This is a genomic window from Shewanella sp. 3_MG-2023, from assembly GCF_030548765.1.
Lineage (GTDB): Bacteria > Pseudomonadota > Gammaproteobacteria > Enterobacterales > Shewanellaceae > Shewanella.
Genome location: NZ_JAUOSH010000005.1, coordinates 1 through 57,671, shown reverse-complemented (window position 1 = coordinate 57,671; position 57,671 = coordinate 1). Strand labels below are relative to the sequence as shown.

The following is a 57,671-nucleotide window of genomic DNA, read 5'->3' as shown; positions in this document are numbered from 1 at the left end:
TTATTTATTGCCATTGTAGAGGGCTAGATGGCTAAAGACTGTGATCTTGGTTTAGAACAATATCATCTAAAGGGAATGTATAGTGAATAAGAAAGTTATATGGGTGGTTATTTTTGCTGTCGTGCTCGTTTGGTCGGTGAGTTCACCTAAAGATATGTTTACTTGGTGGTTAGAAGCACTGCCAGCATTAATCGCCTTACCCATCTTATTTTTTACCCGTAATAAATTCCCCCTAACACCCTTAGCTTACTTATTGATTTTGTTACATTGCTGCGTGCTCATGGTCGGAGCTAAATATACCTATGCCGAAGTACCACTGTTTGATTGGTTGGCTGATGTGATGGGTAGCGAACGTAATAATTATGACAAAATCGGCCATCTTGCTCAGGGGTTTATTCCGGTCATACTGGCAAGAGAGGTGATGCTAAGAAATCACGTCTTACAACCGGGCTATTGGTGTCAGTTTCTATCAGTTTGTTTTGTATTGGCATTTTCTGCTTTTTACGAACTTATTGAGTGGTGGGTTGCAGCTGCAACAGGTGAGAATGCGGAGGCGTTTTTAGGCACTCAAGGCTATGTGTGGGATACACAGTCAGATATGTTTATGGCACTTATAGGTGGTATTAGTGCATTAGTCTTGCTCACAAAGGTACATAATAAGCAGTTAGCATCACTTTAATCAGCTACATTTATAGATCTTGTGACTGTTAAGTTTATTTTTACTTGTTTTATTTTTGGTAACGGCTTGGTTTGCGAGCACTTAATCTATTAATGAGTACTTAAGTATTGCAGAAATACTTTATAGACTAGTTAAAATGCCTTATGGGCTAGTTAAAATGTACTATTATTGCATTATGTTGTTATTATGTTATCAATGTTTCAGGAAGAAACTCGTATAGCCGAGAGATACAGAATACTTTTCAGGGAGAAAAGTGATGAATTCGAATATTGATGAATTAGTCTTCTTACACCAGGTTGCAGCGCCTTGCAACTTGGCTATTTTAGCTGAGTCGATAGGGTTAAAAACCAGGGTAGTGAAACACCCTAGTGAACTTGAAGTAGAACATAATACTAATTGTTTCTATTTGATCGCCCAAAAGGGGGCCGCGCTGGATAGCAAAGGCATTCCGCTGTTGGTATCACGGCTAGTTAATCATGTCCCTGTCGCTTTATATCAAGTTGAACGGGGCTCGTTAGATCAGGAGTCTGCACTATTGTTAGGTGTAAGAGGCTTACTTTATGCCGACCAACGTATGGATTTAATGTTGACCGGGTTACGTAAAATGGTAGCTGATGAGCTTTGGTATGATCGACCGCTAATTAGCAAAATTTTCCGCCGACTAGTACAAAAACTTGATGCTAATACAGAAATCCCCCCAGATACTATCGCAATGCTGCAAATGCTCACTAATCGTGAAAGAACCATTATTCAGCTAGTTTCAAGCGGTGCAAGGAATAAAGAAATAGCCCACAGGCTTTGCATTAGTGAGCACACGGTAAAGGCACATATCTCTTCCATCTTTAGGAAAACCCAATCTCGCAATCGGGTCGAGTTACTGCGTTGGGCACAAACTTATCAAGCCCATTTTGAGTTCGCTTAACTTAGGTTATTTACCCGTTTTAAAATAATTTAGAGATGTTATTAAGCCAGTTGCTAGTTGTAACTGGTTTTTTTGTTTGTTTCGGCAATTATTTCATCGTGTAAAATTAATTTATGAGCTTATGTCATAAAATTGCACAGAATTAGCTTAACGTAATGAAAACAATAAGCTTTGCCAGTGGAGGAGATATTAAAGTAAATATATAGGGAGCAATGTGCTCCCTATATTCAGTAAGAAAATTTTCTATAAATTAATTCTGGTAAATTGCTGCAGAATTAAAGTTTCCGGTTTGGACTACAGTGGCAATATCATTAGTGCCAATTTGCATGCCTGTAACCGTATTATCATTACCAATTTGGGTTACATTTAATGTATTCATAGTACCATCAATTGCAAAGTAACCATCATCTCCACCAACCCAGTTACCGTCGCCTAGCTGAGAAACGGTAATTGAGTGGTCATCACCAAAGGCGACTATATCAGTTAAGTTAAAATCACCTTCTTGGCTGATATCAACAGTCTGATTTGAACCGACATTTGAAATAACGGCTTCGTTATCATTGCCTGTTTGGCTCATATCAACTGTATTGTTATCTCCAACGGTTTCTGAATATGCAAAGTTAAGTTCACCTGAGGAAGTGATAGTGACCTCATTATAGAAGCCATCAGCTACAAAAGCAGTGTAGTTATCTGCACCACTTTGATCTACAGATATAACATTCTCATCACCATAAACAATAAACTCAGTTAAATTGGCATCACCAGTTTGTACGACTTCAATATCGTTAAGCGAGCCATTTAAAATAGCAATATTAGCGCCGCCCACTTGGTTACCAAAACCATCTTGACTAATAGTAACGTCATTATCGTCTCCAAAAGAAAACTCTATTGTTGCGCCGTTATTAATGCCAGTTTGGTCGATAGTAATATCATTTAAAGAGCCTGATAAGCTTGCTACTACAGCAGTGTTATCATCGCCTGTTTGGCTAAAATCGAATGTATTATTATCACCAAATACACCTAAAGCAGCACCAAAGTTGTTATCACCAAGTTGGTTTACAAATAGTTCATTACCATCGCCAGCATTTAGGCTGCCTGAGTCGGAAACGATACCTGCTTGGTTATTTACACCATCTTGCATTATGGTTGCACTATTACTATTACCTTCAACAGCGAATACCGCTAAGTTAATCGCACCGTACTGGGTTACTTCTGCAGCGTTTTCATTACCAATAACTTCGATGATACTTTCGTTTTGAGCTCCATCTTGAATAACATCAGCAGTGTTACTATTACCCGTTAGCGATACGTCACTAGTGTTATAAAAGTCAGCCTGCTGAATAGTAACTTGGTTTTGGTCACCTATGATGCCAACGTTTGAAATATGCCAATCATCAACCTGGTTAGTAATGACAGAGTTTCCATTACCTTCAGAGCTAATATAAGATTCTTGCCAGTCCCCTTGCTGGGTTACCTCGGCAAACTGTAAATCACCAATTTGTGTCACGGTTGAAATATGACGCGTGCCAGTTTGGCTTACTGTGGCATCCTGCTCCATGCCCGTTTGAGTTACTGTTGCGTTAGTATTCGAAGCGAATGCCGATTTCTCTGCAGCTGTCACCTCTGGTAATGAAAGCCCTGCTGCTGAAACGGGTAATGCTAAGCTTGCTGCAATAGCAAGTGATACTAACGATAATTTCTTTTGCGATTTCATTCTACGCTCCCTGTTTAAATATAGATTTATCTGATGATTAGAAAATAATCGTTTGATAAAGTATTTCGCTTCCTAGTTAACTCATTGTGTCGCCAAAGTGCATAATTTAGCTTTAGGTAACTGAGTACTAATATGCGATCAAGAAGTAACTTCAGCGTGAACTTTTAAAGATCTAACAGTATTTGAAGCACTATAAACCCTCAATAAACACCAATAACTTAAGAGCAGGGTTTGCTTTTAAGTTTATGATTATTAACCCTAAAACTGTTTGGTTTTAGGTTGGTAGAATTTCAAATGATTCTGCTGATGCAGCGCGTTACAAGATTAACTTACGGTGCCCATTGATTTTTCTCAATCGTATAAAAGGTTAGTTTTTTTAGGGGGTTAAGATTAAACCTTTAGTGCTACAAAGGTTTAAGTTACTGAATATCATGCTTATATTTTGCTGTTTTCGCTTACCACTAATATTGACTAGTCGAATAAGCCTAGTAGTTACTTACTAATTAAAGTTTCAGTCCTTTTATTGTTATACAGCTTGTGGCAACAATTTGATGGCAACAACAAATTCCGGGTTTCACTTCGTGGAAAATCAACTCGCTTTTAAAAATAGCTAATGGAAAAGCTACAGGTGCTGCATTACCGGTTCCGGGAATTATTAATGGAAGATAGGAAGCCACATCATGATTAACAAAATGTCCCCAATTGCATTAGCAGTAACATCTCTATTTGCGTTAAACGCAAGCCCTGTTATTGCTCAAGAAAGTGTAAAGTATAAAAAAGATGAAATTCTCGTTGTTTATAAAGAAAATGTGTCAATCTTTGAACGGTTGTCAGCGCAAAATCTAGTCGCAGGAACAGTCACAGATAAAAATGCTGATGGTATAGATGATAAGTTTAAATACCTATTATCTGGAAGATTGGCTAAGTTATCACTTAAAAGCGGTAGTAATGTTGAAAGTGCAATTAAGTTAATTAGTAAGCATCCAGCAGTAAAATATGCCGAACCTAATTATACTTATACGGCAATTGGTATGCCAGACGATCCAAATTTCGTGGAGTTATGGGGCTTAAATAATACCGGTCAAACTGGTGGTGTTTCTGGTGCTGATATCGATGCCGTTACCGCTTGGGACACTACTACAGGTAGTGAAAATGTGGTTATTGGTGTAATTGATACTGGTGTTGATTATAATCATCCAGATCTAGTTGCAAACCTTTGGGTTAACCCTAATGAAATACCCGGAAATGGCATTGATGATGATAACAATGGTGTCATTGATGATGTTAATGGCTTTAACGCTATTACCGGAACTGGTGATCCAATGGATGGCAATGGTCATGGTACCCATGTCTCAGGAACTATTGGCGCACAAGGTAATGATGGCGTAGGTGTTGTTGGGGTTAACTGGGATGTCACTATCATTGGTTGTAAATTTTTAAGTGATAGTGGAACAGGCTCTACAGAAGCTGCGATAGCTTGTATTGATTATTTCACTAATTTAAAAGTGAACCATGGTGTTGATGTTAAAGCGACCAATAATTCTTGGGGCGGCGGCGGATTTAGCCAAGCATTAAAAGATTCTATTGAATCGGCTGGTGATGAAGGAATTTTATTTGTTGCAGCAGCAGGTAATAGCGCTGTTGATAATGATGCAAATCCACACTATCCATCAAGTTATGACTCTGATGTTGTTTTGTCGATTGCCAGTACCGATCACAATGACGATATGTCTAGTTTTTCTCAATGGGGATTAACAAGTGTCGATATGGGCGCGCCTGGTTCTGCGATTTTATCAACCCTTCCTGGAAATAGTTATGGTACCTATTCAGGTACTTCAATGGCTACACCACATATCACCGGCGCTGCAGCACTTGTGTGGTCAATAGCACCTGATATTGACCCTGTCACTATGAAGCAGTTACTAATGGATTCTGGTGATGCTAATGCAGCATTGACTGGCCTAACAGTGGCTGGAACACGTTTAAATGTCGCAAACGCACTGGCAGATGCAGATCCAGATCCATCATTTGCGTTAAGTGTCACGCCATCTTCACAATCAGTTGAAGCTGGCAGTGCCGTTAGTTATGACTTTAGTCTGGGCAGTATTGCTGGTTGGGATGATCAAGTCGCGCTGTCATTTGATGTATCACCAGCATTAGAAGGCATTAGTCTTTCTGCTAACACTGCAGTAGTCGGTGACAGTTTTACGCTTGATGTTGCGACGCTTGAGTCTGCTATTTGGGGAGATTATGTCATTACCGTTCATGCTGATGACGGCATCACTTCGAAAAGTAAAGCTGTTAGCCTAGAAGTCTATCCTGCGGGATTGAATGATTTTGGTTATAGCAATGATACTCCTGTGGATATTTCGGATAATACTACTATCACCAGCACCATTGAAATCGGGGATGAATTACAAATCTTTGGCCTTGATGTGAATGTTGATATTACCCATACATGGATAGGAGATTTAGTCGTAACACTAACATCACCAAATGGCACAGAAGCTATGTTGCACAATCAAACTGGTGGCAGTGCTGATGATATTGTACAGACATGGGCAACTGAGCAATTCAATGGTGAAATAGCATTGGGTACTTGGACATTAACGGTTAGTGATTTAGCGGGTGGAGATAGTGGCTCATTAAATCATTGGGGCTTACTTTTATCGGCTCTGGGGGATGCGAGTCCTACAGCACCAGTGGCAGGCTTTGAATATGCTATTGATGGCTTAACGGTTGATTTTACCGACTTAAGTTCAGACGTTAATGATGACATTGTTAGCTATGAATGGAGCTTTGGTGACGGTTCTACCTCTTCAGATATGAATCCTACATACGCTTATGCGGCAGGTGGAATTTACTCTGTGACATTGGTGGTAACAGACAGTGAAGGTTTAACTGATACAACTGCTATGGATATCGAAGTATTTGATTACAGCATAGACGCTGCAGTTACACGTACTATGGTTTCACGTCGTGGTAGTGCGGCGGTGGACTTATCATGGAGCGGTGCAAACGGTGAAAGTGTTAATATTTACCGTGATGATGTAATGGTATCAACAACGTCGAATGATGGCCGTTACCGAGATCGTTTCACTAATGCACCAGCAGAGGTGACTTATAAAATCTGTGAAACAGACACAACATTATGTTCAGACCCAATCGTAGCTATTTTTTAGTAGTGTTAACCTAAAAAATTAAAACGAAGTTTAAAAAGGGATGGCAGCTGCCATCCCTTTTTTATGGAAATCCTTTAAAGTTAAATAGCTTGGCAGTAGACTGAATTAATTACGTATTACTGGAAGTTGATAAATGAGTATTTGGTTTAGAGAAGTCACCCTTGAAGATTGCGCTAAAATGGATAGTGGGCTCCATGGGAAGGGCACATTAATGAAAACCCTTGGTATTAAAATCACTGAAATTGGCGCAGATTATATGGTGGCGACTATGCCAGCTAACCCTTCAGTACATAACCCTTTAGGCATAGTTCATGGCGGCGCGAATGTGGCACTGGCCGAAACCGTTGCCAGTTATGCGGCTAACTTTGTGGTCGACTTTAAGCATTTTTATTGTGTTGGCCAAGAAATTAATGCCAATCACTTAAAAGCGTCACGAAATGGTGAGTTAATTGCGACGGCAAGAGCAGTGCATATCGGTAAACGTAGCTCAGTATGGGAAGTGCTAATCAATAATTCTGCAGGTGAGTTATGTTGTATTTCTCGGATGACTGCGGCTGTAGTAGCTAGAAAAGTCAGCGCTTAATAGGCAATTATTAACTACACTGAATAAAGTCAAACCCCTTAAAAGGAATCATAAATGGAAGCTGCAACAGTATGGGAATGGGTGGGTTATTTAGCCTCTGCCGTGGTGGCTATTTCATTGATGATGGCTAATATAAAAAAATTACGCTGGTGGAACCTTATTGGTGCAGCGCTTTTTGTCGCTTATGGTTTGGCGATAGGTGCCATCCCAGTGGCATTAGTGAATTTTTTTATTGTATTGATTGATATTTATTATTTAATAAAACTGTATAAAGAACCTGAAACTAGATCAGAATAAACCCTTTAAGTTTGTCGTTTTATCTACGTATATAGTTGCCTTCTAGTTGCACAGGTAATCAGCTTGTAAACTATTGATGCAATATTTACACTTAATTTGGTGTGAGATCAGTAATGACTCAATTGTATTTAAATATCATTAAATGGTGAGGCGAATGCTTCGCCATTTTTTTTTGCTAGTGAATCGTAAAAATAGATTGTAGCAATTCATCTTAATCGTTTTAACTTTATTTTCGCTGCGGTTATTATGATTTCAATGAAACACAGCCAGGAGCAATATCGTGGCGACAGTATTTGATTTAATTGAGCAGTGGCTAGATGCCGCAAATCAGGAGTAACAAATGGATAATAGCAATTACTTAACTAGCCAAAATGGTGCCCCAATAGCTGACGACCAAAATTCATTATCAGCAGGTGAGCGTGGTCCATTATTATTACAAGATTGGCACTTAATTGAAAAATTAGCCCACTTTAACCGTGAGCGTATTCCTGAGCGAGTCGTACATGCAAAAGGTACCGGTGTTTATGGTACTTTTACCTTAACTAAAGACCTAAGTGATTTCACCTTGGCTGATCACTTTAATGGTGTGGGCAAGCAAACTGAGACCTTTATTCGCTTCTCAACTGTTGGCGGCGAGATGGGTAGCGCCGATGCAGAGCGTGATCCTCGTGGTTTTGGTTTACGTTTTTATACTGCCCGCGGTAATCATGACATTGTGGGGAATAACACCCCGACATTCTTCTTACGTGACGGCATTAAATTCCCTGACTTTATTCATACCCAAAAGCGTAACCCGCAGACTAATTTGAAAGATCCGCAAGCAATGTGGGATTTCTGGTCATTAAACCCAGAAGCCATGCATCAAGTGACTATTTTAATGTCAGATCGCGGTATCCCAGCTAATTACCGTCAAATGCACGGCTATGGTTCACATACTTTCTCATTATGGAATGCCAAAGGTGAGCGTTACTGGGTGAAGTTCCACTTTAAATCACAGCAAGGTGTGGTGAACTTAACCGCAGAGCAAGCTGATATTTTAAAAGGTATTGATCCGGACTCGTCACAACGTGACATGGTGGCGGCTATCGCCGATGGTAATTTCCCTAAGTGGGCTGTAAAAGTGCAGATAATGCCTGAAGCAGACGCCAATGATTATGCAATAAACCCATTCGATTTAACCAAAGTATGGCCACATGCAGATTATCCATTAATTGAAATTGGCGAACTTGAGTTAAATCGTATGCCAGACAACTACTTTGCTGAAGTTGAGCAAGTTGCATTAGCACCAAGTAACTTGGTTCCTGGTGTCGGCGCTTCACCTGATAAAATGTTGCAAGCGCGTTTGTTCTCTTATGCAGATGCTCAGCGTTACCGTATTGGGACTAATTACAACCAATTACCGGTAAATTGTCCTCATGCCGCTAAAGCTAACCATCATCAACGTGCAGGGGCTATGGCAGGGACACAATGCCCATATAACGGCAGTCAAACTGGTGCAGATTCAAGTGCTAATTACGGCCCAGGCACTGCAACGGCAGCACTTCAAGAGCCGTCTCAATTTATTGAGCCGCCACTAAGACTGGATGGCGAGGCAGCAAGATATAGCCGTTATGACCAAGATGACTATACTCAGGCGGGTAATTTGTACCGCATCTTTAGTGAAGAAGAAAAGCAGCGTTTAGTTGAAACCATTGCAGGTACATTGAGCCAAGCAAGTGAAGATGTGCAATTGAGAATGGTTGAGCATTTCTTAAAAGCTGATAGCGATTATGGTCAACGCATCAAAACACTTTTGGAAGCATAATGCTGGTAATTTGATTGTTAAGGTATTAGATAAGTAAATACCTGTTGTTAACTATGTAAAAGGAAGACTTAGGTCTTCCTTTTTTATTTATCTTGTTCTGGTTTACCTGCATAGTCAGTTTACTCATCATTTCATTTGTTGATGGGTAGTTTTATATGTGATTACTCAATTAATATCGCTCTTCAAATTGTTTGCTAGCCTCAAAACCCTCTTGTATGGCTGTAATGCTACACCATTGCAAAATCCTTGCGTTAAAGTAATTATCAATATGTTGCGTAATTGTTTATTAACGCGCGTGTAGGCCTTTAAATGCCTAAGTCTCTTGCTAGTGATAATCTCCTTCTGCTACTGTCGAAATCGACCATATCAATAAGACTTGGTAAAACGACCAATAAATAAAAACCATACGGGACTCATGTTTTGAACTTAAAAATACTTGGCTCAATCGCCATTGTTGCAGGAACTGCTATTGGTGGGGGGATGTTAGCTTTACCACTTGCTACCGCAGCGCTAGGTATTATGCCTGCGATTTTATTGCTGGTAGTTATCTGGGGATTATCAGCTTATACCTCTTTATTAATGTTAGAAATTAACTTACGTACTGGTGTGGGTGATAACGTCCACGCCATTACAGGCAAAACCTTAGGCAAGGTTGGTCAACTTATTCAAGGCGGATCGTTTTTAAGTTTGTTATTTGCCCTGACCATGGTGTATCTAATGGGCGGATCATCGCTACTTGAATCTCGCTTAGAGCCATTATTAGGTGTCGATTTAAATAACCAAGTGTCAGTACTGCTATTTACGTTAGTATTTGGTGGCCTAATTGCCGTTGGCGTGAAGTGGATTGATAAAGTATCTCGGGTGTTATTTACCGCGATGATCGTGTTATTGGTTCTAGTGGTGGCATTTTTGCTACCTGAAGTAAACCTTGTGGCATCATTAAGTAATTTTTCAGCCAATGTCGCCGAAGGCGATAAGCTTGACCATTTATGGTTAGCGGCTATTCCTGTGGTATTTACCTCATTTGGTTTCCATGTGTGTATTGCGACCATTGTTCGTTACTTAGACGGTGATGCCGTTTCGTTAAGAAAAGTGCTATTGATTGGCTCTACTATCCCGCTAGTTTGCTATATCTTATGGATTTTGGTCACTTTAGGTACCTTAGGCGGTGAAACGGTAAATGGTTTTGCAGGGTCATTACCTGCGCTAGTTAATGCATTACAAGCTGTAGCTAACTCAGCGGTTGTCAGTCAGTTTATTGATTTATTTGCCAATCTTGCACTCGTGACTTCTTTCTTAGGCGTTACCATGAGCTTGTTTGACTATGTTGCCGAGTTAACCCGAGCAAAAGATGATAAAGCAGGCCGTGCTAAAACTTGGTTAGTCACTTTCGTGCCGCCACTATTATGTGCTTTATATTACCCTGATGGCTTTTTCCAAGTGCTCGGCTTTGCGGCCATACCGTTAGTGGTTATGATTATCTTCTTGCCGATAGTCATGGCATTAAAACTGCGTAAGCAACAATTAGGTGGCTATGAAGTGTGTGGTGGCAAGCTTGCCTTAGCTATCGCAGGTCTATTAGGTTTGTTGATTGTGGTTGCTCAGTTGATGGTGGCTTTAAGCTAAAAAAGCCAATAAATGAAGCTGTGTTGTCGATAAGCTTTGTAACGGCATTTTTCAAAGACTATTTCTTTGTAGAAACAATATGATAAAGTCAGGCTATCCGCCTGACTTTTTTATGCCTTAAATCTGAACATTGTTGCTTCAATATGACATTGTGACCGCATTAAAATACAGGCAATTTGGGGCTCTTTTATTAAAAATGGAATAATAATGAAAACATGGTTATTAAGCGCTGCAATTTTGGCAACATTTGCCAGCCAAGCAGACGAAGGAATGTGGCAGCCTTATCAGCTACCTGCAATGGCTGATGAGCTTAAAGCAAAAGGATTGGAGATTGATGCCAAATCGATTTCAAAATTAACCGAATTTCCAATGAATGCCGTGATTAGCCTAGGTGGCTGCACAGCATCATTTGTGTCGCCTAAAGGCTTGGTTGTTACTAATCATCATTGTGCTTATGGCGCTATTCAGTACAACTCAACCCCAGAGAACAACCTGTTACAAGATGGTTTTTTAGCTAAAACTTATGCAGAAGAATTACCTGCTACACCGGGTTCACGTATTTATGTTACTGAAGCTGTTACTGATGTCACCGCTAAAATAAAAGACGGTGAAATGAGCAAAACTGGTAATGACTTTTACAAAGGCATTGAGCAAAAAGAGAAATCATTAGTCGCAGAGTGTGAAGCGCAAGATGGTTACCGCTGTAAGGTTTATAGTTTTCATGGTGGTCTTGAGTATTACTTAGTTAAACAGATGGAAATCCGCGATGTTCGCCTAACTTATAATCCTGCAGCCAGTGTGGGTAAATATGGCGGCGATATCGATAACTGGATGTGGCCACGTCACACTGGCGATTTTTCATTCTACCGTGCTTACGTCGGTAAAGATGGTAAGCCTGCCGATTTCAGTAAAGATAATGTCCCATACGAGCCTAAAAGCTTTCTTAAAGTGTCTGCAAAAGGCGTAAGCGAAGGGGACTTTGTTATGGTGGCAGGTTACCCCGGCCGTACTAACCGTTATCGCATCGCGAATGAAGTCGAAAACCAATTTGAGTGGGCTTATCCGCAAGGTAAAGTGTTGCGTGAACGTTTAATTGAAATCATCAAAGACACAGCCCCAGAAGGCAGTGATGAGCGAATTAAATATGAAAGCTCAATTGCAGGATTAGCCAATTACGCTAAAAACTTTACTTCGATGATTGAGTTTTACGGTAAATCTACCATGTTAGATGAGCGTAAAAGTTTAGAGCAAAAATTAGCTAAGTGGATTAGCAAAGATAGCAAGCGTCAGGCGAAATATGGTGAAACATTAGCTCAGTTAGATAAGTTAATTGCCTTAGACCAACAAGGCCAAGAACGTGACTTACTGCTGAGTTACATGGGTTATTCAACCATGAAGAACACCGCTGAGCGCCTATATCGTTTAGCTCATGAAAAAGCGTTACCGGATATGCAGCGTGAGCCTGGCTATCAAGAACGCGACATGACTCAGTTTACCTCAAGTATGGAGCGTATTGACCGTCGTTATGCTGCCAGCGTTGATAAAGCCATGTTAGCAGACTTACTCAAGCGTTATGCCGCTTTGCCAACCTCTGAGCGTTTAGCTGATTTTGATAAGGCTTTCTCGATTGGTAAAAACTTCGATGAAGCCAAGCTAATGAAAACCCTTGATAGCATGTATGCCAATACCACACTGTCAGATAAAGACGTCCGCTTAGCTTGGATGAATAAGTCGGTAGCTGAGTTTAATCAGTCTAAAGATCCGTTTATTCAATATGCGGTGATGACCTTTGATGAAAAAATGCAACGCGAACAAGCGCAAAAACAACTTGCTGGAGACTTAATGAAAGTGCGTCCACAGTATATGGATGCGGTCATTGCCTATAATCGTGAGCTAGGTAAACCGGTTTACGCTGATGCTAACTCAAGCTTACGAGTCACGATTGGTAACGTAAAAGGATACTCGCCCCAAGATGGTTTAGTGGCGGCGCCGTTTACTCGTCTTGAAGGTATTGTTGCGAAAGATACTGGTGCAGCTCCATTTGATGCACCGACTAAGCAACTTGAGCTTATTAAGCAAAAGCAGTACGGCGATTTCTACATGAAATCAATCGATTCTGTACCGGTTAACTTCTTATCGACTTTAGATACCACTGGTGGTAACTCAGGTTCTCCAACTTTGAATGGCCGCGCTGAATTAGTGGGTTTACTGTTTGATGGCGTTTACGAAAGCATCATTGGTGACTGGGGTTATGATCCTCAAACTAACCGCTCAATCCAAGTGGATAGCCGTTACATGCTGTGGGTGATGAAGTATTTAGATAATGCTGACAACTTACTTGAAGAAATGGACATCGTAAAATAATTGATAAGCAGCTACAACTTAAGTAGCTGCTGCAGTGTGACTAATTCTGCGGCCTCTAGGGGCCGCATTTTTGTTTCTGGCAACTGAGCAAGCTGACAATTCATCATGCTCACTCTTAGCAAATCAACAACGTGATAGCCCAGCGCTTGGGACATTCTGCGAATTTGTCGATTAAGCCCTTGGGTTAACGTTATCTCAAATTGGCACTCGCCAATGATAGAGACCTTACAAGGTTTAGTGGTCACATCTCGATAGCAGACTCCTGCACTCATTAGCGTGGCAAAATCATTTTTAAGTGGTTTATTTACCGTGACTTGATAGACTTTTTCATGGCCAAAATCAGGATGCATCAGTCGATGAGTTAGCGCGCCATCATTTGTCAGTAGTAATAATCCGCGCGAGTCCTTATCTAATCTTCCTGCAGGGTACAGCCGGGGTGAAGCGGGTAAGTGATGGATTAAACTGGAGGCTAACTCAGGTAATAAGCGGCAATCAATGCCCACGGGTTTGTGATATAGCCAGTATTGTTTGCTTTCTAGCGGCGCGATAGCTGCACCATCGAGCAAAATATTGGGGTTTACCACATTGGGGCTGACGCGATCTAACGCTGAGGCGATTTGGCCATTAAAGCACACTCTACCTGCGGCAATAAGCCTTTGGGCTTGGCGCCTTGAGCAGACTCCGCAGTGAGCTAAATACTGCTCTAAGCGCATATTATTGGTCAAAATTAGTTTCCTACAAGCGATAAGTTGGCAAGGTGATGTTGCTGCTTAATACGGTTTTTCATATCAATGGCTAACACCATACACCACAAAATATTGGTTTGAGTTAGTACCCACATCACCAAGGACATCCAACAAATGTCACTGGTAGCATGGCTACATGGATCAAAATCTAATGTCGACCAGTTAAGCAAAGACATCAATATTATTGAAAATATTAACCCAATAATATTTAGAGCGAATAATGGACTGGTTAAAGCGCTACGCTTGCGAAAGTATTCCATAAAGCAAAAACAATGCAGCAAAAAGGTGCAAATGAGATAACCGGTTGAAAACAGACGGTGTTGCTCTAAAAAGTTAATTGGAAAGATACCAATGAGTACAATTAATACGCCTAAGGTAGCGCCAGTGACGGTAATACCTCGGCTGTAGCCATCTTCAAAGACAAAGTAGCGCGCTGACATAGCCAGTATTAAACACATTCCAGCAATGACTAATGACATATTGTAAACAATGGCTAACGGTGAACTCATATAGTCACCTAAGGTATCAGCTCTAATGCTCAGTGGGTTAATACCCAAACGAGACACTTCAGCAATTAACGCCGCCCCAATGCCAAGGCCACTAATTACAGCAGTCGCTAAAGACATGAAAATAATCATTAAATATAAATCGTAATGTTTATTAAACTGAATTGATTGGCTCATGGGTTGTTTGATATGCAAATGTTAACTTTAGACTAACACTTTTAAACCGCTCTTTTATATAAAATAAAACCTGAGTTCAACCATCATTAAGTCGGTTGTTCTCAGGTTTTATGTCGTTGGTTTGACAGTGAATTAAGCGCGTTTACGCAATATCACAATTGAAATAGCAACCACAGCTAAAATCATACAATACCAAGCGTGTGAAATAGCAGCTAATGGGCTAATGGCAAAGGTTGATGCTATCAATAGTGCTTGAGCGCCATGGGGAATTAACCCTTGAATGATACAAGCAAAGATATCTAAAACACTCGCCGCGCGCTTAGGTGCAACGCCATGCTTGCTGGCTAAGTCTTTGGCAATGTCACCGACAACCACAATCGATACCGTATTGTTAGCGACACACACATTGGTTGCTGCAACCATACCTGCCATACCTAGTTCAGCAGCGCGGGGTGATGCGTCACCTTTGGCTTTAGAGAAGCGGGCAATCAAAGATTCAATCTTCTGGCTTACAAAGGTTAAACCGCCTTGTTGTGTCATCAGCGCAGCTAAACCGCCAACAAGCATAGATAGAATGAAGATTTCTTGCATGTTGGTGAAACCAGCATAGATATCTTGACCAAATTGGACCGCACTATAATCCATAGTGAACAGGCCTGTAGCGCCAGCTAGCAGTATGCCTACGGTTAGTACCACAAACACATTAACCCCTGATACTGCTAAAAATAATATCGTTAGGTAAGGAATAACGTTAATGAAGTCAATTTCTTGGGCGGCAATGTCAGCTTGTCCCTGACCCGCAATAGCAAATAACACTAAGGCAATTGCTGATGCTGGCAGCGAGAAAATTAAGTTCTCACGGAACTTGTCTTTCATTTCACAGCCCTGAGTACGGGTTGAGGCAATGGTGGTATCAGAAATAATAGATAAGTTATCACCAAATAATGCACCAGATAATACTGCGCCAGCCATTAATGCATAATCAATTTGCGCTTGATCAGCAACGCCTAATGCAATCGGCGCTACCGCTGCAATGGTACCCATTGAGGTGCCCATCGCGGTAGCAATGAAGGCAGCAATAACAAAAAAGCCGGGTAATAATAAGTTCGATGGGATCATTGATAAGCCCAGCGCAACCGTAGCATCAACACCACCAGTCGCTTTAGCGACAGAGGCAAAGGCGCCTGCCAATAGATAAATCAGACACATAGCAATAATATTGCTGTGACCAATACCGGCAATGAAAGTATCAATGGATTGATTTAATTTTTGCTTAGACAGTAATAACGCCAAGATAATCGCCGGTAAAATCGCGATAACACTAGGTAACTGATAAAAAGCAAAGTCTACACCTTGGCTTTGAAAGTAAACCCCAGCGCCAATAAATAAGGCTAAAAAAGCAAATAGTGGCAGTAAAGCAACAAAGGAGGCTGGGCTGGTGGCCGATTTTTGTGTTTGTGTGGTCAAGTGAGTCTCTCTTATTATCTTATTCAATTCATTGATGGTTATTGGTGCTGCACCAATAGGCTGCGAGTTACTTTAGCAATCCATGTTATTTCAGTTTCAATGATGATAGCTTGTGCAATGATAGTCAGCATAGGAGATCTACAAATTAGTGTCAATCTAGACGTCTAGACTTCTTTGCTTCTAGGGTTGGTTTTACTTTAATGGCACATGCTAACTGTATTTTCAGCACAATAAAGTATACATCTCATTAACCTTGAGGCGGTTTGGTGGCTGTATTTTGACCTTTAACAGCCGCTGCAATATTATCGGCGTTCATTGATGCAAGAGCCCCTTGATGATGAAACCAGATAGAATGACTGCAATGCAGCAACTTATAAACCAAGTTAAAGATACCTTTCCCTTAGATGATCCTGCTTTAGCCGTATGTGGTTTTAATAGTAGCTGTATTGGCTGTCCCAAAAAACTGCTTGAAATTGTTGATAGTGAAGTGAGTTATTGGCAATCATCGCTGGACAATAATGCCACCCCGAGCTTTGGCGATTTAGAAAAATTTGCCAAGTTATGTAAAAACGTTCATCGAGGTTTAAAGCGCAACGGTTTGTTTGATAGTCAATAGTGCGAATATTGCCTGTGAGGGCTTGATGGTTATTAGGATTGTTATCAAGCTGCCTTTTACTACCTCACTTTCCTGCCTCAAACTCCCATATCCGCTGTAATTTTAGATTTCATTTTTTCCCTTAAGATGGTTAGCATTGCCTAAGCTATGTTGATAACCGATAACTGACTAGCGAAATTGATAAAGCGTACTGTTGTGGCACAAAGCAATAGGCTATCTTAGCGAGGTAGCCTCACTATAGGAATAATAATGGCACTGACACTTTCGCAAATTGAAGCTTTTTGTTTGGTCGCAGAGCTGGGCTCTGTGTCAGAAGCGGCGAGACAAACAGAACAGAATCGCACCAAAATGACCATGGCGATTAAAGCGATGGAAAAAGATCTCGATACCGCATTATTTGATCGCACCGGTAACCAAGTCACATTGTCCGAAGCAGGTAAGGCTATTTATAAAGATTGCCAAAGTATGCTGACAGCGGCGCAGCGGATCCGCCAAACCTGTCGTCAAGTTAAAGGTGAGTTTGCTGCAGAAGTATGGATTGCCCGTGACGACTCTTTACCTGACGATATTTGGTTAGAGTTGACTCATCAGCTTAATAATCACTTTCCAGCAACCTCATTTAATATTGTGCTGGCCTCCACCGGCGATCTGGCCAATTTAGTTGAAACTGAGCAAGTTAATTTTGCTTTTGGAATTGACTATGAAAGCACTGATAGTGCCATGGTGACATCACATCCTTTAGGTAAAATTCGCATGATGTCAGTGTGCCGTCATGACCACCCCTTGGCAGCAAAACGCCGAGTGTCAGATGAAGACTTGCGCAGCGCCATGCAAGCATCAATGGTATATTTAAATGAAAAGTCCAATCCTGAATTACAGCCTTTTTCCCGTAACTATATTGGTTTTTCAAGTTTTGATTACATTCTTAGCTCCATTCAAACTGAAGATGCTTGGGGTGTAATGCCTGAGCCCTTGATTAAACATTTATTGAGGCAGCAATCCATTGCGGTGATTAAGCATACTTACGGTTTATTGCAGGAAGACTATTGCATGTTTGCAGCAAGTGGCCTTAATGAGCATCCCGCGACAAACTGGTTAGCCGATCAGTTAAATGACTATCTATTTGCTTTTTAATCTTGTGTTCATGATAAGCCCATCCTCGATGGGTCATTAAATCAAACTGTTCAACTGGTCCATTTCAATAACCAGCTATCACCTTTGTATTAGCTTATTCGTGTTATTTCGGATTCATGCCAAGCACTCACTGTCAATATAATTGACAGATGGTTGCTAAACTAAGTCATTGAATAGCCTTGCTATAATAATATTACTATCAAAATAACCTCACAGACGTTGAGTTTGTCATTGCTGATTTAATACAGAATGCCAAACTGTACTCAATTACCTATACGGGTAAATGATTAATTTTATGAGGAATTCATATGTGTGTGCCATCTCAAGCAATAGAGCAAAAAGTGTTGATACTGTCTTCAGTATTTGCGCTGATGTTTGCTGTAGGCGGCTTGGCGGTTGGGCTGATATTGGGTTCCTTAGTCATAGCCTTTGATGGTTTGTACTCGTTAATTAGTTTGCTGTTAACTATTTTGTCACTGCTCGCTGCTAAGCTTATCCATTCCCCGAAAGATAAGCGTTTTCCCAATGGTAAGGCGATGTTTGAACCTATTGTTATTGCGATCAAAGGTTTAGTGATTATGAGTCTAGTGATTTATTCACTGTTTGGGGCAATCGATAGTTTAATACAAGGTGTCAAGCCGTTAGACATTGGTGTCGCGAGTGTTTTCGGGCTGGTAAATACCCTTGGTTGTGGTTTTGCTTGGTGGAAAATAACCCAAATGAGCCGCGAGTCGCACTCAGGGTTAATTGAAGCAGAAACTAAGCAGTGGCAGATGGATACTTTGCTCAGCATGGCTATTACGCTGGGGTTTGTTATCGCATGGGGCTTAACGCAAACTTCGCTGGCTCAATATGCAGGTTATGCCGATCCACTCATGATGATATTAATTTCAGCTTACTTTTTGAAAGTTCCTTTTTCTATGGTGAGTCAAGCGGTCAAAGAGTTATTGCAAATGGCACCACAACAAGAACTGATTGCAGAAGTATCCAAAGGCATGAAAGAAGTTGATAGCCAAGAAACCCTGCATTTAGGCAGTGTCGTCAAAGTGGGAAATGAGCTTAGAATTGATATCAATGTCGTACCTAGTGAAGAGTCAATTATAAAGACCGGTGATATCAAAGTATTTCAGCAAAATCTCAAGCAAAAGTTATCAGCGCTGCCATACAAGTTAGAGCTTAAAATGAATATTGCCATTTAACCATTTAGCCATCAAGCTATTGCTAGTCACTACAATAACCATATTCGATTATTGGTACCATTTGAGTCTTAACGAAGACTCACTTATCCGCCGCAACAACCACTAACTTGCTCATTACGCTTCATTTAGCGAGACAAACTTGATGCTAAATACGGCCTTTCAATAATGGCTTTTTTGCGCTATCTAGGTGCAGCTTGCACTACTTACAACCATTTTCAAAAAATCTAATTAGATTAGGGTGTTGATTTATAAGTATTTATCAACCTTGGTATGAAGTTGGCTTATTAGCAGTCAACTACATAACTATAGGGAATGCACTATGTCATATATCGAGCCAAAGGAGTTTGCTACCAAGATGGTAGATGCTGGGGAGCAAAAAATCTTCATGTCGACACGAGATACATTAGTTAGGGCATTTATGGCTGGCGCGATACTGGGACTTGCCGCTTTTTTTGCCATTACCGTTATCGTGAAAACAGGTAGCTTGTTAGTCGGATCATTATTATTCCCGGTTGGGTTTATTATGTTGTATCTGATGAAGTTTGATTTGCTGACAGGTGTATTTACCTTAGTGCCTTTAGCTGTCCTTAACAAGCGACCGGGATGTACCTGGGAGCAACTTTTTAGGAATTGGGGGTTAGTGTTTGTGGGGAATTTTGCCGGCGCGTTAACCGTGGCATTTTTTGCATCCTATATCCTGACTTATGGTTACAACACTGACGGTGGAGTATTAGCGGCTAAAGTGAGCTCAATTGGTGAGTCACGTACGTTAGGGTATCAAGAGCATGGCGTGGCAGGCTGGTTTACTATTTTTATTCGCGGCATGTTGTGTAACTGGATGGTGTCTATGGGAGTGGTAGGCGCTATGATCTCAACCTCAGTGAGCGGCAAAATGGCTGCAATGTGGATGCCTGTGATGCTGTTCTTCTTTATGGGTTTTGAGCATTCAATCGTTAATATGTTCCTATTTCCATTTTCAATGATCATGGGCGGTGACTTTACTGTTAGCGACTACCTATTGTGGAATGAAATCCCAACGGCATTAGGTAATTTAGTCGGCGGCTTTTTACTCGTGGGCTTACCTTTGTACTTAACCCATGTTAAGACAAGCCCTGAGCGTAAAACTGCTGCTGAAAAAGAAAGCTTAGCTTTATAAGCAGTGCTAAGGCCTATCCTTGTCTCGATTGGGCTTTGTTATGGCGATTCAAGTGATACCTGCTTACTTAATGGTAAGCCGTTGATGGTTTTATCGGTAAATACTATTAGCTTGAACACTATTAACCTAAATAAAATAGCTTGAACAAAAAATGCCCGCAGCTGCGGGCATTTTTATGGTTTCAAACCTGCTAATTATTAGTCTTCAGCATCACCAAGGGACAATAACGTCGCGTTACCGCCAATGGCAGTAATATTGTTGGTGCGGGTTTTTTCAGTAATAAAACGAGTAAGGTAGTGTGGTCCGCCTGCTTTGGGGCCAGTACCTGATAAACCTTGACCGCCAAAAGGCTGTACACCCACTACTGCGCCAATTTGGTTACGATTAATATAGACGTTACCCACATCAACCTTGTCTGCAAGATTTAACGCATGGCCTTCATTGCGGCTATGAATTCCTAAAGTAAGACCAAAGCCGGTGCTGTTTATCTCGTCAATAACCGCGGCTAAATTAGCGGCTTTATAACGAATAACGTGCAAAATTGGCCCGAAATGTTCTTTCTCAAGCACTTTAATTGAATCAATTTCTACCGCTGTTGGCGACACAAAGTGGCCATTATCAGTGCCTGCGGGTAAGTCGATTTTCTTAATTAACTTACCAACTTGCGAGATATGATCAATATGGGCATTTAGGTTCGCTTTTGCAGTGGCATCAATCACAGGGCCAACGTCAGTTTGAACAAAGCTTGGGTTACCAATACTGAGTTCTTCCATTGCGCCTTGCATTACATCTAACACGCGATCGGCAATATCTTCTTGTAAGAACAGCACTCGCAATGCCGAGCAGCGCTGGCCTGCACTGGTAAACGACGATGAAACCACATCTGCAACCACTTGTTCTGCTTGTGAGGTCGAGTCAACTATCATCGCATTTTGACCGCCAGTTTCAGCGATGAGCGGAATGATAGCACCTTCACGATTAGCTAATGTGCGGTTAATCAATTTAGCAGTGCCGGTTGAACCAGTAAAGCACACACCGCCAATACGTTCATCAGCGGTGATCGCTGCGCCAACAGTAGCGCCAGTGCCTGGTAAGAACTGCAGTACATCGACAGGAATGCCTGCTTCATGAGCTAATTGCACTGCGCGGTAACCTACTAATGAAGTTTGCTCAGCGGGTTTGGCAATCACGGTATTACCAGCAGCTAGCGCCGCAGTAACTTGGCCCAAGAAAATCGCTAATGGGAAGTTCCAAGGGCTAATACAAACAAAGATGCCGCGGCCTTGAATGAATAGTTCATTTAATTCACCCGTCGGCCCAGGAAGCAAAGTTGGCGCCGCCATCATTTTCTTGGCTTGAATAGCATAGTAGCGACAAAAATCTACTGCTTCACGGACTTCATCAATGCCATCTTGTAAGCTTTTACCTGCTTCACGAGTACAAAGGGCAATCAGCTCTTCGCGGTTCTCTTCAAGTAAGTCAGCCAGTTTTTGCAGTGCAGATGCACGCTGCTCAACGGGGGTATGACTCCAACGATGAAAAGCGCCATGGGCAGAACTTAATGCAGCTTCAATTGCCTGATTATTGGCAAAAGCTACTTGTCCCACCGTTTTAGTGGTGTCAAATGGGCTGAGTACATTTTTGGTTTCGCCGCTTAAGGTCTCGCCATTGACTAATGGCCCAGCAGTCCATTGGGTATCGTTAAATTGGTCAACGCCGGCAAAAAATGGCGCAGACTCAGAAATGATGTTCATGTTTAATCCTTTAGAGTTTTTACGTTCTATACCAAAAATATCTTCCGGCAGAACAATTTTATTATTAGCTAAAGTTTTATAAGCTTTTAAAGTGGTTAATGGATGCACCACTAAGCTTTCGATAGGGGTTTTCGGGTCCACTAATTTGTGAACAAACGAGGTGTTAGCGCCGTTTTCTAATAGGCGCCTTACCAGATAAGGCAGTAGATCTTTATGGGCACCAATAGGCGCGTAGATACGCACGGATTTTGCGCCACTTTCAGCCAGCATAGTGTCGTAGAGCTCTTCACCCATGCCATGTAGGCGCTGGAACTCATAGTGACGATTCGCGCCCATCGCACTGATACTGGCAACTGTTTGGGCATTATGGGTGGCAAATTGCGGGTATATGGCGCCTGTAGTGGCGTCAGAGAGTAAATAACGAGCACAGGCTAAATATGATACGTCCGTGCCGGCTTTGCGAGTGTAAAGTGGGTAGCCACCGTCGCCAGCTTGCTGAGCCCATTTTAACTCACTGTCCCAATAAGCGCCTTTTACTAGTCTCACTGGAATTTCATCGCCTTGCTCGCGGGATAACTTAGTTAACCAACATAATACCGGCAGGGCACGTTTTGAGTAGGCTTGAACCACAATCCCCAGTAAGCCCCAACCTTGAGTTTCGTTGGCGTTATATAGCTTCTGGAATAACTTGAGTGATAATTCAAGGCGATCCATTTCTTCGGCATCGATTGAAATACCGATGTTGAGCTCGCGCGCTTGCACGATGAGTTTAATGACAGTGTCATATAATTCACTGAGTACACGTGATTCATTGGCGACTTCATAGCGTGGATGCAGCGCCGATAATTTGATTGAGATTGTGGGGCGAGGAGCGCTTGATAGATCGTATTCTTGTGCGCCTAATTCAGCAATCGCATGGCTATATTCAGTGTAATACTTATGTGCATCTTTAGCGGTTAACGCGGCTTCACCGAGCATATCATAGCTGTGGGTGTAACCTTGCTGGCGCTTAGCAACACTGTTTTTAAGGGCCTCTTTAACCGTTTGTCCCAACACAAACTGTTTACCCATAATCTTCATCGCGGCATTCATTGCTTGACGAATAACAGGCTCACCAACACGATTAACTAAACGGTTTAGCAAGTTACTAGGTTTGCCGTCGATGTTTTTATCTAACTTAACGATTTTACCTGTGAGCATTAAGCCCCAAGTGGATGCGTTAACTAACACTGAATCACTTTTACTTAAGTGCGCATCCCACTTAGCGCCAGAGAGCTTATCTTCGATTAAGGCATCTGCAGTAGCGGCATCAGGGATACGCAATAATGCTTCAGCAAGACACATCAAGATAATGCCTTCTTGAGTTTCTAAGCTGTATTGCTGCAAGAAAGCATCAATGCCAATCATTAGGCCTTTCTTTTCAAATTGGCGCACTTTCAAGACCAGTTGATGGGCTTTATCAGTGATTTGCTTAATTTCAGTATCAGACGATGGCACTAATTTAATAAGCTCAGATAAATACAGTTCTTCATCAACGATGTAATTATTAGTTATGGCTGAGAATAGCTCATCTAAGCTAGCATTATTGTAATGACCGTTTAGGACTTCACTGGCATTGAACATAATTTTCATTCCGTCTTGAGCTGTTTACTAACTTTGTAAACAAGATGTTTATTATGATGTTTTTTATTTTGTATACAATGTACGAAATCGAGGCGAGTATACGATTAAAATGTGATGTTGAGCAAGATTTAGTGTCAGTTGTGATGATGAAATATAGCCTAGGTGTTTTTTATACCTCTTGCAGGCAAAATAACGACTTTTTTGAGGGGGTAAATGTTGTGCTTTTGTTGCCAGCGTAAGCTCAAAAAGCAGAAACAAAAAAGCCAATGCAATGGCATTGGCTTTTCAGGTAAGATAAGTCGCGTAATTGAGCTAGGACTACATCCAGCGGCTGTTCTTCTTACGTTGTGGTCTTGGTAGATAGACTAGGAAAATACCGATTAAGGCGCCTAATCCAGCAATTAATGCGCCTTGTTGCCACATTCTTGATTGAGCATTATCTTGAATCGCATTCAATTCTTTAATCGCATGGTCGCGCTGTTGAGATGCGCTAGCAAGCTCTGATTCTAGAGATAAAATCTGTTGGTTAGCTGCTGTTAGCTGTTGGGTTACAGACTCAGAGCTTTGATCTAGCTGCGCTAAAGTTTGCTTGGCTTTAGCGAGTTCTGCTTCAACAATTGGCAAACGGTTTCTAAGGCCGGTGCCTTTTTTAACTAACTCAGAAATCACCCAACCTTCACGGTTTTTATGATCACGAATTTTACTGTAATCGTTTTGGCTTTCGTTTAATAAGGTAACTGATTGGCCTGCTTCGATGGTGCCTAAAATACGGTATTGAGTCCCTGGACCACTATGCATGTAAATATCGACATCATCGGTAATGAAATGCGTCGCTTGTTGCGCCATTAAGCCATTTGAGAGCAGTAGTAATACTACCATTGTGAACATTCTTAACACGTTATTTTTCCATACCATTAGAACTACCCGTCATGCTATTTATTTAGCGACTTGATTGCAAGGAAGAACGCAAAAGTCTTATTCAAATAAGCGATATTACTGATTAATCTAATGGGATTATGCGTAAAACGTTATGCTTTGGCTAAATGAAGCGAATAATTAGCCCGCTGATTAACGAAAGTTTGCTATTTGAAACAAAAAAGCCGGACATTAATATGACCGGCTTTTGCGTGGTTAGCTTAATAACTGACGAGTTATTAGCTAAATATCCCTTTGATGGTGAAGAAGAACAGGATAGATAATGCCGCACCCGCAGGTAAGGTAACAACCCAAGAAACAACGATGTTACGTACTACACCGATATTAATTGCGGCAATACCACGAGCCATACCCACACCTAATACCGCACCAACTAGTGTTTGAGTTGTCGAGATAGGTAAACCGGTACCTGATGCAATAACAACTGTTGATGCTGCAGCAAGTTCAGCAGCAAAACCACGGCTTGGGGTTAAGTGAGTGATGTTTTTACCAATGGTTTGCATTACACGCTTACCAAAGATAGCTAGACCCATCACAATACCAACCGCACCTAATGGTAAAATCCACCAAGCTAAAGCCGCTTTAGAGCCAATTTCACCGCCGCTGTTAACAACTGAAACTACAGCTGCTAATGGGCCAATGGCGTTAGCAACGTCATTTGAACCGTGAGCAAATGCCATACAACAAGCGGTAACTACCATTAAGATAGCAAATACTTTTTCTACATTTGCATATTCAGTTTGGCGATTAACGTCGGTGCTCATGTTTAAGCGGCCGATCATAATCTTACCAAAGATACCAATAACAACGGCAACAATAGCGGCTAAGCCATAGGCTTCAGCAGTTGAGAAGTGCAATCCAACATGCTTCAAACCTTTAGTAATAGTCACAAGTGACATCACAAAGCCTGCAAAAGCCATGTAGAAAGGTACATAACGCTTAGCGTTGGCTAACGGATCATCAGTGTTAAAAATGAGTTTTTGAACACTTTGGAAGATCATAAAGGCGATGAAACCGGATATCGCAGGAGTCACAACCCAAGAGCCGACAATGCCAACAACCTTGCCCCATTCAACAGAATCTACGCTAACACCTACTGCAGCAAAGCCAACAATAGCGCCAATAATAGAGTGAGTCGTAGATACAGGCCAACCTAGCGCTGAGGCTAGGATCAGCCAAATACCTGCAGCAAGTAGAGAACCTATCATGCCGTAAACCAGTAATTCAGGTGAATCGACGAAATAACTCGCGTCAATAATCCCTTTACGAATTGTGCTGGTCACTTCGCCACCCGCAAGGTATGCACCTGCGAATTCGAAGATCATTGCAATGATAATAGCTTGTTTAATAGTGATAGCATTAGAACCCACAGAGGTTCCCATAGCATTAGCGACATCGTTTGCGCCAATACCCCATGCCATCAAAAATCCAAATACAGCCGCAATACCAATAAGCATTGGGCCATTGGTGACTAATACATCAACCATGTTGTTTCCTTGATAACCTTTTTAGTTATGAACTGCGAGCTAACATTAGCTCTAGGCGAGAGCCTACACGCTCGGCTAAATCTGCCAAGCCTCCAACCCATTCGATAATCTTGTACATAAACATGACATCGATAGGATTCAAATCTGCTTCCAAGCTTAGTAGTAAGCGACGTACTTGGATTTGCAAATCATCTGAATCAGCTTCAATACGATCTAATTCATTGATCATTTTGGCGACTAATTCGACTTCACGTCCTCTAAAACCTGTTTCGAGAAGGTCATCGAGTTCGTTAATTGCTTGCTTAGCAAGAGAGACAGCATCTAAACAACGTTTGAGGTAAGCTTTAAACGGTGCTTGCACTTGTTGAGGGAAAACTAATTGGCGACCAATAATACGGCCGGAGATGTCTTTTGCCTTGTTAGCGATTTTGTCTTGTTGAGTTAATAACTCAAGCAAGTCAGTACGCTCTACTGGCATAAACAACCCACTAGGAAGGGTAAGGCGGATCTCACGCTTTAGCGTATCTGCCTCATTTTCAAGTAAGCTTATTTGCTTACGGACTTTGACCGCTTCATCCCAGTCACCTGAGGTCGTTGCGTCAAAGAATGGTACAAGTAGTACTGCACATTCATGAACTTTGTCGATATGCTGTTCTAAGGGCTTAAGGGGTGATTTTGCAAACACTCCTAAAATAGAGTTTACTGGCATTGCGGTTAACCTATTTAATGATTCCAATTTTGGAAAAGCGGGCGCATGTTACCTTAAGCGTCCACATAATGAAACTGTGTTTTTAATTTAATCTACAGTTGATATTAGTCAGTATATAGAACTGAGTAACGCTATCCTAAGGGATTTTTATTACACTAATGTGACATTATGAACTAATTATGACGCATTAATGAAGATTTAATGACAAGGTGAAAAAGAAGTCAATGGACTCTGAGATAGAACTTAAGCTGTTTATACAGCCACAATACCATGATTTATTGGTAAAATTACTGAATGAATTGGACGGCGCTACCCCTCAAGAAACTTGTCAGTTATCAAACAAATACTTTGATACACCTCAATTACAATTAAGACAACATTTGATGGGGCTTAGGGTACGCCAAACTGAAAAGTATACCGAGCAAACCATTAAAACTGCGGGCAAAGTTATTGGCGGTATTCACTCTCGGCCCGAATATAATGTGGCTATTGAGCAAGATTTCCCCGAACTGGCATTATTTCCTGACACCATTTGGCCGCAAGAAATGCTGGTTAGTGAGCTGCAAGCTGAAATCAGCTGTATTTTTGAAACTAATTTTTGCCGTCAATCATGGCATGTTTATATTGGCGATAGTTTAGTTGAGATTGCATTTGATACCGGTAATGTCCTGGCTAACGGCAAAGCCGATCCCATTTGTGAAGTGGAGTTTGAACTGTTAGCTGGTGACACGTCAGCGCTATTGCAGTTGGCTATTGACGTTGCTCGTCATGTTCCGGTGAGATTAGGTAAAGCGAGTAAAGCCCAGCGCGGCTATTTACTTTCAGGTCACTCACAAGCGCAATCATTAAAGAGCATCGATTATATTCGCTTACCCAGCGATAAAAGTTTATCAAAAACCTTGGAAGTATTATTAGAGTCGGGCATCGAACGCTGGCAGATCATTGAATCAATCTTGCTTGATAGTGATGAAATTTCTCAGCAAGCACAATTATGGATGCAACTGCGGGCTTGTATTCGATTGTTGCGACTGACTCTAAGCCAATTTGGATTATTGAATTCACAAGTGCTCAGTTACTTCGACACGTTAGAGCAACAACTACAATTTATTGAGCCGCTGCAAAGCCTCAGTTTAATTATTGATGAGCGTCAAAACTTATTCGGTAAATCCATTAATAAAGCGCCGCTAAAGGCATTAGCTAAAGCCAGTGCGGCTAAGCTTGTTGCTGATAATAATCTCGAGGCTTTTTGGCTTAAACCTGAATACGGTCAATTACAGCTTGAATTAGTGGATTTATTATTAAAAACTGCCAATGGTTCCCACCGCTTAGTGGATTATCCTGAATTGGGTGTGTTTGCTAATCGTTTACAACAAGATTCATGGCAGCGGATTGTAGATGTAATGCCAATGAGCGCGGCAATGGATAGCCTTGATTATCAAAAAGTGGCCCATTGCTTAGATGAAAGTATCTTGGTGGGGTTTGCTTATGGTGAATTGTATCAAGCAGAAGACCGCGAAGCATTCAGAGCGCCTTGGCAAGATTTAGCCTTAGGTATTCAAACCTTAGGTTGTTATCAATTGTTGGCTAAACTGACTGCAGAGACCGACGTGGATATTGGCCGTTGGCTTGAAGATAAAGAGGCTAGTTTGCTGTTTGCCATGGAGCATTCTCGTAAAAGTGCCTTAAAAAACCAGCCATACTGGTAAGCTAAACATTTAAACATAAGGCCTATCAGTTGATAGGCCTTATTTTTTTATAGATGAAATACTCCGAATGTGGTGAGTGCTGGTTAATTCTTGTCTATAAGCTGCTGTTTTAAAATGGCTATTTCATCAAGCATTTGACGCTGGTTTTTTTCCATTTGTTGCTGGTTTTGCTCCATACGCTCCAATGCTTGCTCTAATGCAGATTTGATATCCTGTTTATTAGTTTCTTCACGCTCTTCACGTTCATTGCTGTCTGGCGCGACAAAAACCGATGCCATGTAACCAGAAATCACCCCAAAAAAACTCACGCCACTAATAATTACAATCGCGCCAATGATATGGCCAATTGTGCTAACTGGATAAAAATCACCATAACCCACGGTTGATATGGTCACTAATGCCCACCAAATGGCTTGCTCGGCAGTTTGAATGTTGGCGCCTTCAACCCCAGTTTCAACTAATAAAATTAGCACGGAAGCTGCACCCAAAATAAACACCATTGCCACTAATAACCCGGCTAAGGTGGTTTGTTTGCTTTGTCTTAATAGCGGAATGATTAGTGTGCGTGTGGCACGAATTAATCTGATCACCCGTAATATTTGGAAAACACGGGCGATACGCAGTGCTTCAATTGCAGGGATGCTGGCAACAAAATCAATCCAGTGATGTTTTAAATAAAACTTCTTACTTGGGGCTTTAAAAAGTTCATAAAAAAAGCGCGACATAAACAAGAGGCAGATACTGGTATCAATAAACAATAATACCCGTCTGGTTTCAGGATCTATTTTGCTGAAAGTCAGCATAATCACAATAAAGACTGAAAAAAGCGATAACACCATCATCGCCAGTTCGAAAGGGCTGGGACCATTTAAGGTTTTTAATGACCAGCGTTTTTTATCTATCATCGATACAAATCCGTTTTGCAAAAGCAGTGCAGTGATGCTACCAATCATGGGGTATGGCGTAAACCTTAATTGCAGCCAAAAAAAACACGCCTTAAACAAGGCGTGTTTTTTAAAATCCAAACATCAGCTATTCGTCTACAAATTGCACTAAATCATCTAAAACGCGCTTTTTAATTTCAAGTTGTGCATCTGAATTTAACCCGTATCGCTGGGCTAGTAAGACGTAATCATCTTGGCTTAACGATACGGTTAATCTGGGCCTTTTTGGGCGCTTAGTGACGCTTAAACCAAGTATTGAGCGAATTTGATCTGAAGGGCTGACCCCTGCATCAAGGGCGGCTTTTCGGATCTGGTACTGAAACTTTTCATCTAAATCAAACGCGACTTGGGTTGCCTTGGCCGCTTGCTGATTTTTTATCCAGGTTTCTGGTAACGATTTACCTTTACTCATGGTTGGTTTAACTCCCTAAAACCGCTTTAACTTAGCTTGCCGGCCAAAACTCGCGAATATCCGTTAATGGACGATATAGCGTCAACATGACTTCAGTATCACCACCTTCATAAACTTCGATATCCACAGCGTGGCTTTCATCACTATCAACTAATGAGTAGCTTTCAAAGCCATCACCTCGTTGTTGGTTATTCTCATCTTGTGGTGGCTTTTGGCCACGGTAATCTTGACGATGGAAATAACCAAAAGTGGCAAATTCAACTTGATGATAAGCATCACTTAACCAGCGTGCGTATTCACTGTCTAATTCATTTGAAAGCGGTAGTGTTTTGAGCTCAGCATTACCGGGCTCTTCAAATAACTGTGAGAATTCATCGAGATCAAAAATTTGCTCAACGATAGAGCGATTTACTTTGACAGAGAAACTTAAGTAAGCTTCATCTTCTTCAATGTAAGACATGAAAATAGCGGTGCCACTGTGACCGCGAAGTAACCACTCACATTGTTGTGAACGTTCATATTCATAAGTATGAATCGCTTCAACTTTAAGTTGCTGCCCACGTAGTTGCTCAGGTAAGGCAAAACTATCATCAAGGGAGATCATATCTCCCTTGAGTAGCTTGTTCACATGGTCAAGCTGACGTTTAGGGGCTTCTTTCTTGCCAAATAGGCCACGCAGAAATCCCATAGTCAATTAACCTTTTTTCGCTTTAAGACGCTCTAAAACAGCATTAGCACTAGACTTTTGCTCACCAATTCCTGCTTCTGCTAGCTTAGCGTGTAAAGACTTGTCGCTATTCTCTTCAGCTAAGGTTTCTGATGCTTGTAGGCGATCATCAAACTGTTGCTGGCGAGCTTTAATACGCTCTAGTGAATCTTTTGCATTCATTAACTTTGAGTTACTTGATGCAAATGAATCAGTAATAGTCGCGGTGGCTTTTTGTACGCTTTCAGTGGTTTTAACCATGCTTAGCTGACGTTGATAATCAGTTAATTGACGCTCGGTTTTCTTCACTAATTCTTTTAAGCGTAAAGCATGTGCAGAATAGCTGCTGTTCGCTGTTTCGTGTTCTGCTAGCTCTTGATCTAACTGAGCGATTTTTTCAGCAACTTCAATTGCTAACGCTTCGTTATCTTTTTCAAGTGCTTGAGTTGCATAACCTTCGTGCTCAGTGATGCTGCGTTTCAGGCGATCGATTTCACGGCTTGCTTGCATTTCTTTCGCCATAACGTCAGTTAACTCACGTTTTGCTTTAGTTAAATGCTTTTCTGCGTCACGAATTTCTTGTTCAAAAATACGAGTAGAGTTTGCATCAACAATAGTTTGGCCGACTTCATTTGCGCCGCCACGAAATGCCGTTAAAATTTTATTTAAAATGCCCATGATATGGCTCCTTACTTCAAAAATTCGACAAGTTCGTCGATGACTTCTAAACAGTTATCAGACAATACTGATAATTCCTGCTCGATCTCTTCCATGCTTGAGGTGACTGATAACGCCCCGTAAACCACATATTTATCATCAATTTTTGCAAAAGATGACAAAGGCATTGGAATGTTTAGTTCAAGCATAGTTTCAAACATTTGGGTACGAGTTTCAGTTTTTACTTCGCTCTCATCCCATAAATAACTGATACATAAGATTTGATTGTCAGTTACCGATACAAATACCGGTAATTCTTCACGGCCAGCAACGTTGACTTGTAATACTTCAACATCACCATCAATTGGAAAACAATCAAACTTCAAACCGGTATGGCTAAGGTCGCCAAGTTCTGTCAAATGGTTAGCAATCTTATGGATATTCATATTCGTCCTTATTGACATATTATGTCTTAGGTTTCAAAGATAGCACTTAGACATATTATGTCAAGACTATTTTTGAGTTGGTTAAAAAAGATTCATCCCTTGGTTGTCAGACCAAGATGCTAAGTGGTAATGGTATAGCTGTAATGAGCCAATTCTATTCACTTTGATAGTGTCAGCATCATTATAAAATGTGCCAGGAAACTCAAATGCGCCATGTATAAGCCCAGGAGTCAGCCATTGCTCATTAATGGGCAACGTCTCGTTATGGGCTAGACGTTGCTTGGCATTTTGTCCTGATAAGGTGGCGATAGACCAGCCCCATTCACCAAAGCTTGGCACGTTATGATGGTATTGCTCGACCGAAAACCCTGCCGATTCAATGGTTTTCCCTACAGAAATAAAGGCATTTTGGGCATGATAAGGCGAAGTCGATTGTACCGTCATTGCCCCATCAGCGCTCAATAGCTCGACCAGTTTTCGATAAAATAAATCAGAATAAAGCTTATTTAAATCAGGGTGACTCGGATCTGGCAAATCCACAATAATGGCATCAAATTTTTGATTGTCAGCAATCAGTTTATCAATGCCATTAAAGGCGTCATCATAAATAAGCTTAACGCGAGGATCATTTAGTGCATCGCCATTAAGGGCTAACATGGCATTGCTAACACGCTCTGGCATGTTCTCATGGGGCTCTCTAAACAAGTCGACGAGCTGTTCATCTAAATCCATTAAGGTGACCGATTTTGGATCCCATTTGAAAACTTGCTTAAGCCCTAAGCCATCTCCGCCGCCAATAATTAGCACATTATCCTGCCTTGCACTGGCTGCAAGTGTCGGGTGAACTAAAAAGCTGTGGTAGATGTGTTCATCAATACTGGAGAACTGTAATCGACCATTAATGTATAACGAATACACTGGCACTTGACCTTTGCCCCGCAGCCGCTCAGTAAAGGTTAACTGTTGAAAACGGGTGGCTTCTGAATACACCACTTTGTCTTTATACAGTAGATTATTGAAGTTTTGCTCCCAACTGGGGCCGTGCAGTGCCAGTAGCACTAATACTCCTGTGGCGATAAAATGTCCTGCGAGGATCAGTTTAGCCCAGCGGATTTGCTGCCAAAAGCGCCAAATAAACACAAAGCCTGCTAACAAGTTAACACTGGCGGTGAGCGCTGCTGCGAGCTGAATATCTAACGACAGCATGAACAGTACCCAAATAGCCGCGCCAGCACCCGCACCGACATAATCAGCGCCATAAATGGTGCCGGCATTGTGCAGCAAGTGCTCTTCAGATAAGGATTGACGTACGCGGGCAATCAGCGGGATCTCCATGCCGATCATCAAACCTAGAATAACCCCCCAGATATAGGGTAAATATTCACTAAGATTTTGTAATACGCCAATAAAACCGCCGTCAGGTAAATGATCTGGTGGCAGGCCTAAGGTGTTGGCAATAATTAACGGTAATTGCTGGCCAAATCCAATCACGGCGGCGGTAATTAAAATCGCTAATGATCCACAAAATGCCACAATAAGTTCAAGCATCGCAAAGCCGGTGAAGGCACAGCGAATTTTACGAGCGGCAAAGGCGCCAATGCCCATAGACACAATCATAATGCCTATCATGGTGTAAATAGCAGCTTCTAAGGCGCCGAGAATGCGGCCTGCATAGTGGGAAAGTAGGTATTCGTAAATAAGACCACAGCCTGCCAGTAAGGCCATAATGCCCAACAATAGGGCATCATCAAACCAAGCAAGGCTGCGTTTATTCGCTGGAGGCAAGGTGCCTGTTTGAGAAGGGCTATTTTGCTTGTCGCAGCCCTCCTGGCTCTGTTCAAGCAAAGTATTATTCATCTATTTATGCCATTAACGCCGCTAAAATGAGTGCAACAGCAACACTAATTGCTAGTTCAACTGCAGCCACACCGACGTTGTGTTGTTTCTCAACTTCGTCAGTTAGGTTGATTTGAGCTAAAACTAGCTTTTTAACCACAGCAAGTAATAGCGACAACACTACCAGCATGATTATCGAGAAGGTTAACCAGCCGACGATATTCATTAAGTAAGCAGTTGGATCATAGATAATAAAGTGACTGGCCGCTTTAAAGGTAAATGCCATGGCAATCATGTAACCACTGTGACGAATCGCAACGGCTATTTGGCCTTGCTCTAGTGCTTTTTGCATCGAGGCATCTTGATTACGTTTAGCGTATTGGTGCTCACGAAAGCGAGTTAATAACACTAACATTAATTGCGAGATTAAGAAGGCGGTAAAGATAGCAATGAAAGTATCTAAGGTAATATCTTCTGCCCACATTAATACCGATCGAATGATAATTGCTGTGGCAACAGCAGCGGCGGCATCAACGATGGCAACCGACATATTACCATTGATAATTTGTTTGTTTTTGTCGATCTCATTTAAGGCAATTTTGTCGTGTAGTACTCGACCAAACTTGATTAAAAGTAAGCCAAATAAGCCGTAAGCTGTCATGCCAATGGCTTCAACAATATACGAATCAGCAGCTTCACCTGTAATCGCCCCTGAAAGTACAATCCCTAATGCCAGAACGGCACCCGCAGTACTAACCCCAAAAGCAAAGTTATCACGCTCTGCGAGTTCAGCGCGGCTGTTTACTCTCACGCTCCAGCCTTGTAAGTAGCGCATTAGCGCCAGTAAGATCACCGCGATGGTCAGATCAATCGCTAAAATTATCGCTAAATCTAGGGTGAGTCCGAAGTCATTTAAAAATGTCATGGTTAGTCCTTATTTGCCTCGGCGTACACCGCGTGTGGTGCGGCTAGTTGAATTACGGAAACTGCTGTCTTTGGAATAATTTGAACGGAACTTACTTGTGCTACGTGCTGTTTTGGTTCCGGCAGTACTGGCTTTAGGTGTTGCAGTACTTTGTCTTGATAAGCTGGTTGAGCCTGTACGTGATTTCGCATACGGGCTATTAAATTGCTTACCTTGAGAATTAAAGGTTTTCTTGGTGTTCTCAAATGTACGATTTTGCGCGCTCGCCTGTTTAGGAGACGTATAACGGTAGCGACCGACATCATTGTAGTAGCTGTAACCACGATTGTTTGACCAGCGGTCATAGCGTACAGGATTCATGATGTTAGAGAACATCGAATACATGCCATACCAGGCCCAAAATGACATACCGCTTGAGTTAGTTTGCCAGCCACCATAAGCGGGGTTACCCACTAGCTGGCTTCCTGCGCCAAAATCTTCGCTACCGTTGGCCATTGCTGCGGCTTCACGGCTGATGGCGTTAACCCTTGCCAGTTGTCCACCTGATAAATCAGCCACCACATTAACGGGATCGGAAAGCATGTCATTAAACAAACTTGAATCAGCTGCTTGATAAATATTTTGCGCTTCTTCGAGCTGCTGATCTAAATCAACGAAGTTGGCAGAATCGGCCAGTTCACTGGCTCTGCGTTTTAGTGATTGGTACATAGGGCCACTTGAGGTCGCATCACGCGCCAGTTCATCAAGTAGCGGCACCAGATCAGGCTTACTGTTTTTAAGTAAGCTGGTATATTGTGTCAGTAAGGTGGCATTACGAAGCTCACCTGCGTTTAGCATTGAATCGAGTTGAGTCAATCGCTGCTGTGACAGCTGCTGATATTGCGTAATTTTTTCAGGTCTGTCATCACCACAACCTGATAATGTTATGCACAAGATCAGCGCTGAAAATACTGCAAGGACACGAGGAAGCATGCCAGCCATGTGTTCTCCAAATAGTATAAAATACATATATAAATATAGTATCAAGTCGCATAATTATATGCTTAAAACTGACTAAATATTTACATGGTTCGGTATTACTGTTGTAAAGGATATAGTAGTCTTAATCGAAGGTACAATATCGACTAGCTATTTATGCGATCGTTGATTTTATTGTATAACACACCTTGACATAATATGTCGAATTGAAATGTGTAAGTCTTAGTAATTTGCCAAAGGGATCGGATAAACATGCACAACCAAAGTAACAACGTCTTGTCTGCAGAGCTTAATGAAATTGCAGCACGTTACTGGTTAAGGCTTTGTGAAACATGGCCTGAAATCACTGAAAAACTAACCCAGTCACAACAAGCTGAATTAAAGTTAGTGTTAGGTTTGAGTGATTATATTGCCGAGCAATTGTGCCGTAATCCCCAGTGGATTGAATTGCTATTCGATGGTCAGTTAACTCAGCTCGATAGACAGTCTTTTACTGGTGAATTACACACTAATTTAGCCTCATCAAGCTCAGAAGAGCAGGTTAAAAAACAGCTACGTCAATTTCGAAACTTCCAAATGGTACGTATCGCTTGGCGAGACTTTTTAAATTATTGCGATGTTGAAGAATCACTACTGGATTTATCTAGCTTAGCCGAAGTGCTGGTAATTGGTGCTCGCGATTGGCTCTACACCGATATGTGTCAGCAAATCGGCACCCCAACAGATGAAGAGGGCAATCCACAGCCGTTACTTATTCTCGGTATGGGTAAGCTTGGTGGTCGAGAACTGAACTTTTCCTCTGATATCGATTTGATTTTTACCTTTCCTGAACATGGTGAAACCATCGGTGGTCGCCGCGCTCAAGCTAACCAGCAATTTTTTATCAAAATGGGTCAACGACTGATCAGTCTATTAGATCAAATTACTGTTGATGGCTTTGTGTTTCGGGTCGACATGCGCCTGCGCCCATACGGTGAAAGTGGCCCGTTAGTGGTCAGTTTCAGTGGTCTTGAAGATTACTATCAAGAGCAAGGTCGTGATTGGGAACGTTACGCCATGGTTAAGGCGCGAGTACTCGGGCCTTGGACGCAATATAGTGATGACTTACATGACTTATTAAGGCCTTTTATTTATCGTCGCTATATCGATTTTTCAGCCATTGATTCGCTACGAAAAATGAAACGACTTATTGCACAAGAAGTTAGACGCAGACAGCTCACAGGCAATATAAAACTGGGAGCCGGCGGGATCCGCGAAGTTGAATTCGTGGTGCAAAGTTTTCAGCTCATACGTGGCGGACGAGAACCTGCACTGCGACAACAAAGTTTGTTTGGCGCAATTGATACCTTATATAAGCTAGGTCAGTTAGAGTACTTGGCCGTTGATGAGCTAAAACACAGCTACATTTTACTGCGCCGAGTTGAAAACCTACTTCAAGCTCTTGATGATAAGCAAACCCAAACATTGCCCGATAATGCCACTGATTGGCAGCGACTATGCTATGCCATGGGCGAGAGCGATGAGCACAGCTTGCGGGAAAAAATTGCCAATGCCATGGGCAACATTCATCGCCACTTTAAAGATACTGTCGGTGGCGAAGATGAACAGGACTCAAGCGAGCATTGGACTTGCCAGTTATGGCAAATTCATGATCAGGAAAATGCCTTAGCGTTACTTGAAGAGCATGATGTTGAAGATGATAGTTTATGGCCAAGCTTAGATGACTGGCGCAGCAATGTATTAAAACGCTCAATAGGCCCCAGGGGACGTGAAACTCTTGAAAAATTAATGCCTAAATTGTTGGATGAATTATTAGAGCAACCAGTCCCGAGCGTGGCATTAAAAGCGGTATCAGGGGTGTTAGATAAAATTTTAACCCGTACCACTTATCTTGAATTATTGTGTGAGAACCCCGGCGCCCGTCAGCAGCTCATTAGCCTTTGTTGTGCTAGCCCCTGGATTGCCGAAGAGTTAGCGAATTTTCCGATGTTACTGGATGAACTCATCGATCCGTCTCAGCTTTACGATACCACCCCGCTGGATGACTACCCAAGTGAGTTAAGGCAGTACCTATTGCGCGTTCCAGAAGATGACATGGAACAACAGATGGAAGCGTTGCGCCAGTTTAAGCTGTCACAACAGTTAAAAATTGCCGCCGCTGATATTACTGGCGTGCTACCTGTGATGGAGGTGAGCGATCACTTAAGCTACCTTGCAGAAGCCATCATTGAGCAAGTGGTATTACAAGCCTGGCATCAAATTTCCTCAAGGCACGGCATACCTGCAGGTACAAGCTCTGAGAAAATGGGCTTTGCTATTATTGGTTATGGAAAATTAGGTGGCATTGAGCTGGGATATGGCTCTGACTTAGATCTGGTTTTTTTACATAACCATCAAGGCGCAGGCGCTACAGATGGTAAAAGACCGATTGATAATGGCCATTTTTATTTAAAACTTGCGCAGCGCATTGTGCATTTATTTGCTACCCGAACCACTTCTGGAGAGCTCTATGAAGTGGATATGCGCTTAAGACCTTCTGGCGCTTCAGGCTTATTGGTTAGCGAGATTGAACAGTATCGCGAATACCAGCGAGATGAGGCCTGGACATGGGAGCATCAAGCTTTGGTGCGCTCACGTTTTGTTTATGGCGATCATCGCTTAGCGGCACGTTTTAGTGAAATTCGCACAGAGGTGCTATCGCATCAGCGCCAGCTTCCTGAACTTGCGAAACAAGTTCGCGATATGCGCATTAAAATGCGCCAGCATTTATTGAAAGCATCAAACGGTAAGTTCGATTTAAAACAGAGTGCGGGTGGCATTGCCGATATTGAGTTTATGGCCCAGTATTTAGTGTTAGCCTACGCTAACAAAAATAAAGAGTTGTCCATATGGTCTGATAATGTGCGCATTTTTCAGCTATTAGCCGAGCTTGAGATTTTACCTGTGATGACTGCTCAATACCTGACTCAAACCTACTGTTGGCTACGGGATGAAAGTCATCGCCTGACTCTTCAGCGCGCTAAAGGCGAAATCGATGCAGATAAAGCCAATAACAAGGTCAGCGAAATTATTAATATTTATCAGCACATTTTAGGTGAAGAGCTATAACGTCTTGTCTAAAACCGTAGATTTTTGGTTTTGTTAGGATAACGGTGCGGGAAAATAGTGACCTGCACCGTTTTATATAAATTAAAAGCGGTGCAGCACGGCATTCACACACTGATTCAATTTGATACACCATCTTCATATAAAATTTGTCTTTCTCAGGACTAACTCACAGTCTTGTTACTGCATTATTTTACACTGATTGTTTTGAGCCACCTTAAGCGCGCATTCGTATTGATTGCTTTGTCTATTAGGTGTTTAGTGAACAGGTTTTCTTTGTAAGGATGTAGTGATGAAAAATGCCATTGATATATATGAAGCGCTAAAAGTATTTAATAAGATAACCGACATGGGGCAAAAGCTGGCCGCTGCAGATGGCGACAACTCTAGCTATGAACTATGTGGCTTAAATGCGCAAACAGGCTTTGATGGCTACACAATTATTCTTAGTGACGGCCGAACCTCTTTAACGATTTATTTCCATAATAAATATCAATTTGATTACCCAGATAATGCTGCGTTTGATAATTTTATGACGCGTTTTGCTGAGGTGATGAAGTACTCAGTATAAACAGCACTATGTCATCAAAAAAATTTTGCGCTTTAGTTGCGCTTTGCTGCACGCTAAAGCTTACCTAAGTGCAATTAATGTTATTTTCTGTAGTTAATTCTCAAAGCTGTTAACTCGCACCATTTAACAGCTAGCGTTACAAATTAGCAGTGAGCTAATTATATACATTTAAATTTTTAAGCTTGTGCAAAGGCGTAAGAGAGTTGACCTCGGCTCGATATCTTGGTTTTTTTGAAAATATTCTGGATATGCATTTTCACTGTGTTAACAGAGATCTCTAAATTAGCTGCTATTTCATCATTAGTTAACCCTTGGCAAACTAAGGTTAACACTCGCTGTTCTTTTTTGGTGGTTAACGACAGTAACTCTATCTGACGTTGGGTATTAGGTTGGCGTTTCTTAGATTGGATATAACGTGACATGGCATCATTACTGAAATAAAGCTTATTATTATTGACACTTTTAAGGGCTTCAATAATTTCGACTTCAGAAGCATTCAATGTGAGTGCGCCATGAAAGCCGTTGGATATCAATAAGGTTTCGCATTCTATATTAAGATTAGGACAAAAAACTAAATGCTTACCTGTAGTAAGAATATCAGCTGAAATTAAATAAGCTTGTTGATGAGGGTCTTCTAAATAGTGAATAAGAAATTTTGGCCTTTTATCGGCAGCTTTACAGGCAAAGTTTAGTGAGTCATAGAAGGCGGTTTCAATATTGAGTAATCCTGAGATTTTAGATACTTGCAGGGCCTGTGGTTCTGGAAGTTGTTTAAAAATCACATCTGAAAAAATCATTTCGGCTACATCCCTGTTATTTGGGCTACTATTGAAAATCCGTTCAATAGCAAATTTATATATTAAAGACAGGCTCTTTTACTAATAGCCGATACATTAAACTATTAAGTTTTACTTTTAAAGCGAAAAGCTCGGAATTGACCTGCAACTTGTGTAAAAGAAATGTTATTTGTTGTTTTAATAAAGTTGGTTTAGTATATGTCAAAATTAATAATAAAGGAAACTGATTGGTATGAATAACAAAGGAAATGGGGTTACTTTTATTGGCCCTGATACTTCATTGGATGGAGATATGACTGTACAGGGACCTGCTTTGGTTGCCGGTAAAGTTAAAGGTGTTATTCGTTCAACAGACCAAGTTAAAATTGAAGTTGGTGGCGAAATTGACGGTGAGCTTTTTTGTCAAGAATTAAGAGTTTGTGGTGAATTTAAAGGTAAATTACATTGCAACAGTTTAGTGATTGTAAGCTCTGGTGTAGTTGAAGGTGATGTATCTAGCCATAAAATGGAAATTTATGATGGTGGTCAATTTTTAGGTGCCAGAACCAAGGGCCCTGAAGAAGGCGTATTACCCCAAGCAACTGTTGAAGATAAGCCAGAAGCACAAGTCACAGAAGCCTATGCTTTCCCAAAGACTGAAGCGCCTGTTGCAGAGGCGCCGATAGCTCAAGCTGCAAATAAGGGACATTTTAACAATCTTAAGCCAGAGCCTGTAGTAAAAACTACCGTAGCGGTTCAGGTGAAAACAGATGTTAATAAAGCCGAACCTAAGAAAGTCGATGTTAAGGCTGAACCTGCACCTGCCACAACTCAGATTAAACCACAGACTCTTGCAGAAATTAATTCACAGACCAGTGGTAGTAGCGCTGCAACTGCAAATTCTCGAGTAGAGCCTCAAGTAAATACAGATGCTCATAATAACCCGAAGCCAGTTGCAGAACCTAAGCCTAAGTCAAAACTTGAGATTAAGCCGCAACCGAATCCTCAAGCTCAACTTGCTGCAGCAGAAGCGGCGAGAAAGGCTCAAGAGAAATCATCAGGTTCAGGTGCTAAGCTATTTGTCGCGGCTATCGCTGTTGCTGCAATTGCTGGCGCGGTTTATAAAAAAGATGAATTGACTCAATTGATTGAATCAAAGTCTGTTACAGCTTCAGTGGTGAAACCGGCAACGACGGTTATTGATATTGAACCACAGCAAATACAGCCAGCAGAAAACCAAATTGAACTTGCTAAGGCAGATGAAGTACTTGAGCCTTCAGTTAGTGTTGCGCTTACCACTGATATTGACGAGTCTGAAATTGTGACTACTGCAAATGATGCGCCTGACTCGGCAATTGAAATGCAAGCAACAGCATCAGCTGAAACAGAAGCAGAACTTGAAGTGACAGAAACTGCTTTAGCTGATGAAACTGAAGACTTGCTTGCCAGTGTGAATGAGGCTGTTGTAGCAGTTGAAGATGAAGTGGTCAGTCAGCCTCAAGTTGATAGCTTAATGGCAGATCTACTCGCTGAAGAGACGACTGATGAGGTTGCAAGTTCAGCAGAAGCAACTGACACGGTTGGCAGCTTATAAATTTTTAAAAGCTAATCTGCAAATAAAAAGGCCTTCATTAGAAGGTCTTTTTATTTATGCTTTCTTTAATGTGTTTATTTTTATATCAGTAACATCCCCCCCCCTTCCGCACAGCTTTTCTTTGTTCATTTTGACACTTTTTTAACTGCGTAATTCTTATTATCAAGTATTCAAATAGTTATAAACGCTTCGCTCTAATGTTGTGCGCGCCAAATTAAAGTTGCACCTTATTAGTGCATGAAAAGACTTTTTTATTTAACTTATATTTTAAAATGCTATACGAATCATGGTTTTACATGATTGGCCTGATGATTGAATTGTATTTGCAAACAAATTTATAACAATCACACTTTTGGAGGTCGAGATGAAACTCGTCAGCGCTATCATCAAGCCATTTAAATTGGATGATGTCCGTGAAGCTATTGCAAGCATGGGCATTGAAGGAATGACTGTTACCGAAGTAAAAGGTTTCGGTCGTCAAAAAGGTCACACTGAGCTATATCGTGGCGCAGAATACCAAGTCGACTTTCTTCCTAAAGTGAAGTTGGAAATTGCTACTAAAGCAGAAAACTTAGATATGTTAATTGAAGCCATTACGACAGCGGCTCATACCGGCAAGATTGGCGATGGCAAAATTTTTGTTACTGATCTTGAGCAAGCTATCCGTATCCGTACGGGTGAGCTAGATAACGAAGCACTATAAGGGGAATGTAATGGAAGAGTTAGCAACGTTAGGCACAACCGTCACCGAATTACGTTTCGCATTAGATACGTTTTATTTTCTAATATCAGGTGCGTTTGTCATGTGGATGGCAGCAGGTTTTGCAATGCTTGAGGCGGGCTTAGTTCGTTCAAAAAATACCACAGAAATTTTAACTAAAAATGTATGTTTATATTCAATCGCCTGTGTGATGTTCCTGTTAGTGGGTTACAACATCATGTATGTCGATAACACTGAAGGTGGCTGGTTACCATCATTTGGTTCATTAATTGGCTCACAAGCCGCTGATGCAGATCATGCGCTGGAGTCTGACTTCTTCTTCCAAGTTGTATTTGTTGCAACGGCAATGTCAATTGTGTCTGGTGCAGTTGCAGAGCGAATGAAGCTTTGGTCTTTCTTAATCTTTGCAGTGGTATTAACCGCGGTTATCTACCCAATTGAAGGTTACTGGACTTGGGGCGGTGGCTTCCTTTCTGCTGCTGGTTTCGTTGACTTCGCTGGTAGTGGTATTGTACATATGGCCGGTGCAGCAGCAGCTATCTCAGGAGTACTATTACTGGGTGCTCGTAAAGGTAAGTATGGCCCAAATGGTGAAGTTCATCCTATCCCAGGTTCAAACTTACCAATGGCGACATTAGGTATGTTTATCTTATGGATGGGTTGGTTTGGCTTTAACGGTGGTTCACAATTATTAGTCTCAGACGCAGAAAATGCTTCAGCAGTGGCTAAGATTTTTGTAAACACTAACTCAGCAGCCGCTTTCGGTGCAGTTTCAGCATTATTAGTTTGTAAAGTTGTCTGGGGTAAGGCTGACCTAACCATGATTTTAAATGGTGCATTAGCGGGCTTAGTGGCTATTACAGCAGACCCATTATCACCTTCACTATTAATGTCAGGTGTCATTGGTATCGTCGCTGGTGGTGTGGTTATCTTCTCAATTGTTGCCTTTGACCGCATTAAAATTGATGACCCAGTAGGTGCAATCTCTGTACATGGTGTTGCCGGTTTCCTAGGTCTAATGCTAGTACCATTATCAAATGCTGATGCAAACTTTGGTGCTCAGTTATATGGCGCAGCAGTTATCTTTGCTTGGGTATTCTCAGCTTCATTCGTAGTATGGTTTATCCTTAAAGCGACAGTGGGTATCCGTGTTACTGAAGAAGAAGAGTACAACGGTATGGATGCATCTGACTGTGGTGTTGATGCTTACCCAGAGTTTGTTTCAATCAAATCAGCTGGATAATAGATTGCTTTAAACACTGAGCATGTTAAAACTAAAAGCAGAACCTTAGGGTTCTGCTTTTTTGTGACTCTTAAAAAGTGAACAAGTGTGACGAGTGAATAAGTGCAATGAGGTTTAACATGGTTAATTACTTTCAAGTATTGATGATTGCTTTACTTATCAGTATCAGCTTTTTCGCCACTGCGGGAAAAGTGGTTGTGAGAAAGACATCTGAACCATTTGACGCTTTTGCAATACGAAATCAAGTTCAGCAGGACTATCAATGGCAGCAAATGCTCAAAATGCAGCAGCAAATTAATATTTTACAAGCTCTGCCGAATGGCTGTTTGGTATTCGCTGCGCCATACCGTTATTTTAATTGCGCCGGTAATTCCTACCGACCATACACCTATCAAAACCAAGAGGTGTTTATTCAAATTGACCCGCCAGTTGCCAAGTAATAATGAAATTCAAATATTCGCCACTGGCTTAAGCTTTTTACATTCATCTTTTGTAACTTTTTAAAAATCGCAATTCTGCCACTAACTTCTATGCTTAATGATAGGCTTTTATGTGGGGTAGAATTATGTTGCATCATGATGACGTTTCTTCGAAAAATTCATTAATAATTCAATCTTTTGGTTTTTCACGCCTTAATCTCTGTTTTTATTTACTAATATTGATTTTTATTTCAGGCTGCTCTAGCACGTCGAGTATCAATAAAACCAAGGTTAATGTCAGTGGCTTATTTAACGATAGTTATTTTAATGAGGTAGATATTCCCGCTACAGCAGAGATTTACAATTTACCTGATGAGATAGTTACTGAAATACAGCGTGATTTTGCTCGCTCAGGTGGCGTTAACGGCCTTAAAATACCGGTAAACCTTTGGCTTGCTGAATACATCAATGCTCAAGAGGGGGGCTTTGAATATCGAGATCACTACACCCGAATGGCCAGCGTGACAGCCCTTGAGCGGGCGGGTAACTGCATGTCGCTGGTGGTACTGACAACTGCTATCGCACAGGTACTTGATGTCCCTGTAAAGTTTCAAGATATTGATGTAGAACCCATATGGGATAGAAGGGGAGGTTTTTACCTCGTAAATGGTCACGTAAATATGAAACTACTGCACCGTGACGCTCCCAATAGTATTAGTCTTCACGGTTCGGACATATTAGTGGATTTTTTGCCTGAGCGCTCAATACGCTCATACCGTGTTAAGCAAATTAATAAACAAACCTTATCTGGAATGTACTTTAATAATGTTGCAGCAGAAGCATTAGTACGCGGTGACTACGACTTAGCGTATGCATTGGTAAAACGGGCTATTGAGTTAGACCCGTATCACGTCAATAGTATTAACACTCTGGCGGTGATTTATCGTCATAAAGGATTAGATGAACGGGCAGAAAAAGCCTATCGCTATGTGCTTCAGTTAGAACCTAAAAATATCACTACCCTGTATAATCTTGCATTAATATTAGGTGAGCAAGAGCGACTAGAAGAGTGGAAACAGGTTCATAAAATTCTTGAATTAGCCCGCATTAATAACCCATTCTATTACTTTGATATGGCCCAAGAGGCGTATTTTGAAAAGCAATATCAAGAAGCCTTAGTGTGGTACAAACGTGCGGTTGAACGGGCGGATTACCGCCATGAGTTTTATTTTGGTTTGTCCCGTGCCTACTGGGCAACAGGTGATCAAAGACGTGCCAAGAAAACCATGCAAAAGGCGCTAGATCTTAGCCATGATGAGACCAATCAAGATCGTTATAAAGGTAAGCTGCAAGCTATGATGCGCCATTAATATAATAAGGCCTAGTTACTTTAGCCACTTACAGCGTGTTAGCTGCAAGTGGTTTTTTATTGCTTGATATATTTTGATAGCAATAATCGAAGGAACAGACTCAAGATTAAAGCGAATTGAATTGAAGATAATTTTAGAAATGAATGAATTTATTAGATATTTTATATTTTGAATATGAAAGCTATTTAATAACAGTAATTTAAATTGAATAATTTGATAAAACCGTAGATTGGATGTTTTATTGTATGCTAGTGTTTGAAATATAAAGCTGTCCGTAATGCTTTACTGCTCAACGTTTAACGTTGGCATAAATAACTGTTTGCTGGAGTTGTATAAACTATGTATTACAAAAATGATGACGTTAGAATTGATGAGATAAAAGAATTATTGCCCCCAATTGCTATTTTAGAGCGATTTCCGGCGTCAGAAGCAGCATCAGCAACAGTGTTTAATGCACGAGATAGCATTCATAGAATTTTAAACAAACAAGATGATCGCTTACTTGTTGTTATTGGCCCTTGTTCAATACATGATCCCGTCGCAGCTTTAGATTATGGCAAGCGTTTAATTGCTCTACGTGAGCAATTTAAAGATCAACTAGAAATTGTAATGCGTGTTTACTTCGAAAAGCCTCGTACTACGGTAGGTTGGAAAGGGCTGATCAATGATCCTTACATGGACAATAGCTTTAAGCTTAATGACGGCCTACGAACAGCGCGTAAATTATTGGTCGATTTGAATGAATCTGGCATACCAGCCGCCGGTGAGTTTCTTGATATGATCACGCCGCAATATGTGGCAGATATGATGTGTTGGGGAGCCATCGGTGCCCGTACTACAGAGTCACAAGTGCACCGTGAGCTTGCTTCAGGTTTATCGAGCCCTGTAGGCTTTAAAAATGGTACTGATGGCACCATTAAAGTGGCGATTGACGCGATTGGTGCAGCAAGTGCTCCGCACCACTTTTTGTCAGTCACCAAGTTTGGTCACTCAGCTATTGTATCCACGAAAGGTAATCCAGATTGCCATATTATTCTGCGCGGCGGTAAAGAGCCTAATTATAGCCAACCTCATGTTAGTGCTATTGAAACTCAATTAGAGAACGCCAAATTGCCTGCTAACATTATGATTGATTTTAGCCACGCTAACAGCAGTAAAGACTTTAATAAACAGATGCTAGTGGCTGAAGATGTTGCTGGGCAAATTAGCCAAGGCAATCACAATATTTTTGGGGTGATGGTTGAAAGCAACATTGAAGAAGGCCGCCAAGATCTCGTGGTCGGCAAGGAGTTGTGTTACGGCCAAAGCATAACTGATGCATGTATTGGCTGGAGTGATACTGAAAAGCTATTAGCCACGTTAAATCAAAGCGTATTAAATCGCCGCGGCTAACAGTGCTGCTTGTCTCCAATAATTAAGGCGCTTTTTAGCGCCTTAATTATTGCTATTAGCTAAATATTCATTGGCTTTTGCAAGGCTACCAAAAGCAGAAATAAGATTATTTCTTCCCTTATCCTGAAGCTCAGGGTTACCAGACTCAATCATCATCCACACCCAAGTTTGAATTAATTGCATTGGTGGAGCCTGCGTTTTTGCTGCGTCTAACATATTGCGTCCTTTGAACTGGGAATAAAGGTGAATGATTAATGGAAATCGCTAACAAGTAACGAGTAAAGAGTAGCAAATTCTTTTTCGTTGCAGAACTGTAAACCAAGCTGATTTTGCAATATTTTGTGTTTTTTTGCTAAAAAATAACCTTTGATACTAGCAAATGATAATATCTGTAAGTCTAAAGTGCTATTAGCGTCGATATTAAACGCTATGATGATTTAATTTTGGCTGCTTAAAACAAATTCTTTAGTCTTGCTCAAATCAAGTCACACTAAATTGGCGACTAAGTGTTAACTTAGTGTGGTGGCAAAAGTAAAAGCTAGTTTCGAAATAAACATTCTTAAATTTAATCATTGGTGGTAATGAATGAGACCGTCGGCGTATTTTGATGGACCAGTAGGCAAGCTTAATTGGAAAGTTGTTGGGTTATTAGTGCCCTACTTATTTGAGTTTAAAGGTCGCATCTTTTTGGCTATGTTGTGTTTGGTCATTGCCAAACTTGCTAGTGTTGGTTTGCCATTTATTTTAAAAGACTTAGTCGACAGTTTAGATGGCCAACGCACCGCAGCTATTGTTGCTGTGCCTATTGCATTAGTGCTTGCATATGGCGGGGTGCGCTTTTTAAATGTAGTCATTGGCGAAATTCGTGACACCTTGTTTGGTCGGGTGACTGAAAGAGCCATTCGCCGTTTAGGCTTGAGCGTATTTGAGCATTTGCACCGCCTAGATCTTGATTTTCATTTAGACAGACGAACCGGCGGGTTATCAAGAGATATTGAGCGCGGCACCAGTGGTGTGAGTTTTCTGATGCGCTTTATGGTGTTCAATATTGTGCCGACATTATTAGAAATTGCTTTAGTGGTTGGCATTTTCCTTTATAACTACGGTGTTGGCTTTGCGCTTATTACCTTGGTTGCCGTGGTTGCTTATATTGGTTATTCAATTGTGGCCACTGAGTGGCGCACCGGCTATGTTAGGGATGCTGCAAGGGCTGACTCTTTATCGAATACTCGCGCCATCGACAGCTTATTAAATTATGAAACAGTTAAATACTTTAATAATGAGCAATATGAGTCAAATCGCTATGATTCTGCACTAGAGCAGTGGGAGGTCGCAAAACGTAAAAACCGTCTATCATTATTTGCTTTAAATGCGGGCCAAGCGTTAATCATCGCTGTGGCGATGACGGCGATGATGTGGCTAGCCGCTTCAGAAGTTACCGCAGGTAATATGAGCTTAGGTGATTTTGTATTAATTAATGCTTTTATGATGCAGCTGTTTATCCCGTTAAATTTCTTGGGTTTTGTGTATCGTGAAATACGCGGGGCACTGGCTAATATTGAGCGGATGTTTGATTTATTGGATAAAGTGCCCAGCATTAATGATAAAGCGAATGCCACAGATATCTCGCCAACGATTGGCGCGTTGTCATTTCATGATGTGAACTTTAATTACGATAACAGACCCATTCTTAAAGGGGTGAGCTTCACTGTACCAGCGGGACAAAAAGTCGCAGTGGTGGGTGAAAGCGGCGCCGGAAAATCCACTTTAATAAAACTGTTGTTTCGCTTTTATGATGTAAACTCTGGCGCTATTAGTATCGATGGCACAGATGTTAGAGGCCTATCGCAACAAGCGCTGCGGCAATCTATTGCAATCGTCCCTCAAGATACTGTTTTGTTTAACGATAGCATTTTTCAAAATATCCAATATGGTCGCCCTGATGCGACTGAAGCTGAAGTTAAAAGTGCAGTAGCGCTGGCGAATTTAACTGATTTTATTGAGTCATTACCACAGCGCTGGGATACTAAAGTCGGCGAGCGCGGTCTTAAACTTTCTGGCGGAGAAAAGCAGCGCGTTTCCATTGCCAGAGCAATATTAAAAGCTGCGCCGATACTAGTCTTTGATGAAGCGACATCATCTTTGGACAGTAAATCAGAGCAAGCAATATTAACGGCGATAAAAGATGCTGCTAAAGGTCATACGAGTTTGGTGGTGGCACATCGATTATCCACCATTATTGATGCCGATAAAATTGTGGTACTTAAAGATGGAATGGTGGCTGAACAAGGGACCCATAACACCTTGTTAGCGCTTAATGGGGTCTATGCCAAACTATGGAAAATTCAAAATGAGCAGGCGCTCTCCCTCTGATAAGTGGCTGTTAGCAGTTTTATCTCTTTGATAGTGGCGTTTTTGTGTATAATTAGTATTAATTGCCTTGAAAGGATTGAGTTCGTATAGGTAAGTAGGAAGTTAGTTGGTAATTAAATCTAGGTATGGAGGTCGTGGGTGCAAAACATTTCTTTAATAGCAGCCTTAGAAGGTACACAACATAAAGTGACTACTGATTGGTTTGCAATTATGGCAACGCTTGAAAATCGAGAAATGAATCAAGATGAACTACAAACTGTTTATGATGAGTTGTGCGCAGGATTGATTGTTACCACTCGCGGTTTAACCTTGGCTAAAATCAATGACAATAACAGTGAAGATAGTTTACTAAAAGCCGATGATAGTGCCGAAGATGTTTTTATTTAAATCACCGACTAGTCATGTTTAGCTGCGAATATAGTAGCTAAATAGCCATCAAGCTTAAATTACCACAAGTTTCCAAGCCAGAAAAAGCAATCTAATTGCTTTTTCTGCTAACTATAATCTGTTATTGACCTTTGGTGGATTTAGCCTATTAAGGGAATGCTTTTAGCGCTCACCACTGTTATAGCAAAGACTTAAATAGTGCGATTTATTAACGGCTTATTAAGCGTTTTTAGACCAACTATTACAAACCATTTTAATGATTGACTCTGCGTTAGCATCAAGGGTTAATCGTCTGATTTCGCCTTGGTTAAAACAGATTTTCTCACCTTCAATTTCTGACATCCTTTCGCAGTTATTACAGGTTAATGATATTGTCTTTGCAGACATCATTGGCGTCATTAATGAATGTGATACTTTCAAATGTAAACCCTTTGATAAAAGCTTGCTCTAAGTCACGATTTTACACCTAAATGAGGCTTAGTTCAAAATTAGATCTGGCCAATTAAGTAGCGATAAGTCTAATAGCTATAATACGGCTACTGGTATAAGTGCTGCGGATCATGTGCGTCCAAATCAGTATTGCCGATAAAACTTATCTAATGAAATAGATACGCCACTGTCAGTGACTATTCTCGCATGATGGCGGGTTAATTGTCTTGGCTCACTCACCCCACAAGAATGAGCAATAACCTTTAAATCATAATGCAGTGAGCGATTGTAGCTTGCCACTCTTGCCGACTTATTGCGCGGATCTAAGCCTTGCTGTAATTTTTTGTTATGGGTCGAGATACCCGTTGGGCAGGTGTCTTTGTTGCATTGCAATGCTTGAATGCAGCCTAAAGCAAACATATTACCTCTCGCTGAGGCAATAAAGTCTGCCCCCGTTGCCAGTGCCCACGCCACTTGCGAGGGCAGCACCATTTTACCGCTGGCAATAATTTTTATGCGTTGTTTGAGGCCTTTGTGTTTTAACAGGTTAACTAAAATTGGCAGGCTTTCTTTAAGCGGTAAACCCACATGGTCCATTAATGCCTGCGGCGCAGCGCCAGTACCGCCTTCTGAGCTGTCTAAAGTAAAAAAATCCGGCGCGTGTTCAATGCCTCGTAGCAGTATTTCTTCACATAAATTAATGAGCCATTGCTCGTCTCCAACGACGGCTTTGATACCTGTGGGTTTACCGGTGATATTACGGATATGCGCGACCATATCCAGAATATCGCCGACCTGATTAAATTCAGGATGGCCATTGGGGCTTATTGAGTCTTCCCCAACAGGAATGCCTCTAATGGCGGCGATCTCACTGGTGACCTTAAGGCCAGGTAGGATCCCGCCTTTACCGGGTTTTGCGCCTTGGCTTAACTTAATCTCAAACATTTTTACCTGATCATGGGCTGCGATTTGCTCAAGTTTTTGATCATCCAATAACCCTTGCTCATTACGTACACCATATTTGGCGGTACCAATTTGAAATACTAAGTCACAGTTACCTTTAAGGTGATGTTCACTTAATCCGCCTTCGCCAGTATTTAACCAGCAACCCGCTTGGGCCGCGCCATGGGATAGCGCAGTAATCGCTGGGCGCGAGAGCGCACCAAAACTCATCGCAGATATATGGCATACTTTCGCTGTCGCATAGGGATGAGTACAGTTTGTACCAATGGTGATGACAGCGTCATTATGTTCATCAGAATCGTATTTAGGAAAGGCCGCATTTAAAAACATAATGCTGCCAGTTTTATCGTGGCTTTGGGTTGAGCCAAAGGCAATGGTGCGGTTTATGCCTTTGGCAGCGCGATAAACCCAACTGCGTTCGGCGCGATTAAAGGGCAATTCTTCTCGATCTTGGGCAAAAAAATACTGCCTGAAAAATTCACCCTGTTTTTCAAATAAGTATCTAAATCTGCCAATAACTGGATAGTTATGCCTAATCGCTTGCTTGGTTTGTAATTTATCTGCGAGATACATATAAATTATCGCGATAAAGAACAGTGCGATAAACGCAAGAAATAATCCCGTAAAAACTTCTAATCCCCAAATAAACCAATTCTTCTGCATTTTTGTTCCTTAAAAATGATCTGTTTGATGCAAATTTGACGCTAGCCTGTGATTATCTGCGTTTATTTTAACCAGATATGCAGATTTATGACTATCCTCAGTATGGCTGATGGGGGATATTTATGACAAAAAATTTGACCTTGTTCTAGCTAAGTATAAGTAAGCGATAGAGTTTGATTGCTATTAAAACAGTTTTACCCAGCTATTGCCGAAGGCGTTGATCAAACCTATAGTTTAATACAGTAAGGTCTAGCCAAATGTTGTTTAAAGACCCTGCCAGTAGATAAATAGCAGATCTAAAATCAAGGAATTACCCTATGTGGACAACTGGTACTGTAATTGAACGTATAGATTGGAATGACAAGTTGTTTTCGCTGCGTATTCGCGCCGATGTTGAGCCATTTATTGCCGGTCAGTTTATTAAACTGAGTCAGATGCGTGACGATAAGCGCATTGCTAGAGCCTACTCTATCGTTAACCCACCCGGTAAAGATTATGTCGAAGTGCTGGCCGTCGCTGTTGAAGATGGTCAGTTATCTCCAGATTTACAGGCACTTAAAATTGGCGATAACATCGAAGTAACCACCAAGGCATCAGGCTTTATGACTTTAGATGAAATCCCCTCAGGGGCACTTCAAGGCCCTGATTTGTGGTTTTTGGCAACTGGCACTGCCGTGGGGCCTTTTATATCGATTATGGAAACAGCAGAGCCGTGGCAACGGTTTGAAAAAGTGGTGCTGGTGTACGGTGTGCGGATGATTGCAGACTTGGCTTATTTACCCCAATTACAAGCGCTGCAGCAACAATATCCCGAAAAATTTGAACTGATACCTATTGTCACTCGTGAAGAATATAAAGACGGCTTATCTTGTCGTATCCCTGATGGGTTAAGTAGCGGTCTCATTGAACAAGCGGCTGGAGTTACCTTGTCGCAAGATAACTCACAAGTACTTATTTGTGGTAATCCAGGAATGATTTCTGATGCGCAAACGGTACTAATAGAAAAGGGGTTAGTGAAGAATCTACGTCGAGCACCAGGGCAAATTACCGTCGAAAAATATTGGTAGCCTGCTTTTAAATAGACTTTCGTTAGCGAGTAACTAGCGAGCTGTAGCTTGTTAGTATTTCGGCAGTAACATTGCTGTAACTCGCATTATCAATGGCTAAACTGTTTATTCGCTTGCTGCGAAAAGCGCAGAAGCTGTAATTAATGCAGTACATTTAAAAAATATATTTTAATCTTAGTTAGCTTATATCCTTAAACAATACTTGCTCCTTAGATAGTGATCTATTACTCTTATCGCAATTGATAACTGTTATCATTTCTATAAGCAGTTACTCGTTAGTATTATGAAAGTCCCCCTGTACGGGGCCATTATGCTGATAAAAAGTAACGCAACGCCAAGGAGAATTTGGAATGAAGTCGTTTAAGCGTCTGGCACTGTTAGGATTAGCAGCAGTATCGTCACTAAGTTCAATTTCAGCAACCGCTGCTGAAGATCTTACTATCTATTCTTATCGTCAAGCTTTTCTAGTAGAACCCATTTTAGCGCAATTTACCGAACAGACTGGCATCAAGGTGAATGTGGTTTTTGCCAAAGATGGCATCGCTGAGCGTATTGCTCGTGAAGGGCGCTTATCTCCTGCAGATCTAGTGTTAACCTCTGACTTTTCTCGTTTAATGGAACTCGTTGATAAAAAATTAGTTGTTGATGTGAATAGCGAGACTTTAAATCACAATATCCCGGCCCAATACCGCTCACCGAGTAACGATTGGTACGCATTAACCATGCGGGTACGTAATGTTTATTCTTCAAAAGAGCGTTTAGGTAAGCTAGATATTAATTATGAAGATTTAGCCTCTGAGCAATATAAAGGCAAAATCTGTACTCGTAGTTTCAAGCACCCTTATAACATTGCCCTGGTTGCTTCAATGATTGCCCATCACGGTGAAGCTGAAACCAAAACGTGGTTAGAAGGGCTTAAAGCCAATTTAGCTCGTAAACCACAAGGCAATGATCGCGCGCAAGTTAAAGCGGTAAACGAAGGTTTATGTGATATCGCCTTAGGTAACAGTTATTACTTTGGTAAGATGATTAAGGACCCTAAGCAAAAAAGCTGGGCTGAATCAGTGGAAATCAACTTTCCTAACCAAGATAACCGCGGTGCCCATATAAATGTTTCAGGTATGGCACTAGCTAAGTTTGCCCCAAACAAAGATAATGCTATAAAATTGATGGAATTTTTATCATCTAATGTAGCTCAAAGTCTTTACGCAGAAGTCAACATGGAATATCCGGTAAAAGCCGATGTTGCCCCTTCTGACATGGTAGCCTCTTGGGGGGACTTCAATGCAGATAGTCTTCCAATCTTTAAGCTAGCAGAAAACCATCAAGCGGCAGTGAAGCTAATTGATGAAGTAAAATTTGATCTGTAAGGATGCTTTATTTCGCCGCGTTAACCGATAACGCGGCATAGACTGGAAAGTATTTATGATCTTAGGCTTAACCAGAGGCTGGTCGTTCGCTGGTTATGCAATTGCGGTAATATTAATTTTGCCGCTTTTTGCACTTTTAGTACAAGCTACACTCCCTGACGAAGCTGTTTTTAGTCACTTAATTGACACCGTTTTACCGACCTATATTAGTAACAGCCTATTGCTGATGCTGAAGGTCTGTGTCGGTTCCTTAGTGATTGCAGTGCCAGCCGCTTGGTTGGTAGCTCGTTGTCATTTCCCTGCTAGACGTTACTTTCAATGGGCGCTGCTATTGCCACTGGCAATGCCTGCTTATATTGTCGCGTATGTGTATACCGACATGCTTGATTACGCCGGTCCTGTACAAAAGTTGCTAAGGCAAGTGTTTGGCTGGACGTCCCCGCAAGATTATTATTTCCCTGATATTCGCAGCCTAACCGGCGCAGCAATTATGCTGTCATTGGTGTTATTTCCTTATATCTATTTATTAGCCAGAACGGCTTTTATGGAGCAATCTTCCAGCCTATTGCACGCCTCTAGAATTATGGGCTGTAGCCCGTGGAAAAGCTTTTGGCGTTTAGGCCTGCCAATGGCAAGGCCGGCACTTGCAGTAGGGATGGCATTAGTTGCCATGGAAACCGCTGCCGATTTTGCTACAGTGAGTTACTTTGCGGTGCCAACCTTAACCACTGCGGTATACGACACTTGGCTGGGTTATGGCAGCTTATCGGCAGCAGCAAAATTATCAGCCATTATGTTGCTGGTGATTTTTGCCATGGTGGGTTTTGAGCGATTTGCCAGACGCAAACAAGAGTTATATCAAAAGCAGTCTAGGTTAACTGAATCAGACAGATACCAGCTAAAAGGTGTTAAAGCTTGGCTCGCCTTTGGCTATTGTAGCCTGCTGATTGGTCTCGCGTTTTTATTACCTTTTATTGTATTAAGCGGCTACGCCATCGACTACTTTGACCAGAGCTGGAACAGCCAGTTTTGGCAATACAGTTTCAACAGTTTGTATATTGCCCTCGTCGTGAGTTTTATATGTGTGCTACTGGCATTAGTGTTGATGTTTGTTAGGCGCGTAAGCCCCCGTCGGGCAGACCTATTACCTTCACGATTAAGTAGCACAGGCTATGCCATACCAGGCACAGTGCTGGCTATTGGCGTGTTGGTGCCATTAACGTATTTAGATTTTGCTATAAATGATGTCTATGACTATTTTGGTGCGCGCGGCCCAGGATTGTTATTTACCGGTAGCGTTATCGCGCTAATTTTTGCTTTTTGCGTTCGCTTTGTGGCGATATCTATTGGCAGCATTGAAAACAGCTATAAACGTATTTCGCCTTCCTTGGATATGGCCAGTATTACCATGGGGCAAAAGCCGACTAAGTTATTATGGCGAGTGCATTTACCGCTGCTACGCAAAGGCATTTTTGCAGGGGCATTATTAGTGTTTATTGAAAGCATGAAAGAGCTACCCGCAGCGCTATTGTTAAGACCCATTGGTTTTGAAAACCTCGCCACCTATGTATTCCAGTTTGTCTCCGATGAACAACTCGAACATGGCGCTTTGGCTGCTATCGTGATTGTGTTAGTTGGGTTAGTGCCATTGATTTATCTAAACCGTTCATTGGAGCAAGAGAGCTAATATGTCCACATTGACCATTCAAAATGTAAAAAGTGACTACCAAGGACAGGTGATTCTTAAAGGGCTCGATCTCACTTTAGAACAAGGTGAAATCGTTGCACTGCTTGGCCCAAGTGGTTGCGGAAAAACCACCTTATTACGTGCTATTGCAGGTTTACAGGCCATCAGCCAGGGCAGTATTTCAATTAATGGTGAGTGTTTAAGTGGTGACAACACGTTTGTTGCCAGTGAACATCGTGGCATTGGAATGATTTTCCAAGACTATGCCTTATTCCCGCACTTAACTGTCAGTGAGAATGTGTTATTTGGGGTCAATGGGCTGGATAATAGTCAACGTAAAGCCCGGCTTGAAGAGATGCTACAACTGGTCAAGCTTGAAGGGCTAGAGTCGCGTTACCCCCATGAGTTATCAGGTGGACAACAGCAACGGGTATCTATTGCTCGTGCATTAGCCTATGAGCCTGAATTATTATTACTTGATGAACCGTTTTCTAACATTGATGCCCAAGTACGAAATGAAATGATGTTAGAGATCAGGCAAATATTAAAACAGCGTAATGTCAGTGCGGTGTTTGTGACCCACAGTAAAGATGAGGCCTTTGTGTTTGCTGATAAGCTGGCATTGTTTAAAGATGGCGCCATTGTACAACACGGTTTAGCTGAAACCCTCTATGCTCACCCTAAAGAGCGTTATGTGGCTGATTTTCTTGGTGCGGGTAATTATTTATCTGTGATGGTGAAAAATCAGCAGCAAGTGTCATCTATTCTTGGATTAATTGAAAGTACCTCTGAGTTATCTCAAGCTGCTAACTATCAAGGCCAGTTGCTACTTAGACCGCAACAGATTGATCTACAACCTGCTTCTCAAGGCCATGGTGAAATTATTGAGCGTCGTTTTCTAGGTACAATTTGTCATTATTGGGTTAAGGTAGGACAACAAACGCTCGAAGTTAGAAGCCAATTAACTGAACTGACCTTAGGTCTGAAAGTCAATTTATCAATCTCGCCACATTCACTGGTTATTTTTTAGTGATGCGTATCAAAGTTGTTAAAAAATTGAGCTTGAGCACAAGGAATTAATTGCTCAATTACCTTACAATTATGCTCTCTTATATTTGATAAAGGTGATTGATTCCAACATGGAAAATCAGAATATGCCTCGCGAACAGTTAGGGGTTTGTGCCGAAGGTAATTTGCATAGCGTCTATTTGATGTTTAATGCAAATGACGCTGTTGAAGCTCAATTACGCCCTTGTTTAGCCAATGTTGCTCAATACATCTATGAGCTCACAGATCAATATGCAGATAGTGCCTTTAATGGCTTTGTAGCTATTGGCGCTAACTATTGGGATTCACTTTATAGTGAACAACGTCCTAAACATTTGCGTCCATTCCCAGCGATGCAAGCTGAAAATCGTGATGCGCCTGCCATTGAATATGATTTATTTGTGCATATTCGTTGCGATCGTTACGACATCCTTCATCTAGTGGCCAATGAAATCAACCAAATGTTTGAAGGCTTGGTTGAGCTGATTGAAGAAGAGCGTGGCTTCCGCTTTATGGATAGCCGTGACTTAACTGGTTTTGTTGATGGCACCGAAAACCCGAAAGGCCGTAATCGTCAGCAAGTGGCTTTAGTTGATGATGAGGATGCCAGCTTTAAAGGTGGCAGTTATATTCATGTGCAAAAGTATGCCCACAACTTAAGTAAATGGAATCGTTTACCGAATAAAAAACAAGAAGATATCATTGGTCGTACCAAGCAAGATGATATTGAATACGCCTCTGAAGATAAGCCGTTAACCAGCCATATTAAGCGAGTTAATTTAAAAGATGCCCAAGGTAACTCAATGGAGATATTGCGTCAGAGCATGCCATTTGGGTCGCTTAAAGAACAAGGGTTAATGTTTATTTCAACCTGTCGCACGCCGACCAACTTTGAAGAAATGCTTCGCAGTATGGTGCATGGTGACGGCCATGGTAATCATGATCATTTGATGCAGTTTACCAAGGCATTAACCGGCTCATCATTCTTCGCGCCTTCGCTAGATTTTTTAGCCCGTTTTGCCAATGATTAAACGCAAATAACAAATTAGCCGACTGTAGCAGGTTAATTATCGATAAAAAAAGCAATGCCTCAGCATTGCTTTTTTTGGTCTGTTATCTGTTAGAGCGCGGTGCGTTTGTAACGGCGATATTCAGGTTCCCAGAAATTACTTTCAATTTGTTGTTGCAGTAATTCATCTGGAC

At 41.5% G+C, this 57,671-nt stretch carries 48 protein-coding genes; 28 read left to right on the top strand and 20 right to left on the bottom strand.

Annotated elements, in window-relative coordinates; translation table 11 throughout:
• Positions 1-82 precede the first annotated feature (82 nt).
• Complete coding sequence (locus Q4591_RS04220; RefSeq protein WP_102436755.1) at positions 83-679, top strand: DUF2238 domain-containing protein; 597 nt, start codon at positions 83-85, stop codon at positions 677-679.
• 256 nt (positions 680-935) lie between these two features.
• The gene (locus Q4591_RS04215; RefSeq protein WP_102436757.1) at positions 936-1,601 is read left to right on the top strand and encodes a response regulator transcription factor; all 666 of its coding nucleotides are present in this window, start codon (positions 936-938) and stop codon (positions 1,599-1,601) included.
• 250 nt (positions 1,602-1,851) lie between these two features.
• Here Q4591_RS04215 and Q4591_RS04210 read toward each other — a convergent pair whose 3' ends face one another.
• Positions 1,852-3,315: a curlin gene (locus tag Q4591_RS04210; RefSeq protein ID WP_102519417.1), complete on the bottom strand. Its 1,464-nt coding sequence runs from the start codon at positions 3,313-3,315 to the stop codon at positions 1,852-1,854.
• 680 nt (positions 3,316-3,995) lie between these two features.
• Between Q4591_RS04210 and Q4591_RS04205 the strand changes: the two genes are divergently transcribed.
• The 6 genes from Q4591_RS04205 (at position 3,996) to Q4591_RS04180 (ending at position 13,171) form a co-directional block, all read left to right on the top strand.
• Positions 3,996-6,497, top strand: coding sequence for a S8 family serine peptidase (locus Q4591_RS04205; protein WP_102519416.1), 2,502 nt, complete (start codon positions 3,996-3,998; stop codon positions 6,495-6,497).
• 133 nt (positions 6,498-6,630) lie between these two features.
• Positions 6,631-7,080, top strand: a complete 450-nt coding sequence (locus Q4591_RS04200; RefSeq protein ID WP_102436759.1) for a PaaI family thioesterase — start codon at positions 6,631-6,633, stop codon at positions 7,078-7,080.
• 54 nt (positions 7,081-7,134) lie between these two features.
• Positions 7,135-7,377: a YgjV family protein gene (locus Q4591_RS04195; RefSeq protein WP_102436761.1), complete on the top strand. Its 243-nt coding sequence runs from the start codon at positions 7,135-7,137 to the stop codon at positions 7,375-7,377.
• Positions 7,378-7,717: 340 nt separating this feature from the next.
• Positions 7,718-9,181 (top strand): catalase KatB, encoded by a 1,464-nt coding sequence (katB, locus tag Q4591_RS04190; protein WP_303459552.1) that lies wholly within the window; start codon positions 7,718-7,720, stop codon positions 9,179-9,181.
• Between the two features lie 420 nt (positions 9,182-9,601).
• Positions 9,602-10,807, top strand: coding sequence for an amino acid permease (locus tag Q4591_RS04185; protein ID WP_102475330.1), 1,206 nt, complete (start codon positions 9,602-9,604; stop codon positions 10,805-10,807).
• 207 nt (positions 10,808-11,014) lie between these two features.
• Positions 11,015-13,171, top strand: coding sequence for a S46 family peptidase (locus Q4591_RS04180; protein WP_102438577.1), 2,157 nt, complete (start codon positions 11,015-11,017; stop codon positions 13,169-13,171).
• Between the two features lie 11 nt (positions 13,172-13,182).
• Here the strand turns inward: Q4591_RS04180 and Q4591_RS04175 are convergent, their stop codons facing one another.
• The 3 genes from Q4591_RS04175 to Q4591_RS04165 form a co-directional block, all read right to left on the bottom strand.
• Complete coding sequence (locus Q4591_RS04175; RefSeq protein ID WP_368501202.1) at positions 13,183-13,896, bottom strand: pseudouridine synthase; 714 nt, start codon at positions 13,894-13,896, stop codon at positions 13,183-13,185.
• Between the two features lie 2 nt (positions 13,897-13,898).
• Positions 13,899-14,543 carry a hypothetical protein gene (locus Q4591_RS04170; protein ID WP_133149374.1) on the bottom strand — a complete coding sequence of 215 codons (645 nt, stop codon included), beginning with the start codon at positions 14,541-14,543 and terminating at the stop codon, positions 13,899-13,901.
• 189 nt (positions 14,544-14,732) lie between these two features.
• The gene (locus Q4591_RS04165; protein WP_102438594.1) at positions 14,733-16,082 is read right to left on the bottom strand and encodes a Na+/H+ antiporter NhaC family protein; all 1,350 of its coding nucleotides are present in this window, start codon (positions 16,080-16,082) and stop codon (positions 14,733-14,735) included.
• 319 nt (positions 16,083-16,401) lie between these two features.
• Between Q4591_RS04165 and Q4591_RS04160 the strand changes: the two genes are divergently transcribed.
• The 4 genes from Q4591_RS04160 (at position 16,402) to Q4591_RS04145 (ending at position 20,172) form a co-directional block, all read left to right on the top strand.
• The gene (locus Q4591_RS04160) at positions 16,402-16,683 is read left to right on the top strand and encodes a hypothetical protein (RefSeq protein WP_347230778.1); all 282 of its coding nucleotides are present in this window, start codon (positions 16,402-16,404) and stop codon (positions 16,681-16,683) included.
• A 249-nt stretch (positions 16,684-16,932) separates the two neighbouring features.
• Complete coding sequence (locus tag Q4591_RS04155) at positions 16,933-17,817, top strand: LysR family transcriptional regulator (RefSeq protein WP_198589270.1); 885 nt, start codon at positions 16,933-16,935, stop codon at positions 17,815-17,817.
• Positions 17,818-18,125: 308 nt separating this feature from the next.
• Positions 18,126-19,016 carry a cation diffusion facilitator family transporter gene (locus Q4591_RS04150; protein ID WP_303459548.1) on the top strand — a complete coding sequence of 297 codons (891 nt, stop codon included), beginning with the start codon at positions 18,126-18,128 and terminating at the stop codon, positions 19,014-19,016.
• Positions 19,017-19,335: 319 nt separating this feature from the next.
• On the top strand, positions 19,336-20,172 hold the full coding sequence (locus tag Q4591_RS04145; protein WP_076540465.1) for a formate/nitrite transporter family protein: 837 nt from the start codon (positions 19,336-19,338) through the stop codon (positions 20,170-20,172).
• A 197-nt stretch (positions 20,173-20,369) separates the two neighbouring features.
• Here Q4591_RS04145 and putA read toward each other — a convergent pair whose 3' ends face one another.
• The 4 genes from putA to Q4591_RS04125 form a co-directional block, all read right to left on the bottom strand.
• Positions 20,370-23,558, bottom strand: coding sequence for a bifunctional proline dehydrogenase/L-glutamate gamma-semialdehyde dehydrogenase PutA (gene putA / locus Q4591_RS04140; RefSeq protein WP_303459544.1), 3,189 nt, complete (start codon positions 23,556-23,558; stop codon positions 20,370-20,372).
• 309 nt (positions 23,559-23,867) lie between these two features.
• A complete protein-coding gene (locus Q4591_RS04135) occupies positions 23,868-24,437 on the bottom strand; it encodes a TIGR04211 family SH3 domain-containing protein (RefSeq protein WP_241903522.1) in 570 nt (189 codons plus the stop codon).
• A gap of 266 nt (positions 24,438-24,703) precedes the next feature.
• A complete protein-coding gene (locus Q4591_RS04130) occupies positions 24,704-25,972 on the bottom strand; it encodes an inorganic phosphate transporter (RefSeq protein WP_102438565.1) in 1,269 nt (422 codons plus the stop codon).
• A 25-nt stretch (positions 25,973-25,997) separates the two neighbouring features.
• Positions 25,998-26,681: a TIGR00153 family protein gene (locus Q4591_RS04125; RefSeq protein ID WP_102438563.1), complete on the bottom strand. Its 684-nt coding sequence runs from the start codon at positions 26,679-26,681 to the stop codon at positions 25,998-26,000.
• A gap of 224 nt (positions 26,682-26,905) precedes the next feature.
• Here Q4591_RS04125 and Q4591_RS04120 point away from each other — a divergent pair, with 224 nt between their 5' ends.
• Complete coding sequence (locus tag Q4591_RS04120) at positions 26,906-28,387, top strand: inorganic triphosphatase (protein ID WP_102438561.1); 1,482 nt, start codon at positions 26,906-26,908, stop codon at positions 28,385-28,387.
• An 83-nt stretch (positions 28,388-28,470) separates the two neighbouring features.
• Here the strand turns inward: Q4591_RS04120 and Q4591_RS04115 are convergent, their stop codons facing one another.
• From Q4591_RS04115 to Q4591_RS04080, 8 genes are all read right to left on the bottom strand, one after another.
• Positions 28,471-29,292, bottom strand: a complete 822-nt coding sequence (locus Q4591_RS04115) for an ion transporter (RefSeq protein ID WP_102438590.1) — start codon at positions 29,290-29,292, stop codon at positions 28,471-28,473.
• A gap of 127 nt (positions 29,293-29,419) precedes the next feature.
• Positions 29,420-29,743 (bottom strand): hypothetical protein, encoded by a 324-nt coding sequence (locus Q4591_RS04110; RefSeq protein ID WP_102438559.1) that lies wholly within the window; start codon positions 29,741-29,743, stop codon positions 29,420-29,422.
• Between the two features lie 31 nt (positions 29,744-29,774).
• Positions 29,775-30,431 (bottom strand): hypothetical protein, encoded by a 657-nt coding sequence (locus tag Q4591_RS04105; RefSeq protein ID WP_303459541.1) that lies wholly within the window; start codon positions 30,429-30,431, stop codon positions 29,775-29,777.
• Positions 30,432-30,437: 6 nt separating this feature from the next.
• Complete coding sequence (locus tag Q4591_RS04100) at positions 30,438-31,127, bottom strand: PspA/IM30 family protein (RefSeq protein ID WP_076539734.1); 690 nt, start codon at positions 31,125-31,127, stop codon at positions 30,438-30,440.
• A gap of 11 nt (positions 31,128-31,138) precedes the next feature.
• Positions 31,139-31,552 (bottom strand): YjfI family protein, encoded by a 414-nt coding sequence (locus Q4591_RS04095; protein ID WP_076539733.1) that lies wholly within the window; start codon positions 31,550-31,552, stop codon positions 31,139-31,141.
• 81 nt (positions 31,553-31,633) lie between these two features.
• Positions 31,634-33,409 (bottom strand): polyamine aminopropyltransferase, encoded by a 1,776-nt coding sequence (locus Q4591_RS04090; RefSeq protein WP_303459538.1) that lies wholly within the window; start codon positions 33,407-33,409, stop codon positions 31,634-31,636.
• Positions 33,410-33,413: 4 nt separating this feature from the next.
• Positions 33,414-34,313, bottom strand: a complete 900-nt coding sequence (locus Q4591_RS04085; protein ID WP_303459535.1) for a DUF350 domain-containing protein — start codon at positions 34,311-34,313, stop codon at positions 33,414-33,416.
• Positions 34,314-34,322: 9 nt separating this feature from the next.
• Positions 34,323-35,294: a hypothetical protein gene (locus Q4591_RS04080; RefSeq protein ID WP_303459533.1), complete on the bottom strand. Its 972-nt coding sequence runs from the start codon at positions 35,292-35,294 to the stop codon at positions 34,323-34,325.
• A gap of 249 nt (positions 35,295-35,543) precedes the next feature.
• On the opposite strand from Q4591_RS04080, the gene glnE reads away from it, so the two are divergent.
• Together glnE and Q4591_RS04070 are read left to right on the top strand one after the other, a co-directional pair.
• Positions 35,544-38,399: a bifunctional [glutamate--ammonia ligase]-adenylyl-L-tyrosine phosphorylase/[glutamate--ammonia-ligase] adenylyltransferase gene (gene glnE / locus Q4591_RS04075; protein WP_303459528.1), complete on the top strand. Its 2,856-nt coding sequence runs from the start codon at positions 35,544-35,546 to the stop codon at positions 38,397-38,399.
• 289 nt (positions 38,400-38,688) lie between these two features.
• A complete protein-coding gene (locus Q4591_RS04070; protein ID WP_102475324.1) occupies positions 38,689-38,967 on the top strand; it encodes a DUF3081 family protein in 279 nt (92 codons plus the stop codon).
• A 176-nt stretch (positions 38,968-39,143) separates the two neighbouring features.
• Here the strand turns inward: Q4591_RS04070 and Q4591_RS04065 are convergent, their stop codons facing one another.
• Positions 39,144-39,764 (bottom strand): response regulator transcription factor, encoded by a 621-nt coding sequence (locus Q4591_RS04065; RefSeq protein ID WP_303459523.1) that lies wholly within the window; start codon positions 39,762-39,764, stop codon positions 39,144-39,146.
• Between the two features lie 232 nt (positions 39,765-39,996).
• Between Q4591_RS04065 and Q4591_RS04060 the strand changes: the two genes are divergently transcribed.
• The 6 genes from Q4591_RS04060 (at position 39,997) to aroG (ending at position 46,482) form a co-directional block, all read left to right on the top strand.
• Positions 39,997-41,337, top strand: a complete 1,341-nt coding sequence (locus tag Q4591_RS04060) for a polymer-forming cytoskeletal protein (protein WP_303446626.1) — start codon at positions 39,997-39,999, stop codon at positions 41,335-41,337.
• A 364-nt stretch (positions 41,338-41,701) separates the two neighbouring features.
• Positions 41,702-42,040 (top strand): P-II family nitrogen regulator, encoded by a 339-nt coding sequence (locus Q4591_RS04055; RefSeq protein WP_076539720.1) that lies wholly within the window; start codon positions 41,702-41,704, stop codon positions 42,038-42,040.
• Between the two features lie 10 nt (positions 42,041-42,050).
• Positions 42,051-43,301, top strand: coding sequence for an ammonium transporter (locus Q4591_RS04050; protein WP_102438541.1), 1,251 nt, complete (start codon positions 42,051-42,053; stop codon positions 43,299-43,301).
• 119 nt (positions 43,302-43,420) lie between these two features.
• Complete coding sequence (locus Q4591_RS04045; protein ID WP_241900972.1) at positions 43,421-43,741, top strand: hypothetical protein; 321 nt, start codon at positions 43,421-43,423, stop codon at positions 43,739-43,741.
• 110 nt (positions 43,742-43,851) lie between these two features.
• A complete protein-coding gene (locus tag Q4591_RS04040; protein WP_303459520.1) occupies positions 43,852-45,090 on the top strand; it encodes a lipopolysaccharide assembly protein LapB in 1,239 nt (412 codons plus the stop codon).
• A 339-nt stretch (positions 45,091-45,429) separates the two neighbouring features.
• On the top strand, positions 45,430-46,482 hold the full coding sequence (gene aroG / locus Q4591_RS04035; protein WP_102438539.1) for a 3-deoxy-7-phosphoheptulonate synthase AroG: 1,053 nt from the start codon (positions 45,430-45,432) through the stop codon (positions 46,480-46,482).
• A 42-nt stretch (positions 46,483-46,524) separates the two neighbouring features.
• Here aroG and Q4591_RS04030 read toward each other — a convergent pair whose 3' ends face one another.
• On the bottom strand, positions 46,525-46,698 hold the full coding sequence (locus tag Q4591_RS04030; RefSeq protein ID WP_102438537.1) for a hypothetical protein: 174 nt from the start codon (positions 46,696-46,698) through the stop codon (positions 46,525-46,527).
• Between the two features lie 369 nt (positions 46,699-47,067).
• Between Q4591_RS04030 and Q4591_RS04025 the strand changes: the two genes are divergently transcribed.
• Both Q4591_RS04025 and Q4591_RS04020 read left to right on the top strand, forming a co-directional pair.
• Entirely contained in the window at positions 47,068-48,855 is a 1,788-nt protein-coding gene (locus Q4591_RS04025) for an ABC transporter ATP-binding protein/permease (protein ID WP_303459518.1), read from the top strand.
• 138 nt (positions 48,856-48,993) lie between these two features.
• Entirely contained in the window at positions 48,994-49,242 is a 249-nt protein-coding gene (locus Q4591_RS04020; RefSeq protein ID WP_102438533.1) for a hypothetical protein, read from the top strand.
• Positions 49,243-49,461: 219 nt separating this feature from the next.
• On the opposite strand, the gene Q4591_RS04015 is transcribed toward Q4591_RS04020, so the two are convergent.
• Both Q4591_RS04015 and Q4591_RS04010 read right to left on the bottom strand, forming a co-directional pair.
• Entirely contained in the window at positions 49,462-49,662 is a 201-nt protein-coding gene (locus Q4591_RS04015) for a hypothetical protein (protein WP_241900970.1), read from the bottom strand.
• Between the two features lie 153 nt (positions 49,663-49,815).
• Positions 49,816-51,297: an FMN-binding glutamate synthase family protein gene (locus tag Q4591_RS04010; RefSeq protein WP_303459515.1), complete on the bottom strand. Its 1,482-nt coding sequence runs from the start codon at positions 51,295-51,297 to the stop codon at positions 49,816-49,818.
• 317 nt (positions 51,298-51,614) lie between these two features.
• Here Q4591_RS04010 and Q4591_RS04005 point away from each other — a divergent pair, with 317 nt between their 5' ends.
• The 5 genes from Q4591_RS04005 (at position 51,615) to Q4591_RS03985 (ending at position 57,499) form a co-directional block, all read left to right on the top strand.
• Positions 51,615-52,364 (top strand): ferredoxin--NADP reductase, encoded by a 750-nt coding sequence (locus Q4591_RS04005; RefSeq protein ID WP_102438527.1) that lies wholly within the window; start codon positions 51,615-51,617, stop codon positions 52,362-52,364.
• 350 nt (positions 52,365-52,714) lie between these two features.
• Complete coding sequence (locus Q4591_RS04000) at positions 52,715-53,734, top strand: Fe(3+) ABC transporter substrate-binding protein (protein WP_102438525.1); 1,020 nt, start codon at positions 52,715-52,717, stop codon at positions 53,732-53,734.
• 55 nt (positions 53,735-53,789) lie between these two features.
• Positions 53,790-55,421 (top strand): iron ABC transporter permease, encoded by a 1,632-nt coding sequence (locus Q4591_RS03995; RefSeq protein WP_102438523.1) that lies wholly within the window; start codon positions 53,790-53,792, stop codon positions 55,419-55,421.
• A 1-nt stretch (position 55,422) separates the two neighbouring features.
• Positions 55,423-56,451: an ABC transporter ATP-binding protein gene (locus Q4591_RS03990; protein WP_303459512.1), complete on the top strand. Its 1,029-nt coding sequence runs from the start codon at positions 55,423-55,425 to the stop codon at positions 56,449-56,451.
• A gap of 109 nt (positions 56,452-56,560) precedes the next feature.
• Positions 56,561-57,499: a Dyp-type peroxidase gene (locus Q4591_RS03985; protein ID WP_102438520.1), complete on the top strand. Its 939-nt coding sequence runs from the start codon at positions 56,561-56,563 to the stop codon at positions 57,497-57,499.
• Positions 57,500-57,671 lie beyond the last annotated feature (172 nt).

Coding starts and splice junctions, on each gene's coding strand:
- Q4591_RS04215 (WP_102436757.1), top strand. CDS start 936: ATGAATTCGAATATTGATGAATTAGTCTTCTTACACCAGGTTGCAGCG.
- Q4591_RS04210 (WP_102519417.1), bottom strand. CDS start 3,315: ATGAAATCGCAAAAGAAATTATCGTTAGTATCACTTGCTATTGCAGCA.
- Q4591_RS04205 (WP_102519416.1), top strand. CDS start 3,996: ATGATTAACAAAATGTCCCCAATTGCATTAGCAGTAACATCTCTATTT.
- Q4591_RS04200 (WP_102436759.1), top strand. CDS start 6,631: ATGAGTATTTGGTTTAGAGAAGTCACCCTTGAAGATTGCGCTAAAATG.
- Q4591_RS04195 (WP_102436761.1), top strand. CDS start 7,135: ATGGAAGCTGCAACAGTATGGGAATGGGTGGGTTATTTAGCCTCTGCC.
- katB (WP_303459552.1), top strand. CDS start 7,718: ATGGATAATAGCAATTACTTAACTAGCCAAAATGGTGCCCCAATAGCT.
- Q4591_RS04180 (WP_102438577.1), top strand. CDS start 11,015: ATGAAAACATGGTTATTAAGCGCTGCAATTTTGGCAACATTTGCCAGC.
- Q4591_RS04170 (WP_133149374.1), bottom strand. CDS start 14,543: ATGTCTTTAGCGACTGCTGTAATTAGTGGCCTTGGCATTGGGGCGGCG.
- Q4591_RS04160 (WP_347230778.1), top strand. CDS start 16,402: ATGATGAAACCAGATAGAATGACTGCAATGCAGCAACTTATAAACCAA.
- Q4591_RS04155 (WP_198589270.1), top strand. CDS start 16,933: ATGGCACTGACACTTTCGCAAATTGAAGCTTTTTGTTTGGTCGCAGAG.
- Q4591_RS04150 (WP_303459548.1), top strand. CDS start 18,126: ATGTGTGTGCCATCTCAAGCAATAGAGCAAAAAGTGTTGATACTGTCT.
- Q4591_RS04145 (WP_076540465.1), top strand. CDS start 19,336: ATGTCATATATCGAGCCAAAGGAGTTTGCTACCAAGATGGTAGATGCT.
- putA (WP_303459544.1), bottom strand. CDS start 23,558: ATGAAAATTATGTTCAATGCCAGTGAAGTCCTAAACGGTCATTACAAT.
- Q4591_RS04135 (WP_241903522.1), bottom strand. CDS start 24,437: ATGTTCACAATGGTAGTATTACTACTGCTCTCAAATGGCTTAATGGCG.
- Q4591_RS04130 (WP_102438565.1), bottom strand. CDS start 25,972: ATGGTTGATGTATTAGTCACCAATGGCCCAATGCTTATTGGTATTGCG.
- Q4591_RS04125 (WP_102438563.1), bottom strand. CDS start 26,681: ATGCCAGTAAACTCTATTTTAGGAGTGTTTGCAAAATCACCCCTTAAG.
- Q4591_RS04120 (WP_102438561.1), top strand. CDS start 26,906: ATGGACTCTGAGATAGAACTTAAGCTGTTTATACAGCCACAATACCAT.
- Q4591_RS04115 (WP_102438590.1), bottom strand. CDS start 29,292: ATGATAGATAAAAAACGCTGGTCATTAAAAACCTTAAATGGTCCCAGC.
- Q4591_RS04110 (WP_102438559.1), bottom strand. CDS start 29,743: ATGAGTAAAGGTAAATCGTTACCAGAAACCTGGATAAAAAATCAGCAA.
- Q4591_RS04105 (WP_303459541.1), bottom strand. CDS start 30,431: ATGGGATTTCTGCGTGGCCTATTTGGCAAGAAAGAAGCCCCTAAACGT.
- Q4591_RS04100 (WP_076539734.1), bottom strand. CDS start 31,127: ATGGGCATTTTAAATAAAATTTTAACGGCATTTCGTGGCGGCGCAAAT.
- Q4591_RS04095 (WP_076539733.1), bottom strand. CDS start 31,552: ATGAATATCCATAAGATTGCTAACCATTTGACAGAACTTGGCGACCTT.
- Q4591_RS04090 (WP_303459538.1), bottom strand. CDS start 33,409: ATGAATAATACTTTGCTTGAACAGAGCCAGGAGGGCTGCGACAAGCAA.
- Q4591_RS04085 (WP_303459535.1), bottom strand. CDS start 34,313: ATGACATTTTTAAATGACTTCGGACTCACCCTAGATTTAGCGATAATT.
- Q4591_RS04080 (WP_303459533.1), bottom strand. CDS start 35,294: ATGGCTGGCATGCTTCCTCGTGTCCTTGCAGTATTTTCAGCGCTGATC.
- glnE (WP_303459528.1), top strand. CDS start 35,544: ATGCACAACCAAAGTAACAACGTCTTGTCTGCAGAGCTTAATGAAATT.
- Q4591_RS04070 (WP_102475324.1), top strand. CDS start 38,689: ATGAAAAATGCCATTGATATATATGAAGCGCTAAAAGTATTTAATAAG.
- Q4591_RS04065 (WP_303459523.1), bottom strand. CDS start 39,764: ATGATTTTTTCAGATGTGATTTTTAAACAACTTCCAGAACCACAGGCC.
- Q4591_RS04060 (WP_303446626.1), top strand. CDS start 39,997: ATGAATAACAAAGGAAATGGGGTTACTTTTATTGGCCCTGATACTTCA.
- Q4591_RS04055 (WP_076539720.1), top strand. CDS start 41,702: ATGAAACTCGTCAGCGCTATCATCAAGCCATTTAAATTGGATGATGTC.
- Q4591_RS04050 (WP_102438541.1), top strand. CDS start 42,051: ATGGAAGAGTTAGCAACGTTAGGCACAACCGTCACCGAATTACGTTTC.
- Q4591_RS04045 (WP_241900972.1), top strand. CDS start 43,421: ATGGTTAATTACTTTCAAGTATTGATGATTGCTTTACTTATCAGTATC.
- Q4591_RS04040 (WP_303459520.1), top strand. CDS start 43,852: ATGTGGGGTAGAATTATGTTGCATCATGATGACGTTTCTTCGAAAAAT.
- aroG (WP_102438539.1), top strand. CDS start 45,430: ATGTATTACAAAAATGATGACGTTAGAATTGATGAGATAAAAGAATTA.
- Q4591_RS04030 (WP_102438537.1), bottom strand. CDS start 46,698: ATGTTAGACGCAGCAAAAACGCAGGCTCCACCAATGCAATTAATTCAA.
- Q4591_RS04025 (WP_303459518.1), top strand. CDS start 47,068: ATGAGACCGTCGGCGTATTTTGATGGACCAGTAGGCAAGCTTAATTGG.
- Q4591_RS04010 (WP_303459515.1), bottom strand. CDS start 51,297: ATGCAGAAGAATTGGTTTATTTGGGGATTAGAAGTTTTTACGGGATTA.
- Q4591_RS04005 (WP_102438527.1), top strand. CDS start 51,615: ATGTGGACAACTGGTACTGTAATTGAACGTATAGATTGGAATGACAAG.
- Q4591_RS04000 (WP_102438525.1), top strand. CDS start 52,715: ATGAAGTCGTTTAAGCGTCTGGCACTGTTAGGATTAGCAGCAGTATCG.
- Q4591_RS03995 (WP_102438523.1), top strand. CDS start 53,790: ATGATCTTAGGCTTAACCAGAGGCTGGTCGTTCGCTGGTTATGCAATT.
- Q4591_RS03990 (WP_303459512.1), top strand. CDS start 55,423: ATGTCCACATTGACCATTCAAAATGTAAAAAGTGACTACCAAGGACAG.
- Q4591_RS03985 (WP_102438520.1), top strand. CDS start 56,561: ATGGAAAATCAGAATATGCCTCGCGAACAGTTAGGGGTTTGTGCCGAA.